Raw genomic sequence first — 57,671 nt, forward strand, 5'->3', positions numbered from 1 at the left:
CGCGGCTTGATGCGCTTGAGCGTCATGCCCTCATCGACGCAGATGGTCGAGACACGCAGCTCGTCGATATCCATGCCGTTGTTTTCTTCCGCATTCGCGATGGCGGACTGCAGCACCTTCTTGACCAGCTTGGCAGCCTTCTTCGGGGAGAAGGTCAGCAGGTCGAGCGCCTCGGCGACAGGCTTACCGCGCACCTGGTCAGCCACCAAACGGGCCTTCTGGGCGGATAAACGAGCGCCACGCAGCTTAGCTGTGACTTCCATCTCTCAATCCTCTCTGGCTTACCGTTTGGCTTTCTTGTCCGCCGCATGACCGCGATAGGTGCGGGTGGCAGCGAATTCGCCCAGCTTGTGGCCAACCATTTCCTCGGAGACATGCACCGGGACGTGTTGGCGACCGTTATGGACTGCAATGGTGAGTCCCACCATGTTCGGCAGGATCATGGAACGACGCGACCAAGTCTTGATCGGTTTGCGGTCGTTCTTTTCCACTGCAGCCTCAACCTTCTTCAGCAGATGAAGGTCGATAAAAGGACCTTTCTTCAGTGAACGTGGCACAGCCGTTACCCCTCAATGTCTGTTACTTGGCCTTACGGCGACGAACGATCAGCGCGTCAGTGCGCTTGTTCTTGCGGGTCTTGTGGCCCTTGGTGGGTACGCCCCACGGGGTCACCGGATGACGGCCTCCGCTGGTGCGGCCTTCACCGCCACCATGCGGGTGGTCAACCGGGTTCATGGCCACACCACGAACGGTCGGTCGTACACCTCTCCAGCGCTTTGCACCGGCCTTGCCAAGCTGACGCAGGCTGTGCTCGGAATTGCTCACTTCACCCAGAGTCGCACGGCACTCCGACAGCACCTTGCGCATCTCGCCGGAGCGCAAACGCAGGGTGGCGTAGTTGCCATCGCGCGCCACCAGCTGAGCGCTGGTTCCGGCGCTGCGAGCAATCTGCGCGCCCTTGCCGGGCTTGAGCTCGATGCAGTGCACGGTGGAACCCAGCGGAATGTTGCGCAGCGGCAGGGTGTTGCCCTTCTTGATCGCCGCATTCACACCGGACTCGAGCTTGTCGCCAGCGCTCACGCCTTTGGGCGCGATGATGTAGCGACGCTCGCCGTCCAGGTACTTCAGCAGCGCAATGTTGGCGCTACGATTCGGATCGTATTCGAGGCGCTCGACGATGGCGGGAACGCCATCCTTGGTGCGCTTGAAGTCGATCAGACGGTAGTGCTGACGGTGACCGCCGCCCACGTGACGGGTGGTGATGCGACCGTAGTTGTTGCGACCGCCGCTGCGCGACTGCTTCTCGAGCAGGGGTGCGTAGGGCTTGCCCTTGTGCAGATCTTCGCTGACGACCTTGACGACGTGGCGACGACCGGCGGATGTGGGTTTAGTCTTGACGATTGCCATGATCCGTACTCCTGCCCTTATTCGGCGCCAGTGAAGTCTTCGAGCGTTTCACCAGCAGCCAGGGTCACGTAGGCCTTGCGGTAGCCCTGGCGGCGGCCCAGACCGTGCGCGGTGCGCTTGGTCTTGCCCTTCATGTTCAGCACCTGGACGCGGTCAACCTTCTTGCCAAACAGCACCTGCACGGCCTGCTTGATTTCCGGCTTGGTCGCGTCGCTGGCCACTTTGAACACATACTGGTTGCGCTCGGCGGCGAAAGCGGCCTTCTCGGTCACGTGCGGACCAAGCAGAACCTTGAATACGCGCTCCTGGTTCATGCCAGCTTCTCCTCGAATTTGCGCAGAGCAGAGACGGTGACCAGCACCTTGTCGAAGGCGATCAGGCTCACCGGATCGGCAGCAGCCACATCCACCACCGCCACGTTGGGGATATTGCGAGCGGCCAGGTAGAGCTTCTCGTCGACTTCCTCGGTGACGATCAGCGCTTTCTCCAGGCCCAGCTCAGCCAGCTTGGCGACCAGCTGCTTGGTCTTCGGCGCATCCACCGTGAACTCGTCGATGGCAATCAGGCGTTCCTGACGAACCAGCTCAGAGAGAATGGCGCGCATCGCCGCACGGTACATCTTGCGGTTGACTTTTTGGGAGTGATCCTGCGGGCGAGCCGCGAAGGTCACGCCACCGCTGCGCCACAGCGGCGAACGGATGGTGCCGGCGCGAGCGCGGCCGGTACCCTTCTGGCGCCACGGCTTCTTGCCACCGCCGCTGACGTCAGAACGGGTCTTCTGAGCACGAGTCCCCTGACGCGCACCGGCCAGATAGGCGGTGACGACCTGGTGAACCAGCGCTTCGTTGAATTCTTTGCCAAAGGTGGCGTCGGCGACTTCGACAGTACCCGCGCCTGCAGCAAGATTCAGATTCATCGGTGTTATCCCCTTCAGCCAGCTTTGACGGCGCTGCGCACGATGACTTCGCTACCGGTAGCGCCGGGCACGGCACCCTTGATCAGCAGCAGGTTACGCTCGGCATCAACGCGAACGACTTCGAGGCTCTGCACGGTGCAGCGGACATTGCCCATCTGGCCGGCCATTTTCTTGCCTTTGAAGACACGGCCCGGCGTCTGGCACATACCGATGGAACCCGGCGCACGGTGCGACAGGGAGTTGCCGTGAGTGGCGTCCTGGGTGCGGAAGTTCCAGCGCTTGACGGCGCCCTGGAAGCCCTTGCCCTTGGAGGTGCCGGTCACATCGACCTTCTGACCAGCTTCGAAAAGGGATACGGTGAGTTCGCCGCCCACTTCCGGAGCTTCATCGCCTTCAGCGAGGCGGAACTCCATCAGCGAACGACCGGCCTCGACACCAGCCTTGGCATAAAGCCCGGCTTGCGCCTTGGTAAGGTGCTTGGCCTTGCGGGAGCCGGCTGTCACCTGAATCGCAGCGTAACCGTCGCTTTCGACGCTCTTCACGCTAGTGACGCGATTCGGCGCAACCTCGATAACGGTCACGGGCACGGAAGCGCCCTCCTCGGTAAAGACACGGGTCATACCGGCCTTTCTACCGACCAAACCGATAGTCATTCTCAGTCTCCTTTAGTGTACGGGGCTATCACCCGCTATGGCTGCCCTTTCCAGAGCATTCCACTAGCACGTTGTATGACGCCATCACGGCGTGGCGGCTGCTGCTTCAACTGATCATCACGTGAAGCGCTGGGCCGCGGGGTGTCTAGTGTGGTTAGTCGAGTTTGATCTGCACGTCCACGCCGGCGGCGAGGTCGAGCTTCATCAGCGCATCGACGGTTTTTTCGGTCGGCTCGACGATGTCGAGCACACGCTTGTGAGTGCGAATCTCGTACTGGTCGCGCGCGTCCTTGTTGACGTGCGGCGAAATCAGCACCGTGTAGCGCTCACGATTGGTCGGCAGCGGGATCGGACCCCGAACCTGAGCACCGGTACGCTTGGCGGTATCGACGATCTCCGCGGCGGACTGGTCGATCAGGCGATGGTCGAACGCCTTCAACCGAATGCGAATCTTCTGGTTCTGCATTTGCCCTAAACTCCAATGGATGGCGACGGCACAAGCCGCCTACCCACGCATTCAAAGGATGCGCATTATATGCACCCCCAAGACGAGAGTCAAACACTCTGCTTCAGGTGCGCAGAAAGGGGGCTCCTTGCGGAGCCCCCTTCGATCAGTCAGCAGCCAGCGGCTTACTGAACGATCTTGGCCACGACGCCGGCGCCGACGGTACGACCGCCCTCGCGGATGGCGAAACGCAGGCCATCGTCCATGGCGATCGGAGCGATCAGGGTGACAACCATCTTGACGTTGTCGCCCGGCATGACCATCTCAACGCCTTCCGGCAGTTCACAGGTACCGGTCACGTCAGTGGTACGGAAGTAGAACTGCGGACGGTAGCCCTTGAAGAACGGGGTGTGACGACCACCTTCTTCCTTGGACAGCACGTAAACTTCGGCTTCGAAGACGGTGTGCGGCTTGATGGTGCCCGGCTTGGCCAGAACCTGACCACGCTCGACTTCATCACGCTTGGTGCCGCGCAGCAGGGCGCCGACGTTCTCACCGGCACGACCTTCGTCGAGCAGCTTGCGGAACATCTCGACACCGGTAACGGTGGTCTTGGTGGTGTCACGGATACCGACGATCTCGACTTCCTCGCCAGACTTGACGATACCGCGCTCGATACGACCGGTAACCACGGTGCCACGGCCGGAGATGGAGAACACGTCCTCGATCGGCATCAGGAACGGCTGATCGATGGCACGCTCCGGCTCGGGGATATAGTCGTCCAGCGCCTTGATCAGGTTGGCAACGGCGGTGGTGCCCATGCCGTTGTCGTCTTCGCCGTTCAGGGCCATCAGCGCGGAGCCAATGATGATCGGCGTGTCGTCGCCCGGGAAGTCGTACTCGTTGAGCAGCTCGCGAACTTCCATCTCGACCAGCTCAAGCAGCTCTTCGTCGTCGACCATGTCGGCCTTGTTCAGGAACACGACGATGTACGGAACGCCAACCTGGCGAGACAGCAGGATGTGCTCGCGAGTCTGCGGCATGGGGCCGTCAGCTGCGGAACAGACCAGGATGGCGCCGTCCATCTGCGCGGCACCGGTGATCATGTTCTTGACGTAGTCGGCGTGTCCCGGGCAGTCGACGTGCGCGTAGTGACGCGCTTCGGACTGGTACTCGACGTGAGACGTCGCGATGGTGATACCGCGCTCACGCTCTTCCGGGGCATTGTCGATGGTGTCGAAAGCACGCATCTCGCCACCAAACACCTCAGCAGAAACGCGAGTCAGGGCCGCAGTCAGAGTGGTCTTGCCGTGGTCGACGTGACCGATGGTGCCGACGTTGACGTGCGGTTTGGAACGTTCGAATTTTTCCTTAGCCACTTCGATAACCTCTTTAACGTTTGCTAGCGGTTAGCCTTTCTGATTGATGACGGCTTCAACGATGCTGGAGGGCGCCTCTTCGTACTTCGCGAACTCCATAACGTAGCTCGCACGACCCTGGGTCTGTGAGCGCAGATCGGTCGCATAACCGAACATCTCACCCAGCGGCACCATCGCGCGGATGATCTTTCCGGAGGAAGAGTCATCCATGCCTTGTACCAGACCGCGGCGACGGTTGAGGTCGCCCATGACGTCACCCATGAAATCCTCGGGGGTCACGACTTCGACCTTCATCACCGGTTCCAGCAGCACGGCCTTGGCCTTGCGCGCCCCTTCCTTGACAGCCATGGAAGAGGCGACCTTGAACGCGTTCTCGTTCGAGTCCACGTCATGGTAGGAGCCATCGTACAGCGTGACCTTGACGTCAATCATCGGATAACCCGCGATGACGCCGTTCTGCAGCTGCTCGTAGGCCCCTTTCTCGACGGCACCCACGTACTCCTTGGGTACCACACCGCCGACGATCTCGGACGCGAACTTGAAGTGCATTTCTTCGTCGTCGCCCTTGTCCGCCTCGGTGAGCGGCTCGATGCGCAGCCAGACATGACCGTACTGGCCACGACCACCGGACTGACGCACGAACTTGCCTTCCTGCTCGACCTTGCCGCGGATGGTTTCGCGGTAGGCGACCTGCGGCTTGCCGATGTTCGCTTCGACCTTAAACTCGCGACGCATGCGGTCGACGATGATGTCCAGGTGCAGCTCGCCCATGCCGGAGATGATGGTCTGGCCGGTTTCTTCATCGGTCTTGACGCGGAAGGACGGATCCTCCTGGGCCAGCTTGCCCAGCGCCACGCCCATCTTCTCCTGATCGGCCTTGGACTTCGGCTCGACGGCGACCGAGATAACCGGCTCAGGGAATTCCATGCGCTCGAGCACGATCTTGTTCTCGAGATCACACAGGGTGTCACCGGTAGTGACGTCCTTCAAGCCGATACAGGCGGCGATATCGCCAGCGTAGACCTGCTTGATCTCCTCGCGCGAGTTGGCGTGCATCTGCACGATACGGCCGATGCGCTCCTTCTTCTGCTTGACGGAGTTGTAGACGCTGTCGCCGGAATTCAGCACGCCCGAGTAGACGCGGATGAAGGTCAGGGTACCGACGAAGGGGTCGGTAGCAATCTTGAACGCCAGCGCAGCGAACGGCGCGTTGTCGTCAGCCTCGCGGGTGGCGATGGTGCCGTCCTTATCGTCCAGCTCGCCCTCAATGGCCTTGACCTCGACCGGGGACGGCATGTACTCGACGATGGCATCCAGTACCGCCTGCACGCCCTTGTTCTTGAACGCCGAACCGCAGGTGACCAGCACGATCTCGTTGTCCAGGGTGCGGCGACGCAGGCCGGCCTTGATCTCCTCGTTAGAGAGCTCGCCCTCTTCGAGGTACTTATCCATCAGCTCTTCGGAGGCTTCCGCGGCGGCTTCCATCATCTGCTCGCGATACTCGGCGGCAGTTTCCTGAAGCTCTTCCGGGATTTCGACCAGCTGGTAGCTCATGCCCTGATCGGCTTCATTCCAGAGAATGGCCTTCATCTCGATCAGGTCGATGACGCCTTTGAACTCTTCCTCGGTGCCCCAGTTGATCTGGATCGGCACCGCATTGGCGTTCAGGCGGTCCTTGAGCTGGCTGACAACCATGAAGAAGTCGGCGCCGGTACGGTCCATCTTATTGACGAACACCATGCGCGGCACTTCGTACTTGTTGGCCTGGCGCCAGACGGTCTCGGTCTGCGGCTGAACGCCGGAGCTGCCGCACAGCACCACGACGGCACCGTCGAGCACGCGCAGGGAACGCTCAACCTCGACGGTGAAGTCGACGTGCCCGGGGGTGTCGATGATGTTGATGCGGTGCTCGTCGAACTGCTGACTCATGCCCTTCCAGAAGGTGGTGACAGCAGCTGAGGTAATGGTAATGCCCCGCTCCTGCTCCTGCTCCATCCAGTCGGTGGTGGCAGCACCGTCGTGCACTTCACCCAGCTTGTGGGACAAGCCGGTGTAGAACAGCACACGCTCGGTAGTAGTGGTCTTGCCCGCGTCGACGTGGGCACAGATCCCGATGTTGCGATAGCGGTTGAGAGGTGTCTTGCGTGCCACGGTGGAACTCCCCGTTGGTTGGCGATGCGTTTAGAAGCGCTGCGCTTAGAAACGGTAGTGCGAGAACGCCTTGTTGGCTTCCGCCATGCGATGCACGTCTTCACGCTTCTTCACCGCTGAGCCCTTGCCTTCCGCGGCATCGAGCATTTCGCCGGCGAGGCGCTGCACCATGGTCTTCTCACCACGCTTGCGCGCCGCATCCACCAGCCAGCGCATGGCCAACGCCTGGCGACGCGACGGACGAACTTCTACCGGCACCTGATAGGTTGCACCGCCGACGCGGCGGGACTTGACCTCGACCATCGGCTGGATGGCTTCCAGCGCGCGATCGAAAATCTCCAGCGGCTCTTCCTTGCTACGCTCGGCAACCGTGTCCAGCGCACCATAGACGATGCGCTCAGCTGTGGACTTCTTGCCGCTGACCATCAGGTGGTTCATGAACTTGGCCAAACGCTCACTTCCGAACTTGGGATCCGGCAGGATCTCGCGCTTGGCAACAACTCTTCTTCTAGGCATGACAAGCCCTCTAGCGAAGGGTCTTTCAGGCAAACCCGGAACTCCCGCACGCTCGTAACGAACCCGCGACGCCCGACCTTACTCTTATCAGACCGAATTGATTCTGTTACGTACCGAGGCCTATTAGGACTTCGGACGCTTGGTACCGTACTTGGAACGGGCCTGCTTGCGGTTCTGCACGCCGGAGGTATCCAGGGCGCCGCGCACGGTGTGGTAACGCACACCCGGCAAGTCCTTGACACGACCGCCGCGGATCAGCACGACAGAGTGTTCCTGAAGGTTGTGGCCTTCACCACCGATATAGGACGACACTTCGAACCCGTTGGTCAGGCGCACACGGCAGACCTTACGCAGGGCCGAGTTCGGCTTCTTCGGGGTGGTAGTGTAGACGCGGGTACAGACACCGCGCTTCTGCGGACAGGCCTGCAGCGCCGGCACGTCGCTCTTGGCGACGGGGCGCTTGCGCGGCTTGCGCACGAGCTGATTGATCGTTGCCATGTTGTGTAGCTGACTCCAATGGTTGCCTTGCCTTTCCAGCGGACGCGGGCGCACCCACCCCACTGTTAAAGGCTGCGCATTCTAAGGGTTAGCAGGCAAGACGTCAAGCGGGGAACCCCGCCTGACGTCCGCCGACCTGCTACAGTTCGTCGTCGTCCGAATCGAGTGCGGTGAGCTGGGCACCCAGCTCCTGCTCGACGTCGAAGGCCGACGGGTGGAGCAGACGCTCGGTGTCGTCCCGCTTGCGGCGGCGCTCCTGATGGTGAGCCAGACCCGTACCCGCCGGGATCAGGCGACCCACCACCACGTTCTCCTTCAGGCCGCGCAGGTAGTCGCGCTTGCCGGTCACCGCTGCCTCGGTCAGCACCCGCGTGGTCTCCTGGAAGGAGGCCGCGGAGATAAACGACTCGGTGGCCAGGCTGGCCTTGGTGATACCCAGCAGCACACGCTGGTACTTAGCTGGGAACTTGTCGGCCTGGGTCAACCGCGCATTCTGCTCCAGCACCCGGACCAGTTCGACCTGGTCGCCCGGGATAAAGTCGGAGTCGCCGGCGTCGGTGATCTCCACCTTGCGCAGCATCTGACGCACGATCACCTCGATGTGCTTGTCGTTGATACCTACGCCCTGCAGACGGTAGACCTCCTGGATCTCGGCGGTGATGTATTTGGCCAGCTCCGCCACGCCCAACAGACGCAGGATGTCGTGCGGGTTGCTCGGGCCGTCCGAGATCACCTCGCCTTTCTCGACGCTCTCCCCCTCAAAGACGGCGATCTGGCGCCACTTGGGAATCAGCATCTCGAACGGGTCGCTGTTGTCGTCCGGCGTGATCGTCAGGCGACGCTTGCCCTTGGTCTCCTTGCCGAAGCTGACCGTACCGCTGATGTCGGCGAGGATGGCCGGCTCCTTCGGCTTACGCGCCTCGAACAAATCGGCCACACGCGGCAGACCCCCGGTGATGTCCTTGGTACCGGACGCCTCCACCGGGATACGCGCGACGATCTCGCCGACGCCGATCTGCGAGCCATCATCCACCGAGACAATGGCGTTGCCCGGCAGCAGGTACTGCACCGGCGTATTGGAACCCGCCACGCTGACCGGCTCACCGCTTTCGTCAGTGAGCAGAATCATCGGGCGCTTGTCACGGCCCGCCTGGGGACGCGCCGCCGACTCGATCACCTCGATGGAGGAGAGACCGGTCATCTCGTCCACGCTGCGGTGGATCGTGACCCCTTCGTCCATGTCGACGTACTGCACCTTACCCGCCGCCTCGGCGATGATCGGGTGGGTGTGCGGGTCCCACTTCGCCACGGCCTGGCCGGCATCCACCGCCTCGCCGTCCTTGACCGACAGCTCGGCACCGTAGGGAAGCTTGTAATACTCGCGCTCGCGGCCATGCTCGTCGGCCACCGCCAGGGCGCTGGAGCGGGACACCACCACCAGCTTGCCGTCGGCGCGCTCCACGAACTTCATGTTGTGCAGGCGGACTTTACCACCGTGCTTGACCTGCACGCTGTCCACTGCCGAAGCACGTGAAGCGGCACCACCGATGTGGAAGGTCCGCATGGTCAGCTGGGTACCCGGCTCACCGATCGACTGGGCGGCAATAACGCCCACGGCCTCGCCGATGTTGACCTGATGCCCGCGAGCCAGGTCGCGGCCATAACAGGACGAACAGACGCCGTGGGTCGATTCACAGGTGATGGCGCTGCGCACCACGATCTCGTCGACGCCCATGGTATCGAGGCGCTCGCACCAGGCCTCGTCGAGCAGGGTGCCCTTCTCGATCAGCACCTCGTCGGTGGCCGGATCGATGACATCCTGCGCCACCACGCGGCCCAGCACGCGCTGGGCCAGCGAGACGATGATGTCGCCACCCTCGATGACCGGGTGCAGGGTGAGGCCCTGCTCGGTACCGCAGTCGATCTCGGTAATCACCATGTCCTGAGCCACATCGACCAGACGACGGGTCAGGTAACCGGAGTTGGCGGTCTTGAGAGCGGTATCCGCCAGACCCTTCCGGGCGCCGTGGGTCGAGATGAAGTACTGCAGTACGTTCAGGCCCTCGCGGAAGTTGGCCACGATCGGCGTCTCGATGATTGAGCCGTCGGGCTTGGCCATCAGGCCGCGCATCCCTGCCAACTGGCGAATCTGGGCGGCGCTACCCCGGGCGCCGGAGTCGGCCATGATGAACACGCTGTTGAACGAGTCCTGCTCCACCTCGTTGCCGTCGCGGTCGACCACGGTCTCCTTGGAGATGCCCGCCATCATCGCCTTGGCCACCTTGTCGTTGGCCTTGGACCAGATGTCGATGACCTTGTTGTACTTCTCGCCCGCGGTGACGAGGCCGGAGGAGAACTGGTCCTCGATCTCCTTGACCTCGGCCTCGGCGGCTTCGACGATCTCGCTCTTCTCATCGGGAATGACGAAGTCGTTGACGCCGATAGACGCGCCCGACCAGGTCGCCATGCGAAAGCCGGTGTACATCAGCTGGTCGGCAAAGATGACCGTCGGCTTGAGGCCGGCACGGCGATAGACCTCGTTGAGCAGCCTGGAGATCGCCTTCTTCTTCATCGGCTGATCGACCAGCTCGAAGGGCACGCCGTCGGGCAGGATGCGGAACAGCAGCGCACGGCCCACGGTGGTGTCGTAGAGGGTGCGCGCGGTGCTCTGCTCGCCGCTCTCCTCGTCGATCAGAATCTCAGTCAGGCGCACCTTGACGCGGGCATGCAGCGACACATTCTGGGTGCCGAAGGCGCGCTCCACCTCATTGAGGTCGGAGAACACCATGCCCTCGCCCTTGGCGTTGATCTTCTCGCGGGTCATGTAGTACAGACCCAGAACGACGTCCTGCGACGGCACGATGATCGGGTCACCGTTGGCCGGCGACAGCACGTTGTTGGTGGCCATCATCAGCGCCCGCGCCTCGAGCTGGGCTTCCAGCGTCAGCGGCACGTGGACCGCCATCTGGTCACCGTCGAAGTCGGCGTTGTAGGCGGCACACACCAGCGGGTGCAGCTGGATCGCCTTGCCTTCGATCAGCAGCGGCTCGAAGGCCTGGATGCCGAGGCGGTGCAGGGTCGGCGCACGGTTGAGCAGCACCGGATGCTCGCGAATGACGTCGGCGAGGATGTCCCACACCTCGGGCAGCTCGCGCTCGACCATCTTCTTGGCCGCCTTGATGGTGGAGGCGTGGCCCAGCGACTGCAGCTTCGAGTAGATGAACGGCTTGAACAGCTCCAGCGCCATCTTCTTCGGCAGACCGCACTGGTGCAGGCGCAGGGTCGGGCCGACGGTGATGACCGAACGGCCGGAGTAGTCGACGCGCTTGCCCAGCAGGTTCTGGCGGAAGCGCCCCTGCTTGCCCTTGATCATGTCGGCCAGCGACTTCAGCGGACGCTTGTTGGAGCCGGTGATGGCCCGGCCGCGACGGCCGTTGTCGAGCAGCGCATCCACCGCCTCCTGCAGCATGCGCTTCTCGTTACGCACAATGATGTCCGGCGCATTGAGGTCGAGCAGCCGCTTCAGTCGGTTGTTGCGGTTGATCACCCGGCGGTACAGATCGTTGAGGTCGGAGGTGGCAAAGCGGCCGCCGTCCAGCGGCACCAGCGGACGCAGGTCCGGCGGCAGCACCGGCAGCACTTCCATGACCATCCACGCCGGGTCGTTGCCGGAGTTGAGGAAGGCCTCGAGCAGCTTGAGCCGCTTGGAGAGCTTCTTGATCTTGGTCTCGGAGTTGGTCTGCGGGATCTCCTCGCGCAGGCGGTCGACCTCCTCGGCGAGGTCGATGTCCTTGAGCAGCGCCTGGATCGCCTCGGCGCCCATGCGGGCGTCGAAGTCGTCACCGAACTCCTCGAGGGCCTCGAAGTACTGCTCGTCGTTGAGCAGCTGGCCGCGCTCCAAGGTGGTCATACCCGGATCGATGACCACGAAGCTCTCGAAATAGAGCACCCGCTCGATGTCGCGCAGGGTCATGTCGAGGAACATGCCGATACGCGACGGCAGCGACTTGAGGAACCAGATGTGTGCCACCGGCGAGGCCAGCTCGATGTGGCCCATGCGCTCGCGGCGCACGGCGGCCTTGGTCACCTCGACGCCGCACTTCTCGCAGATGATGCCGCGGTGCTTCATGCGCTTGTACTTGCCGCACAGGCACTCGTAGTCCTTCACCGGACCGAAAATCTTAGCGCAGAACAGGCCATCCCGCTCCGGCTTGAAGGTGCGGTAGTTGATGGTCTCGGGCTTCTTGACCTCACCATAGGACCAGGAGCGGATCATGTCCGGCGAGGCGAGCGAGATCTTGATCGCATCGAACTCTTCGGACTGTGACTGCGACTTGAGGACTTTCACCAAATCTTTCATGGAGTCGGCTCCTAGCTCTCTAACTCGATATCGATGCCCAGCGAACGGATTTCCTTCACCAGTACGTTGAAGGACTCCGGCATGCCGGCATGCATGGTGTGGTCGCCGTCGACAATGCTCTTGTACATCTTGGTGCGACCTTCCACGTCGTCGGACTTCACCGTGAGCATCTCCTGGAGGGTGTAGGCGGCACCGTAGGCTTCCAGTGCCCACACCTCCATCTCACCGAAGCGCTGGCCGCCGAACTGCGCCTTGCCGCCCAGCGGCTGCTGGGTGACGAGCGAATAGGAGCCAGTGGAACGGGCGTGCATCTTGTCGTCTACCAGGTGGTTGAGCTTGAGCATGTACATGTAGCCCACCGTCACCGAGCGGTCGAAGGCATCGCCGGTACGCCCGTCATACAGGGCCATCTGTCCGGAATCCGGCAGGTCGGCCAGGCGCAGCAGTTGCTTGATCTCGCCTTCCGCGGCACCGTCGAATACCGGCGAGGCCATCGGCACGCCACCACGCAGGTTCTTGGCCAGTGCGATGATCTCCTCGTCGGTGAGCGAGTCGAGATCTTCGATCCGCGTACCTTCGGTAGTGTTGTAGACCTGGCCGAGGAACTCCCGCAGCTGGGCGATCTGCTGCTCGCGCGCCTCGCGCAGCATGGCATCGATCTTCTGGCCCAGGCCCCAGGCCGCCAGGCCCAGGTGGGTCTCGAGGATCTGACCGACGTTCATGCGCGACGGTACGCCCAGCGGGTTGAGGACGATATCCACCGGCTCACCCTTGCCATCGAAGGGCATGTCCTCGACCGGCATGATGGCGGAGATGACCCCCTTGTTACCGTGACGACCGGCCATCTTGTCACCCGGCTGGATGCGCCGCTTGACCGCCAGGTAGACCTTGACGATCTTGAGCACGCCCGGCGCCAGGTCGTCGCCCTGGGTCAGCTTGCGCTTCTTGTCCTCGAAGCGCTCTTCCATCTCCTTGCGGCGATTCTCCAGCTGCTCGTCGGCCTGGGCCAGCAGCTCGTTGAGCGACTCGTCCTGAAGACGCAGCTTGAACCACTGCTGGCGCGGCAGTTCCTCGAGGTAGCTATCGGAGAGCACGTCGCCCTTCTTCAGCTTGGGCCCACCGTTGACCGGCTCGCCGGACAAGGTGCGCTTGAGGCGCTCGAAGGTGGCTTCCTCGGCGATGCGGTAGGTCTCCTGCAGGTCCTTGCGGACCTCGTCGAGCTGCATCTGTTCGATAGCCAGCGCCCGCGAGTCCTTCTCCACGCCGTCGCGGGTGAACACCTGCACGTCGATGACGGTGCCGCGCATCCCGGTGGGCGCACGCAGCGAGGTGTCCTTCACGTCGGAGGCCTTCTCGCCGAAGATCGCCCGCAGCAGCTTCTCTTCCGGCGTCAGCTGGGTCTCGCCCTTAGGCGTGACCTTGCCGACCAGGATATCGCCCGGCCCGACATCGGCACCGATGTAGACCACGCCGGCCTCGTCGAGCTTGGCCAGCGCGGACTCGCCGACGTTGGGAATATCGGAGGTGATCTCCTCCGGCCCCAGCTTGGTGTCGCGGGAAACGCAGGTCAGCTCCTGGATGTGGATGGTGGTGAATCGATCCTCCTGCACCACGCGCTCCGAAAGCAGGATCGAGTCCTCGAAGTTATAGCCGTTCCAGGGCATGAAGGCGATGCGCATGTTCTGGCCAAGCGCCAGGTCGCCCATGTCGACGGAGGGACCGTCGGCCAGGATGTCACCACGCGCCACGACGTCACCAGGCCGCACGATCGGACGCTGGTTCATGCAGGTGTTCTGGTTGGAACGCACGTACTTGGTGAGGTTGTAGATGTCGACGCCGGCCTCGCCGCCGATGATCTCGTCCTCGTTGATGCGTACCACGATGCGCTTGGCGTCGACAGAGTCGATCACACCGCCACGCCGGGCCACGGCGCAGACGCCGGAGTCACGGGCGACGAAGCGCTCCATGCCGGTACCCACCAGCGGCTTCTCAGCGCGCAGGGTCGGCACCGCCTGACGCTGCATGTTCGAGCCCATCAGTGCGCGGTTGGCGTCGTCGTGCTCGAGGAACGGAATCAGCGCCGCGGCCACGGAGACGACCTGCCGCGGTGACACGTCCATCAGGGTCACCTGCTCGGGGCGCATGAAGGTGGTCTCGCCCTTGTGGCGTACCTGCACCAGGTCGTCGACCAGCTTGTTGGTCTCGTCCACGGTCGCCGAGGCCTGGGCGATGATGTAGTCGCCCTCCTCGATGGCCGAGAGATGCACCACCTCGTCGGTGAGCTGGCGATCCACCACCTTGCGGTACGGCGTCTCGAGGAAACCGTAGCTGTTGGTGTGGCTGTAGGTGGCCAGCGAGTTGATCAGACCGATGTTCGGACCTTCCGGGGTCTCGATCGGACACAGGCGGCCATAGTGAGTAGCGTGAACGTCACGCACCTCGAAGCCGGCCCGCTCACGAGTCAGGCCGCCCGGACCAAGCGCGGAGACACGGCGCTTGTGGGTGACCTCGGAGAGCGGGTTGTTCTGGTCCATGAACTGCGACAGCTGGCTGGAACCGAAGAACTCCTTGACCGCCGCGGCCACGGGCTTGGCGTTGATCAGGTCCTGCGGCATCAGGCCTTCGCTCTCGGCCATGGAGAGACGCTCCTTGACCGCACGCTCGACGCGCACCAGGCCAACACGGAACTGGTTCTCGGCCATCTCGCCGACGCAGCGGATGCGACGGTTGCCCAGGTGATCGATATCGTCGACTTCACCGAAGCCGTTACGGATGTAGATCAGCTCCTTGAGCACGTCGAGAATGTCGCGGTTGTCGAGCACGCCGGAGCCGGTGTCAGACTCGCGGCGCAGACGACGGTTGAACTTCATGCGACCGACGCCGGAGAGGTCGTAGCGGTCTTCGGTGAAGAACAGGTTGTGGAACAGCGTCTCGGCAGCTTCCTTGGTGGGCGGCTCGCCGGGGCGCATCATACGATAGATTTCGACCAGCGCCTCGAGCTGCGAGCTGGTGGTATCCAGGCGCAGGGTCTCGGAGACGAACGGACCGCAGTCCAGGTCATTGGTGTAAAGCGTCTCGACCTTGGTGATACCGGCCTGGCCGATTTTTTCGAGCAGTTCGGGGGTGATGGCGGTGTTGCAGGGGCAGATCAGCTCGCCAGTGCTGGCATCGACCTGGTCCTTGGCCAGGGTCTTGCCGAACAGGTAGTCCATCGGCACCTCGAGGCGCTCGAGGCCGGCCTTCTCCAGCTGACGGATATGCTTCTGGGTGATACGGCGCCCCTCCTCAACGATCAGGCTGCCGTCGGCATCCTTGATGTCGAAGGTGGCGGTCTCGCCGCGCAGACGAGAAGGCACCAGCTCCACGGAAAAGCCGCTTTTCTCGATGTGGAAGGTGCTGGTGTCGAAGAATTCGTCGAGGATCTCCTCGGCGCTCATGCCCAGCGCACGCAGCAATACCGTGGCCGGCAGCTTGCGGCGACGGTCGATACGCACGAAGACGTTGTCCTTGGGATCGAACTCGAAGTCGAGCCAGGAACCACGATAGGGAATCACGCGGGCGGAATAGAGCAGCTTGCCAGAGGAGTGGCTCTTGCCCTTGTCATGATCGAAGAACACACCCGGCGAACGGTGCAGCTGGGAGACGATGACCCGCTCGGTGCCGTTGACCACGAAGGTACCGTTCTCGGTCATCAGGGGGATTTCCCCCATGTAGACTTCCTGCTCCTTGATGTCCTTGATGGCCTTGTTCGAGGAGTCGCGATCGTAGATGATCAAGCGAACCTTGACCCGCAGGGGCGCCGAATAGGTGACGCCGCGCAGCTGGCACTCCTTGACATCGAACGCCGGGGTGCCGAAACGGTAGCTAACGTATTCGAGCGCGGCGTTGCCGGAGAAGCTCTCGATCGGGAACACGGACTTGAACGCCGCATGCAGGCCGACCTCGAGACGCTCCTCGGGTGAGCGGTCCTGCTGGAGGAAGTCGTAATAGGAATCAAGCTGGATCGCCAGCAGGTAGGGCACATCCATCACTTGGGGCAGTTTGCCGAAATCCTTGCGGATGCGTTTTTTCTCAGTGTATGAGTAAGCCATCTGTATTCCCCAGCTTGTTCACCATGGGTGACCGATGCGTGGTCGGCGCCACCCGACGGGTCGCCCCGTCAGGCGCTGACGGCAAGCTCCACAGGGGGAAGCTCGCCGTCGGGATTCTTCTAGCGTCGCTGCGTCAGCAAGGCGCTAGTGCAACAGAAAAAGGCCGGCAGCGGGAGGGCCCGCCACCAGCCGTGGAAGCTTACGCAGCGCGCAAAGCCATGGGCACAAGAGTTACTTGAGCTCCACGGTAGCGCCAGCTTCTTCCAGCTTCTTCTTGGCCGCTTCGGCGTCGTCCTTGGACATGGCTTCCTTCAGGGTTGCCGGAGCGCCGTCGACGGCTGCCTTGGCTTCCTTCAGGCCCAGGCCGGTGATCTCGCGCACCGCCTTGATCACGTTAACCTTCTTGTCGCCAGCGCTGGCCAGCACCAGGTCGAACTCGGTCTGCTCTTCAGCGACTTCGCCAGCGGCAGCCGGGCCGGCCACAACGGCAGCAGCGGCAGAAACGCCGAACTTCTCTTCCATCGCTTCGATCAGCTCGACGACTTCCATGACGGACATGTCGGCGACGGCGTTGATGATGTCTTCTTTGGTCAGTGCCATTTCGATATTCCTAACTTTGCGGGAGCCTCGGCGCACCGAGCGCTCGGATTCAGTGTTCGACTAAGGCTGCAGAAAGGGGTTCGCCGATTAGGCGGCGGCTTCCTGCTTCTGGTCGCGCAGGGCGGCCAGGGTGCGAACCAGCTTGCCGGCGGATGCTTCTTTCATGACGGACATCAGCTTGGCGATGGCTTCGTCATAGGTCGGCAGTGTCGCCAGACGGTCGATGTCGCCAGCCGGGATCAGCTCGCCTTCGTAGGCCAGCGCCTTGACTTCGAAGTTCTTCTCGTCCTTGGCAAAATCCTTGAACAGACGGGCAGCAGCGCCCGGATGCTCAACGGAGAAAGCCAGCAGAGAAGGACCAACGAAGCTCTCGTTCAGACACTCCCACTGAGTGCCGGAGAGGGCGCGACGCGCCAGGGTGTTGCGAACAACACGCAGCTGGACGCCATTCTCACGGGCCTGCTTGCGCAGGGCGGTCATCTTCTCGACCGTCACGCCACGAGAATCGGCAACGACGACGGAGAGAGCGCTCTTGGCGGCTTCACTGACCTCGGCAACAATCGCCTTCTTGCCTTCGAGTGCTAGTGGCACAGTGATCACTCCTTCGTGCCGGAACCATGCAAGGCAGGCTCCGGGGGTTACCATCTCTTCCTCCCGATGCCTTGGCGGGCGCGGGGGAAGTCCTGGGTGATGGTGCTCACCAGCTAGCTGGCGGCCACACCATCTGCGCAGGCTCCCCGAGGGGTATTAAGCCGCCCACTCGAAAGAGGGCGGCGCCTGCGGTCTTTGACGGCGCCCGATGCCTTTCACAGCACCGGGGACCGCAAAGTTATTGCTCTTGACTCGACCTAACTCGTCAGACCAGCGCGGAGTGGTCGACGGTCAGCCCGGGGCCCATGGTGGTGGACAGGGTGACCTTCTTGAAATAGATGCCCTTGGAGGTGCTCGGCTTCAGACGCTTGAGGTCTGAAATCAGCGCTTCCAGGTTGCCACGGATGGCATCGGCCTCGAAATCGACCTTGCCCAGGGTGGTATGGATGATACCGTTCTTGTCAGTACGGAAGCGCACCTGACCCGCCTTGGCGTTTTTCACCGCAGTGGCGACGTCGGGCGTCACGGTACCGACCTTGGGGTTCGGCATCAGTCCACGCGGACCGAGGATCTGGCCGAGCTGGCCGACCACGCGCATGGCGTCCGGCGAGGCGATCACAACGTCGAAGTCGAGCTGGCCTTTCTTGACCTGCTCGGCCAGATCGTCCATGCCGACGATGTCGGCACCGGCTTCCTTGGCAGCGTCGGCGCTGGCACCCTGAGTGAACACGGCGACGCGGACGTCCTTGCCAGTTCCGTTGGGCATCACGGTGGCGCCACGCACCACCTGGTCGGATTTACGCGGATCGACGCCCAGATTGATGGCGACGTCCAGCGACTCCTTGAACTTGACAGTAGAGAGTTCGGCGAGCAGGGCCACGGCCTCTTCCAGGCTGTACGCCTTGGTAGCGTCAACCTTCTCGCGAATCATCTGCGCGCGCTTGGACAGCTTGGCCATGATCAGAGACCCTCCACGTTGAGGCCCATGCTACGGGCAGTACCAGCAACGGTGCGCACCGCGGCGTCGAGGTCGGCAGCCGTCAGGTCCGGCTCCTTGGTCTTGGCGATCTCTTCGAGCTGCTCACGGGTCACGGTACCGACCTTCTTCTTGTTCGGCTCACCGGAGCCGGACTTGATGCCAGCCGCCTTCTTCAGCAGGACGGCCGCAGGGGGCGTCTTGGTGATGAAGGTGAAACTGCGGTCGGAATAAACGGTGATGACCACGGGAGTCGGCAGACCCGGCTCCATGTCCTGAGTCGCGGCATTGAATGCCTTACAGAACTCCATGATGTTCACACCATGCTGACCCAGCGCCGGGCCAACGGGGGGACTCGGGTTGGCCTTACCAGCTGCCACCTGCAGCTTGATGTAAGCCTGTACTTTCTTGGCCATGATTCACTCCAGTTGGGTAATAACGCCTTGCGGCTCCCCTGATCAAACGGCCGCCTGACGGCGGCCTCGATATGCAGCAGGACGCGAAGACTTACTCTTTCTCGACCTGCGCGAATTCCAGCTCTACAGGCGTTGAGCGCCCGAAGATCAATACGCTGACCTGCAAGCGACTCTTGTCGTAGTTGACCTCTTCCACGACGCCATTGAAATCGGCAAAAGGACCGTCGACGACACGCACTGACTGCCCAGGCTCGAACATGGTCTTGGGCCGCGGCTTGTCGCTGCCATCCTTTACGCGGCGCAAGATTGCATCAGCCTCGCGCTGGGTGATGGGCGCCGGCTTTTCCTTGGTACCACCGATGAAGCCCATCACACGCGGCGTCTCGTTGACCAGGTGCCAGGTCGCATCATCCATTTCCATCTCGACCAGCACATAGCCGGGATAGAACTTGCGTTCGCTCTTGCGGCGCTTGCCATCGCGCATTTCGACGACTTCTTCCGTGGGCACCAAGATCTCGCCGAAGCGATCCTCCATGCCATATAGCTTCACCCGCTCCTTGAGGGAGCGCATGACATGTTTCTCAAAACCTGAATAGGCGTGCACGACGTACCAACGCTTGGACATGAAGACTCCTAACCGATGACGCCGGACATCGCCCAGCTAAGAAGGGTGTCGATCAGCCACAGCATCAGCCCCACCACCAACACGGCAACAAGCACGATGGCGGTGGTCTGCACGGTTTCGGGACGGGTCGGCCACACTACGCGCTGGATCTCTTTCTTGGAGCTCTTCGCCAGCTCGGCGAGATCTCGCCCCCTGGCAGTGGTCAGCGCGATCACGCCAGCCAGAACACAAAGCACCACAACACCCAGCACGCGATAAAGAAGAGCCTGATCGGCAAAGTAGGTGTTTCCCACCACCGCTACGACCAGCAGAGTGACGACCACCGCCCACTTGAGCCCGTCGTGGCGCGACTCTTGCACCTCGGCGTTATGTTTCATGAAAACGAGACTCCTCAAGGCGCGGCAATCGAACTTGCGCAACTGCGGAAAAAAGATGCCAACCTGAGGGAGGTTGGCAGGCCAGGAGGGAATCGAACCCCCAACCTGCGGTTTTGGAGACCGCTGCTCTGCCAATTGAGCTACTGGCCTGAACTTGCCGCCACACACTACTATCTGTGCATGCGCGACAGCGGGCGTCATGATAGCGAAGAGCTCGCCTACTGACAACCCCCTTCTGCAACTTGCTGCCAGAAGGGCAAGAAAAAGGCGAGCCTTGGCCCGCCTTTCGCTATATGGAGCTCATGGACGGATTTGAACCGTCGACCTCACCCTTACCAAGGGTGTGCTCTACCCCTGAGCTACATGAGCACAAACACATGATACCTAGGCCTTCGCCGCGATATCTGGAGCGGGCAGCGGGAATCGAACCCGCACCATCAGCTTGGAAGGCTGAGGTTCTACCATTGAACTATGCCCGCCTACCCACTCTTGCTGCCCCGCCCAGCATACTGGGCCTGGCGAAATCTGGTGGAGGGGGAAGGATTCGAACCTTCGAAGCTTTCGCGGCAGATTTACAGTCTGCTCCCTTTGGCCACTCGGGAACCCCTCCAACTGGCGGCCAATTTTACCGCCCTCTTCAGCCTTGTCAAGCCCTTATTTTTCATGGACTTGCCTTTAGCTTGCTCCACATGACGATTGCTTGCCTGCGGAACGCGCTGCATTATTTCAAAGCAGCATGGAGAATGCAAGGCCAGCACGTATTTTTTCCAGGCTCGGAGGCTGCGGCACCTGGGGCGCACCCGACATTCTTCCCGCTCGTTCGGCCGCCGTCAGCGGAAAGCAGGCCTCAAGCCCCCCGTAGACCATGTCAGGCCACACGGCATGAGGGCAATGGACTCCGCGCGCGACAACCCGCGCATCACCTCCGGTCAACAGCATGGGCAGGGCGATGCCCTCACGGTCGCAGACTTCGCTGTAGATCCTGTTCACGGCGCTGACCGCTGCCAGATAGATACCGTGATTGACCGCCTCCACGGTGCGCCTGCCGGGCAAAAGCAGCTCCTCGGCCTCACTATCAGGGTCGATCGCCACATTGCGGGTGCCGAGTTTAAGGCTCTCCTTCATTAGCCGCAGGCCAGGGAGAATGTATCCTCCCAAGTGCCGCCCGCCCGGCAGCACGAAATCAATGGTAATCGCACTGCCACAATCCACCGCACAGCACCCGCCGGCCAATTGATAGCCTGCCAGCACGCCCATCCAGCGATCGACACCCAGGCGGTGCGGCTCATCATACCCATTGACCACCCCCAGCGACTCAGGCGCAGAACGTGCCACATGCACATTGCTGACGCGGTGCTGGAGCAGAGCCACGGTCTGCTCCAGCACCGCTTCGCGTGCGACGCTTGAGATGCGCACTGCCTCCACGACATCCAGGTCCGGGATATCTGATCCGGGCTTCCACTCTTCCCGGGTCCAGACGGCACCACGCGAGCGTATCTCGCTACTGTCGGCATCCTTCAACCGCCATTTCGATAGCGTATTGCCGATATCCAGATCCAGGATCATGTACGTCCACGCACGCTGATCTCCCCCCCTGACAGGCGTTCACGCTGCTCGCCACGCCGAATCCATAGATTGCCCGCCTTATCCACCCCTTCTGCTGTTGCCACCAGCCGCTGCTGACCTCTTGTCACCTCGACCTCACAGCCCTGGTAGGCATGGCGTGCATTCCATTCCTCCTGCCAGGCAGCAAACCCGGCGTTCTCGTAACCGGCCAGCAGCGGCATCAATTCTCCGAGCAGCTCAGAGGCCAGTAGATTGCGCGATAGCGTTGGGGCCTGATCCTGCACGGCCGCGACACGCTGCTCGATCTGCTGACGGAAGCCTGGGGACAGGTCGAAGTTGATGCCCAGGCCCACCACAACCTCACAAGGGCCTGCCGCATCACCGCTGATCTCGATCAGGATGCCTGCTAACTTACCAAGCCCCCCCCCCTCGTCGAGCAACACATCATTGGGCCACTTCAGCCGAGGCGCCACCCCATGCCGCTCCAACACGCGTGCCAAGGCCACACCAACCGCCAGGCTCAGGCCTTCCAGAGCTGCCACACCCGACTCGAAACGCCAGCCTATGGAAAGCATCAGGGCTCGGCCCCAAGGCGTCGTCCAGGAGCGACCACGACGCCCTCGCCCCGCACTCTGCTGCTCGACGAGACAGACCTCGCCGTGCCCAGCACCTTGAGCGAAGCGCTGCCGAATGAACTCATTGCTGGACGGTAGTGTTTCCTCAACGAATAGCCTGGTCACATGCTGCCTGCCCGAACGCGCGAGACCAGCAACAATAGCGTTGCCATTAAGCAGCTCCAGCGGCCTGGTCAAGCGATAGCCCTGCCCCTTGACGGCCTCGAGCGGAATATCGAGCGCCTCAAGTTTCTTCAACTGTTTCCAGACCGCAGTGCGGGATACGCCCATACGCTCTCCCAACTGCTCGCCGGAATGGAACTCACCGTCGCTCAGCAGTCGAATCAGATCGCCGATGGTCATGCCACTTGCCCCAACTGGGAAAGGAGTCATTCTAGCGGAACTGCCGCAGGCACGGAAACGCCTGAATCCGCTAAACAAAAAACCCCGAGCGCTTTTGCGCTCGGGGCTTCGGGGTGTTGTGGTATCGGGAGAGTAGGCGCAGCCAAGCTGCCGACGCTGGCTCACCGCGCGACCTGCTGTTTTTCATCACCCCCAAACGACGAAACCCCGACCAGTTGGCCGGGGTTTCTGAAGAAGTGCCTGACGATGACCTACTCTCACATGGGGAGACCCCACACTACCATCGGCGCTGAGCGGTTTCACTGCTGAGTTCGGCATGGGATCAGGTGGTTCCCACTCGCTATGGTCGTCAGGCGAAAACGGTTGGAATCATGCTGACGCGATCGTCTCGTCGTATCCGTCAATGTGCGCGATGCGCAGACCCCTTGGGGTTATATGGTCAAGCCTCACGGGCCATTAGTATCGGTTAGCTCAACGCCTTGCAGCGCTTCCACACCCGACCTATCAACCAGCTGGTCTCGCTGGGCCCTTCAGGAGGCTCAAGGCCTCGGGGAGATCTCATCTTGAAGGGGGCTTCCCGCTTAGATGCTTTCAGCGGTTATCCCGTCCGCACGTAGCTACCCGGCAATGCCACTGGCGTGACAACCGGAACACCAGAGGTGCGTCCACTCCGGTCCTCTCGTACTAGGAGCAGCTCTTCTCAAATCTCCAACGCCCACGGCAGATAGGGACCGAACTGTCTCACGACGTTCTAAACCCAGCTCGCGTACCACTTTAAATGGCGAACAGCCATACCCTTGGGACCGACTTCAGCCCCAGGATGTGATGAGCCGACATCGAGGTGCCAAACACCGCCGTCGATGTGAACTCTTGGGCGGTATCAGCCTGTTATCCCCGGAGTACCTTTTATCCGTTGAGCGATGGCCCTTCCATACAGAACCACCGGATCACTAGAACCTACTTTCGTATCTGCTCGACGTGTCTGTCTCGCAGTTAAGCACCCTTATGCTCTTGCACTCAACGCACGATTTCCGACCGTGCTGAGGGTACCTTCGTGCTCCTCCGTTACGCTTTGGGAGGAGACCGCCCCAGTCAAACTACCCACCACACACTGTCCTCGATCCGGATCACGGACCTGAGTTAGAACGCCAATGATGCCAGGCTGGTATTTCAAGGTTGGCTCCACCCGAACTGGCGTCCGGGTTTCCTAGCCTCCCAGCTATCCTACACAAGCAACATCAGCGTCCAGTGTGAAGCTATAGTAAAGGTTCACGGGGTCTTTCCGTCTAGCCGCGGGTACACAGCATCTTCACTGCGATTTCAATTTCACTGAGTCTCGGGTGGAGACAGCGTGGCCATCATTACGCCATTCGTGCAGGTCGGAACTTACCCGACAAGGAATTTCGCTACCTTAGGACCGTTATAGTTACGGCCGCCGTTTACCGGGGCTTCGATCAAGAGCTTCGCCCGAGGGCTAACACCATCACTTAACCTTCCGGCACCGGGCAGGCGTCACACCCTATACGTCCGCTTGCGCGTTTGCAGAGTGCTGTGTTTTTAATAAACAGTTGCAGCCACCTGGTATCTTCGACCGCTTCGTGCTCCGGCCGCGAGGGCCTTCACACTAGTGCGGCGTGCCTTCTCCCGAAGTTACGGCACCATTTTGCCTAGTTCCTTCACCCGAGTTCTCTCAAGCGCCTTGGTATTCTCTACCTGACCACCTGTGTCGGTTTGGGGTACGGTCCCATAGAGTCTGAAGCTTAGAGGCTTTTCCTGGAAGCGTGGCATCGATGACTTCGGCACCGTAGTGCCTTCGTCTCACCTCTCGGCCTTGGGATCCCGGATTTGCCTAAGATCCCAGCCTACTGGCTTTCACCAGGACAACCAACGCCTGGCCCACCTAGCCTTCTTCGTCCCCCCATCGCAACTCTATGAGGTACGGGAATATTAACCCGTTTCCCATCGACTACGCCTTTCGGCCTCGCCTTAGGGGCCGACTCACTCTGCTCCGATTAGCGTCGAACAGAAACCCTTGGTCTTCCGGCGGGGGAGTTTTTCACTCCCCTTGTCGTTACTCATGTCAGCATTCGCACTCGTGATACCTCCAGCAGACTTCTCAATCCACCTTCATCGGCTTACACGACGCTCCTCTACCGCTCATCCAGAGGATGAACCCGTAGCTTCGGTACCTGGTTTAGCCCCGTTACATCTTCCGCGCAGGCCGACTCGACTAGTGAGCTATTACGCTTTCTTTAAAGGATGGCTGCTTCTAAGCCAACCTCCTAGCTGTCTGAGCCTTCCCACATCGTTTCCCACTTAACCAGGATTTCGGGACCTTAGCTGACGGTCTGGGTTGTTTCCCTTTTCACGACGGACGTTAGCACCCGCCGTGTGTCTCCCACGCTGCACTCACCGGTATTCGGAGTTTGCCTCGGGTTGGTAAGTCGGGATGACCCCCTAGCCGAAACAGTGCTCTACCCCCGGCGGTGATACGTGAGGCGCTACCTAAATAGCTTTCGAGGAGAACCAGCTATCTCCGAGCTTGATTAGCCTTTCACTCCGATCCACAAGTCATCCAAATCTTTTTCAACAGATCCTGGTTCGGTCCTCCAGTTGATGTTACTCAACCTTCAACCTGCTCATGGATAGATCGCCCGGTTTCGGGTCTATTTCCAGCGACTGGTCGCCCAGTTAAGACTCGGTTTCCCTACGCCTCCCCTATACGGTTAAGCTCGCCACTGAAAATAAGTCGCTGACCCATTATACAAAAGGTACGCGGTCACATGACTAGCATGCTCCCACTGCTTGTACGCATACGGTTTCAGGATCTATTTCACTCCCCTCTCCGGGGTTCTTTTCGCCTTTCCCTCACGGTACTGGTTCACTATCGGTCAGCCAGGAGTATTTAGCCTTGGAGGATGGTCCCCCCATATTCAGTCAAGGTTTCACGTGCCCCGACCTACTCGATTTCACGACACTCAGATTTCGGCTACGGGACTATCACCCGCTATGGTCAGGCTTCCCAGCCTGTTCGCCTATCAGTTGTGCCGCTTAAGGGCTAGTCCCCGTTCGCTCGCCGCTACTAGGGGAATCTCGGTTGATTTCTTTTCCTCGGGGTACTTAGATGTTTCAGTTCCCCCGGTTCGCCTCCCAACACCTATGGATTCAGTGTGGGATACCCAGCTTGTGCTGGGTGGGTTTCCCCATTCGGAAATGCCCGGGTCACAGGTTGTTTGCCACCTCACCGAGCCTTATCGCAGGCTACCGCGTCCTTCATCGCCTCTGGCTGCCAAGGCATCCACCGTATGCGCTTAATCGCTTGACCATATAACCCGAAGGGGTCTGGTCTGCGATCACGTACGACATTGCCGGATACGCTTGAGACGTATCTTCGTTTCCTTTCCTGTCGGAAAGGAACTGTCAGCATGATTCACATTGTTAAAGAGCAGACTGTTCAGAGAACAGTGGAAAGTCTATCGACTTGCCGCTGGTCTCTGCAGATAAAGACTGGCTTGGAGTAGATGGTGGAGCCAAGCGGGATCGAACCGCTGACCTCCTGCGTGCAAGGCAGGCGCTCTCCCAGCTGAGCTATGGCCCCACTGATTCCGACCTTCCCTCAAGGGGCGGTTCGGTTAATTTTATTCAGGTCAAGGCATTTCGGGGCGACGCATAGCTCGCTATGCGAGTCACGAAATAACGCAGGACTGAATAAAATTGGTGGGTCTGGGCAGATTTGAAACAAACCCGGCGACCTCACCCTTCTCTTTATAGAACTTCCGGGGGTGCGCTCTCACCAACTGAGCGACAGACCCGGCCGAAGCTCGAGAATGGTGGGTCTGGGCAGATTTGAACTGCCGACCTCACCCTTATCAGGGGTGCGCTCTAACCAACTGAGCTACAGACCCATTGGTCACGCTGGGCCTATACCCAAACAGTCTTTGCTCTGGCCGATCAGGTAATTCATTGTGAGCACTTGCCGCGAGGCGTGATATGTCGTTTAAGGAGGTGATCCAGCCGCAGGTTCCCCTACGGCTACCTTGTTACGACTTCACCCCAGTCATGAACCACACCGTGGTGATCGCCCTCCCGAAGGTTAGGCTAACCACTTCTGGTGCAGTCCACTCCCATGGTGTGACGGGCGGTGTGTACAAGGCCCGGGAACGTATTCACCGTGACATTCTGATTCACGATTACTAGCGATTCCGACTTCACGGAGTCGAGTTGCAGACTCCGATCCGGACTGAGATCAGCTTTCTGGGATTGGCTTGCTCTCGCGAGTTCGCAACCCTTTGTACTGACCATTGTAGCACGTGTGTAGCCCTACCCGTAAGGGCCATGATGACTTGACGTCGTCCCCACCTTCCTCCGGTTTGTCACCGGCAGTCTCCTTAGAGTTCCCGACTTTACTCGCTGGCAAATAAGGACAAGGGTTGCGCTCGTTACGGGACTTAACCCAACATTTCACAACACGAGCTGACGACAGCCATGCAGCACCTGTCTCTGCGTTCCCGAAGGCACCCCTTCGTCTCCGAAGGGTTCGCAGGATGTCAAGGGTAGGTAAGGTTCTTCGCGTTGCATCGAATTAAACCACATGCTCCACCGCTTGTGCGGGCCCCCGTCAATTCATTTGAGTTTTAACCTTGCGGCCGTACTCCCCAGGCGGTCGACTTATCGCGTTAACTGCGCCACAAAGTCCGCGAAGGACCCAACGGCTAGTCGACATCGTTTACGGCGTGGACTACCAGGGTATCTAATCCTGTTTGCTACCCACGCTTTCGCACCTCAGTGTCAGTGTCAGTCCAGAAGGCCGCCTTCGCCACTGGTATTCCTCCCGATCTCTACGCATTTCACCGCTACACCGGGAATTCTACCTTCCTCTCCTGCACTCTAGCCTGACAGTTCCGGATGCCGTTCCCAGGTTGAGCCCGGGGCTTTCACAACCGGCTTATCAAGCCACCTACGCGCGCTTTACGCCCAGTAATTCCGATTAACGCTCGCACCCTCCGTATTACCGCGGCTGCTGGCACGGAGTTAGCCGGTGCTTCTTCTGTGGGTGATGTCCTTCCTCGCGGATATTAGCCGCGAGGCTTTCTTCCCCACTGAAAGTGCTTTACAACCCGAGGGCCTTCTTCACACACGCGGCATGGCTGGATCAGGCTTGCGCCCATTGTCCAATATTCCCCACTGCTGCCTCCCGTAGGAGTTCGGGCCGTGTCTCAGTCCCGATGTGGCTGATCATCCTCTCAGACCAGCTACGGATCGTCGCCTTGGTGAGCCTTTACCTCACCAACTAGCTAATCCGACATAGGCTCATCCGATAGCGCAAGGTCCGAAGAGCCCCTGCTTTCTCCCGTAGGACGTATGCGGTATTAGCCTGGGTTTCCCCAGGTTATCCCCCACTACCGGGCAGATTCCTATGCATTACTCACCCGTCCGCCGCTCGCCACCAGGAAGCAAGCTTCCCGTGCTGCCGCTCGACTTGCATGTGTTAGGCCTGCCGCCAGCGTTCAATCTGAGCCATGATCAAACTCTTCAGTTTAAGATCAGTAGTCCGTTAAGCGGACCAAACTTGGCTCAAGGTTAAAGCTTCTCAAAAGACCCGAAGGTCTCGACGAGTCGCTTGCCTTGATAATGGTGTGACTTCTCACCACCTCATCGACAAGCGCCCACATGAATTACCTGATCGATTGTTAAAGAGCGGCTCCGGGCTCTATAGAGAGTGGAGCGTCTCGCTTGCTGTCGCGGCCGTCGATCCTGTGATCGAGGGGCCTCACCAGCGCCCTGCGAGGAAGGCGTATTCTACTCAAGTGCCGGAGTTTGTCAACTCTCTTCGTGGCCGTCACCGAGGTGACCCTGACCGCGAAGACCCGCCGGAGCGGGCGACCGCAAGACCGCTGCCGGACTTGCTTTCGAGTGGGGCGCATTCTACCGAATTCGCCGTGGGCGTCAAGGGCGATTTTTGCGAAACGAATCGAAAAAACCAAAACAAGACAGCCACTTACCACTCTTCCCACCGCTGATGACGTTGCCCGTCACCGGCAGCGGATGCGTACTTTACGGCTTTCCCCCGACCCCTGCAAGGGGCGGCTGTAAAAAAATTTCAGGATGATGGCAACGCGGTGACGAGACGCGGGCGGACGAGCTATCCACAGGCGCTCGGCGGCCAGGGGCTGTGGATGGTTTTGTTCGCAGGGCGAAGGCGACGACGCCCGCACGAGGCGGGCGCTTTCTTACGGAAGCCAAGAGGCTTATGCGGCAGGAGGGGCATGCTTCATCTTGCGCATAATGGCCAAGGTTGGCCCTGAGGCAACGTAGGCGCCGAACAGCAGCAGCAGCATGACCGAAGGTTCCACCGAGATCACCACGAAGCCAAGCACGATCGCGAGCAGCACCACGAAGGGCACCGGCCCTTTGAGATCAATGTCCTTGAAGCTGTAGTAACGGATATTGCTGACCATCAGGATGCCGGCCGCCGCAACCACGATCATCATCAGCAGCTTGAAGCCGAAGGCCTCGGCATCGAAGCTGTGGAAGGTCCACACGCTGGCGGCGACGAAGGCCGCGGCCGAAGGGCTCGGCAGGCCGATGAACCACTTCTTGTCCACACTGCCGATCTGCACATTAAAACGCGCCAGGCGCAGCGCCGCACAGGCCACGTAAAGAAAGGCCACCACCCAGCCGGTCTTACCGATGTCCTGAAGAATCCAGGTGAACGCCACAAGCGCCGGCGCCACACCGAAGGAGAGCATATCGGAAAGGCTGTCATACTCGGCACCGAAGGCGCTCTGGGTATTGGTGAGACGGGCCACACGCCCATCCAAGCCATCGAGCACCATAGCAATGAAGATCGCCACGGCCGCGGCAGTGAAGTCTCCATTGATTCCCGCCACCACCGAGAAGAAGCCGGCAAACAGCGCCGAGGTAGTGAAAAGGTTGGGCAGCAGGTAGATACCTTTGCGCCTGACCTTCTTGCCATTCTCGATCGCCTCTTCGATCACTTCGGTTTCGCGCACGAATGCCGAGGCAAGGTCCTCCTCGGCCGGGGGCGCCCTGTCGTGCTCGGCCGGCCCTGGTTCGGCACTGTCGGGGCGAGAAGAATGCTCACTGCTACGGGGGTCCTGACTCATGCGTGTCGTCCATTGCCAGAGAAGGTTCACCCAAAGGTGCTAGGTACCATTCTACACCGTGGCGTTCGAGCGAAAAGCGAAGCCGGCCCAAACGCAACGAGGGCGCGTTGATACGCGCCCTCGTCGAAACCGCCTCACCCGATCAGTTCTTGCTCTTGTCGACCAGCTGGTTGGCGGTGATCCACGGCATCATGCCGCGCAGCTTGGCACCTACCTGCTCGATCTCATGCTCAGCATTGAGGCGACGCCGTGCAGTCATCGAGGGGTAGTTGGTGTTGCCTTCCTGGATGAACATCTTGGCGTACTCGCCGGTCTGGATGCGCTTGAGCGCATTGCGCATGGCCTGGCGAGACTGCTCGTTGATTACCTCGGGACCGGTCACGTACTCGCCATACTCCGCATTGTTGGAGATGGAGTAGTTCATGTTGGCGATACCGCCCTCGTACATCAGATCGACGATCAGCTTGAGCTCGTGCAAGCACTCGAAGTAAGCCATCTCCGGCGCATAGCCTGCCTCGGTCAGAGTCTCGAAACCGGCCTTGACCAGCTCGACTGCACCGCCGCAGAGCACCGCCTGCTCACCGAACAGATCGGTCTCGGTCTCGTCCTTGAAGGTGGTCTCGATAATGCCGCTGCGACCGCCGCCGATGGCTGCGGCATAGGAGAGCGCGAGCTCCTTGGCCTTGCCGGAGGCGTCCTGATGGATAGCGATCAGGTCGGGGATGCCGCCACCCTTGACGAACTCGGAGCGCACAGTATGGCCCGGGGCCTTGGGGGCGATCATGATCACGTCCAGATCCTTGCGCGGCTCGATCTGGTTGTAGTGGATATTGAAGCCGTGGGCAAAGGCCAGGGTGGCACCCTGCTTGAGGTTAGGCTCGACCTGGTTCTCATAGATCGCCTTCTGGTTTTCGTCCGGCGCCAGGATCATGACCACATCGGCGTTCTTGCACGCCTCTTCGACCGAGGCCACCTTGAGGCCGGCCCCTTCCGCCTTGGCCGCGGAAGAAGAACCGGCGCGCAGGGCGACGGTGACATCCACCCCGGACTCCTTCAGGTTGTTGGCATGGGCATGGCCCTGGGAGCCGTAGCCCACGATGGTGACTTTCTTGCCCTGGATGAGGGAGAGGTCGCAGTCCTTGTCGTAATACACGTGCATGGCAGGCTCCTAAAAGCAAAAGTGAGAGTGTGTCAGCATTGATGGCCACCCGCGCCGTCTGTCGCGGCACTGGGCGTCGGACATTCGATGGAGACACCTTAACGCGAAGCCAGTGTTGCGTAAAACGCGATATTTGCAACACGATGTGCCGTATCATGCAATAATGGTCGCATGGACATGCGCCCTCTCAAGCAGTTTCTCGCCCTGGCCGATACGCTGCACTTCGGTCGTGCCAGCGAGCTGTGCCACGTCAGCCCTTCGACGCTATCGAGGACCATCCGGCAGCTCGAGGAGAGCCTCGACGCGCCGCTGTTCGTGCGTGACAACCGCCATGTGGCCCTGACCCGCCAAGGCAAGGTCTTCCAGGAGTACGCCCGCGAAGCGCTGGGCCAGTGGGAGCTGCTGCGTCATGCGCTGAGCCGCCAGGACGGCGAGCTCGCCGGCGAGATCAGCATCTACTGCTCGGTCACCGCCAGCTACAGCTTCCTCTACGACCTGCTCAGCGATTTTCGCCTGCATCACCCGCGCATCGAGCTCAAGCTGCACACCGGCGACCCGGCGGAAGCGATGAACCGGGTGCTGGCCGGCGACGAGGACATGGCCATTACACCCCGTCCGCGCAGTGCTCCCGGAGGCCTGGCCTTCAAGTCGCTGACCCGCTCGCCGCTGGTCTTCATCGCCCCGGAAGAGCAGGCCCCCTGGATCCCGCTCACCCCCGACTCGCCCTCCGCCGCGCAGTGGCAGGGCGTACCAATGGTACTCTCGGAGGCGGGGCTTTCACGGGAGTACGCCGACACCTGGTTTCGGGCACTGGGCGTGAGGCCCACCATCTATGCCCAGGTCGCGGGTCACGAGGCGATCGTCAGCATGGTCGGCCTCGGCTTCGGTATCGGCGTGGTACCAAAGATCGTGCTCGACAACAGCCCCCTGGCTGAGCGGGTGAGGGTTCTAGCGGTCAAGCCCGAACTGCCACATTACGACGTCGGGCTTTGCGTGCTGGACCGGCAGCTGAAACGCCCGTTGATCCAGGCGCTGTGGGACGAGGTCGTGGAGCGCTGACAAAGCCAGACAACAAAAAGCCGCCCCGAAGGGCGGCTAGTCGATACGACCGGCGGTAGCTCAAAGGCTGAGCACTTTATCGCCGCGGGCAATACCCGACACCCCGGTCCGCGCCACCTCGAGGATACCCACCGGCCCCATGGCCTGCAGGAACGCATCGAGCTTGGGCGCATCGCCGGTGATCTGCACCGTGTAGAGGCTCGGCGTGACGTCGACGATCTGGGCGCGGAAGATGTCGACAGTGCGCTTGACCTCGTCGCGGGCCGCCCCCAGCGCCTTGACCTTCACCAGCATCAGCTCTCGCTCGATGTGGTTGCCCTCGGTGAGGTCGACCAGCTTGATCACGTCGATCAGCTTGTTGAGGTGCTTGGTGATCTGCTCGATCACCCGGTCGTCACCGACGGTGGTCACGGTCAGCCGCGACAGCGACGGGTCCTCGGTGGGCGCCACGTTGAGCGTCTCGATGTTGAAGTTGCGCTGCGAGAACAGCCCTACCACGCGAGACAGTGCGCCCGGTTCGTTTTCCATGAGAATCGAGATGATATGGCGCATCAGGTCCGCTCCGTCTTGGAAAGCAGCATGTCACGCATGGAGCCAAGGGGCACCTGCATCGGATAAACGTGCTCGCGCGGGTCGACGATGACATCGACGAACACCAGCTCGTGCTTGTCGGCGAAGGTGCGTTCCAGCGCCGGGCGCAGCTCGTCCATCGTCTCCACCCGCAGCGCGGTGAAGCCATAGGCCTCGATCAGCTTGGCGAAATCTGGCAGCGACTCCATGTAGGAGTGGGCGTGGCGGGACTTGTAGTTGAGGTCCTGCCACTGGCGCACCATGCCCAGCGAGGCGTTGTTCAGATTGATGATCTTGACCCCACCGCCGAACTGCTTACAGGTGGAGAGCTCCTGCATCATCATCTGGAAGCTGCCTTCGCCGGTGACGCAGACCACCGTCTCCTCGGGGAAGTTCTGCTTGATGCCCATGGCCGCCGGGAAGCCGAAGCCCATGGTGCCGAGCCCGCCCGAGGTGATGAAGCGGTTGGGCTTGTCGAACTTGTAGTACTGGGCGGCGAACATCTGATGCTGGCCCACGTCGGTGGTCACATAGGCCTCACCGCGGGTGATGTCGCACAGCGCCTCGATCACCTCCTGCGGCTTGAGCTGCTCGCCGGGCTTCGAGGGCTCGTAGAGCTTGCCGCGGCGCTCCTCGCGCCAGCCGTCGATCTTCTGCCACCACTCGGTCAGTGCCTCGGGGTGAGCGATTTCCTTGCCTTGCACCAGGCTGATCATCTCGTCGATGACGCTGGCCGCCGGCCCGACGATGGGCACGTCGGCGCGCACCGTCTTGGAGACGGAGCTGGGGTCGATGTCGACATGGATGATCTTGGCCGTGGGACAGAACTTGGAGGTGTTGTTGGTCACGCGGTCGTCGAAGCGCGCGCCGATGGCGATGATCAGGTCGGCATGGTGCATGGCCATGTTCGACTCGTAGGAGCCGTGCATGCCGAGCCAGCCCAGGCACTGCCGGTCGCTCTGCGGGTAGGCGCCGATACCCATCAGCGTGGTGGTGATGGGATAGCCGAGCCGCTTGACCAGATCGGTGAGCCCTTCGCAGGCACGCCCCGTGATGACCCCGCCACCGGTATAGAAGACCGGCCGCTTGGCCTTGAGCATCATCTCCACGGCCTTCTTGATCTGTCCGGTATGACCCCGCGCCACCGGGTTGTAGGAGCGCATCTTGACCTTCTTGGGGTAGACGTACTCGTAGCGCTCGGTGGGGGCAGTCATGTCCTTGGGAATGTCCACCACCACCGGGCCGGGACGCCCCGTCGCGGCCAGATAGAAGGCTTTCTTAAGGACTTCCGGAATCTCGGTCGGGTGCTTGATCGAGAAGCTGTGCTTCACGATCGGACGGGTCACGCCGATGATGTCGGTTTCCTGGAAGGCGTCGTCGCCGATCAGGTGGCTCATCACCTGGCCGCACAGTACCACCATGGGAATCGAATCCATGTAGGCGGTGGCGATGCCGGTGACGGCGTTGGTGGCGCCGGGGCCGGAGGTGACCAGTACCACGCCGGGCTTGCCGGAGGCCCGGGCGTAGCCGTCGGCGGCATGGGTGGCGGCCTGTTCATGGCGTACCAGGATGTGCTTGACCTTGTCCTGGCGGAACAGCGCATCGTAAATGTGCAGGGCTGCGCCGCCCGGGTAACCATAGATGTATTCGACGCCTTCATCCTGCAGGAATCGGGCGATCATATCCGCGCCGGAAAGCAATTCCACGTGTGTCTCTCCCCTGGAGGTCTCGAGTGCGATCCGCGCCCTTTGGGGCACGGGTTCGAGTGCGGCGGTATGCCGCTGTCGGCCGAGCCGACACCTGATGCCAAACCCTGGCATTTAGCCCTGTTGGGGCCTGCACTCTCATCGGGAACGCGCAGCAAGGCCTAACAGGCTGCCTGCAAACGCTTTCCCTAGCACGGCGGATCGCCGCGTCGGGGCATTGGCCGGAACCGGCGGTTGGCCGTGCTCCGGAGTCCTTCGGCGGGTAGAGGCATGCGCCTACCCTTCGCGCGGGTATGGGGGGTTGCCCGCTAAATTCCGCGCCCGCAAATCAGGAACGCTCAAGATTCCAATAGGCCTGCAGCAGTGTCAACCGCTAATGAACCCGACCTTGGGCGATAGGTGATCACAAAAAAACCCGCTCCGGTTGAGGCGGAGCGGGCAAGGGGGGTTACAGGACGCAACCTATCAAGCAGTGTAGACCCTACGCCCCTGTTGCACTGATCTAAGGCGTTGGGTCTTGTATCAGGTACGAAACGCCAGGTTGTCCTCTTCCACCTCGACGTGTATGACATCGCCGGGCACAAAGCGTCCGGCCAGCAGATCCTGCGCCAGCGGGTTCTCGATGCGGCTCTGGATGGCACGCTTGAGAGGCCGTGCGCCGAACACCGGATCGAAACCCACCTGGGCCAGTTGGGCCATGGCCGCGGGGCTGACTTGGAGCTGCATACCGTGCTCGGCCAGGCGGCCGCGCAGGCGGTCGAGCTGGATACCGGCGATGGCCTCGATCTGCGACTGGCGCAGGGCGTGGAACACCACCACCTCGTCGATGCGGTTGATCAGCTCGGGGCGGAAGTGCATGCCGACGACATCCATCACGGCCTGCTTCATCGCCTCGTACTGCCCGTCGTCGCCGCCCAAGCGCTGGATGATGTCCGAGCCCATGTTGGAGGTCATCACGATCACGGTGTTGCGGAAGTCCACCGTACGCCCCTGGCCGTCGGTGAGACGTCCGTCCTCCAGCACCTGCAGCAGGATATTGAAGACATCGGGATGGGCCTTCTCCACCTCGTCGAGCAGCAGCACCGAGTAGGGCTTGCGCCGCACCGCCTCGGTCAGGTAACCGCCCTCCTCGTAGCCCACGTAGCCGGGGGGTGCGCCAATCAGCCGGGCCACGGAGTGCTTCTCCATGAACTCCGACATGTCGATGCGCACCATCGCCTCTTCGGTATCGAACAGGAAGCTCGCCAGCGCCTTGCACAGCTCGGTCTTGCCCACTCCGGTGGGGCCGAGGAACAGGAACGAACCGTTGGGCCGGTTGGGATCGGCGAGCCCGGCACGGGAGCGACGCACGGCGTTGGCCACCGCGGTGACCGCCTCCTCCTGGCCGATCACGCGCTGGTGCAGCGCCTCCTCCATGCGCAGCAGCTTGGCGCGCTCGCCCTCGAGCATCTTGGAAACTGGAATCCCGGTCCAGCGCGACACCACCTCGGCAATCTCCTCCTCGGTGACGTTGGAGCGCAGCAGCTTGTGCTTGGAGGTATCGGCCTCGGCTTCGCTGGACTCGGCGATCTTCTTCTCCAGCTCGGGGATCACGCCGTACTGCAGCTCCGACATGCGGCCGAGATCGCCCTGACGGCGTGCCTGCTCCAGCTCGATCTTGGCTTTTTCGAGCTCCTCCTTGAACTGCCCTGCCCCCTGGATGCTGGCCTTCTCGGCCTTCCATATCTCGTCGAGGTCGGCATACTCGCGCTCGAGCTCATCGATCTGCTCCTGCAGGCTTTCGAGGCGCTTCTTTGAGGCTTCGTCGGTCTCCTTCTTGAGGTGTTCGCGCTCCATCTTGAGCTGGATCAGGCGGCGGTCGAGGCGGTCCATTACCTCAGGCTTGGAGTCGAGCTCCATGCGAATGCGCGACGACGCCTCGTCGATCAGGTCGATGGCCTTGTCGGGCAGCTGGCGGTCGGTGATATAGCGGGTCGAGAGCTTGGCGGCAGCGATGATGGCACCGTCGGTGATGTCGACGTTATGGTGCACCTCGTAGCGCTCCTTGAGCCCGCGCAGGATCGCCACGGTATCCTCTTCGCTGGGCTCGTCGACCAGTACCTTCTGAAAGCGCCGCTCCAGCGCGGCGTCCTTCTCGATGTACTTGCGGTACTCATCGAGGGTGGTAGCGCCCACGCAGTGCAGCTCGCCGCGGGCCAGCGCCGGCTTGAGCATGTTGCCAGCGTCCATGGCGCCCTCGGCCTTGCCGGCGCCGACCATGGTGTGCAGTTCGTCGATGAACAGAATCACCCGGCCCTCCTCCTGGGCCAGCTCCTTGAGCACCGACTTCAGGCGCTCCTCGAACTCGCCGCGAAACTTGGCGCCCGCCAGCAGCGAGCCCATGTCCAGCGACAGCACGCGCTTGTCCTTGAGGCCTTCCGGCACCTCACCATTGACGATGCGCTGGGCCAGGCCCTCGACGATGGCGGTCTTGCCCACGCCGGGCTCGCCGATCAGCACCGGGTTGTTCTTGGTGCGCCGCTGCAGCACCTGAATGGTACGACGGATCTCGTCGTCGCGGCCGATCACCGGGTCGAGCTTGCCCTCGGCGGCCCGTGCGGTGAGGTCGAGGGTATATTTCTCCAGCGCCTCGCGGCTCTCCTCGGCGTTGGGGTCATCGACCCGCTCGCCACCGCGCACGCTGTCGATAGCCTGCTCCAGCGCCTTGCGCGTTACGCCGGCCTGGGTCAACAGCCGGGTCACGGCGTGCCCCATCTCGAGCGCGGCCAGCAGCACCAGCTCACAGGCGATGTACTGGTCGCCGCGCTGCTGCGCCTCGCGGTCGGTGAGGTTGAACAGCTTCACGAAGTCCCGCGAGGGCTGCACCTCGCCGGTGAACTGGGCCACCTTGGGCAGGTCGTCGAGATGCCCGACCAGGGCGTCGCGCAGCCGGGCGGCGTCGCCGCCAGCCTTCTGCACCAGCGCCTTGGTGCCGGTGTCACGGGCTTCCAGCAGTGCCAGCAGCAGGTGGCCCGGTTCGAGCTGATTGTGCCCGCGACCCACGGCCAGGGACTGGGCATCGGCTACGGCGTTCTGCAGCGTGGTGGTGAACTTGTCGAAACGCATTCGCTTTCCTCCATCGGGGTGACGGCGCGGTCGGACGCGCCGCTTGGCCCTGTCGTATCGTTGACAGATTCAATGGAGTCAGCGTGGCCGGCTTTCAAGTCGCCGGCACGGGAAAGCGAACCGTCCTTGATCTGGATCAGCGTAGCCAGATCACGCTGGCCATGCGCCCGGTATGGCCGTTGTCGCGGCGGTAGGAGTAGAAGCGCGGCTCGCAGGCGGTACAGAAATGGCCGCCGCTGATATGGGCGACGCCGAGCCGTTCGAGGCGCAGGCGGGCGAGCTTGTAGAGGTCGGCCATGTAATGACCCAGGCGATAGGGGCTGGGATCGAACGCCGCCGCCGCCTCGGGATGCACGCCGACGAAGGCCTGCTGCACCTCGGGTCCGACTTCGAACTGGGCGTTGGAGATCGCCGGCCCCAGCCAGGCCATCAGCTCTTCCGACGGCACGCCCAACGCCGCCACGGTGGCCTCCAGCACGCCGCCGGCCAGGCCGCGCCAGCCGGCATGAGCCACCCCCACGCGGGTGCCTTCGCGGTTGCAGAAGAACACCGGCAGGCAGTCGGCGGTGAGCACCACGCAGGCATGGCCGCGATCGAAGGCCACCGAAGCATCGGCCTCGGGTACGCCATCGCTGTAGTGCGGCTGCACCCGCGCGCCGTGCACCTGTTTGAGCCACAGCAGCGGCCGGTCGTCGTTGAGTTCGGCGGCAATCAGTCGGCGGCACAGCGACACGTGGGCCGGGTTGTCACCCACCTGGTCGGCCGGATTGAAGCAGGCATAGTCGCCCTGGCTAGGCCCGGACTCACGGGTGGTGACGAAGGCGCCGACGCTGGCCGGGGCCGGCCAGTCCGGCACCACCCGGGTGGGGCGCAGATGCAGCACGTCACTCATGCGAAGCCCTCGCGGTCGTCACGCAGGTAGTCGATCAGCAGCAGCAGATCGTCGGGCAGTGGCGCCCGGAATTCGACCGACTCGCCGCTGCCGGGATGCAGGAAGGCCAGCCTGCGCGCATGCAGGGCCTGGCGGGGAAACTCCCGCAGCAGCGTCTTGAGCTCCTCGCCGGCCCCCGCAGGCAGCTTGAGCCGGCCGCCGTAAAGGGGATCGCCCACCAGCGGAAAGCGCCGATGGGCAAGATGGACCCGGATTTGGTGAGTGCGCCCGGTCTCGAGCCGACATCGCACGTGGGTATGGGCGCGGAAACGCTCCACTACGCGGTAGTGGGTCACCGCCGGTTTGCCACCGGCATGCACCGCCTGGCGCTTGCGGTCCTTGGGATGGCGGCCGATGGGAGCGTCCACCGTACCACCGGAGGTCATCACCCCCAGGCACACCGCATCGTACTCACGCGAGACGGTGCGCGCCTGGAGCTGCTCGACCAGCGCGGTCTGGGCAGCCAGCGTCTTGGCGACCACCATCAGCCCGGTGGTGTCCTTGTCCAGTCGGTGCACGATGCCGGCCCGCGGCACCCCGGCGAGGCTTGGGCAGTGGTAAAGCAGCGCGTTGAGCAGGGTGCCGTCGGGATTGCCGGCGGCCGGGTGAACGACCAGGCCGGCCGGCTTGTCGAGAACCAGCACGTCATCGTCTTCATGCACGATGTCGAGCGGCATCGCCTCGGGCTCGAAGCGAGTGTCCTCCTCGATGGTGGCGGCCAGGCACAGCCACTCGCCTCCCGCCACCTTATCCTTGGGCTTGCCGGGACGGCCATCTACGGTCAGCGCGCCCTCCTTGATCCAGCCCTTCAGCCGCTCGCGCGAGTGCTCGGCGAAAAGCTCGGCCGCCGCCTGATCGAGGCGCGCGCCGGCAAGGGTGAGAGGGATGCGCTGCTGAGCTTCGACGGTCTGGGGCATAGGGTCATCGCTGGTCGGCACCGCAGGACTGCGTTTTGACGCCGGGTGCTTTATAGTGGACGGGTTACGGTCGATTCTACCATGGCCGACCCGGGTTGTTAGATACGAGGATCACGATGCGCGTTTCCCCCATCGCCACACGCCTTGTCGCCTTGCTGCTCACCGCTGCACTGATCACCGGCTGTGCCGGCAGGGGCGCCACGGATGACGAGGACGAATTTGCCGGCGTGGCCGAGCAGGAGCTGTACGAAGAGGCCCGGGAGGCGCTCGACGCAAGGCGCTTCACCACGGCCATCAACCGGCTCGAAGCCATCGACACGCGCTTTCCCTTCGGCCGCCACGCCGAACAGGCGCAGCTCGAGCTGATCTACGCTTACTACGAGACTCGCGACTGGGAGGCGACTCGCGCCGCCGCCAGCCGCTTCATCCGCCTGCACCCGACTCACCCCCAGGCCGACTATGCGCTCTACATGCGCGGGTTGGCCTCATGGCAGGCAGGCCGCTTCAGCCTCGAACGCCTGCGCCTGATCGACATCTCCAAGCGCGACCTGGGCGCCTCGCGCGATGCCTACGCCGACTTCCGCGAGCTGGTCAGCCGCTATCCGCAGAGCGAGTACGCTCCCGACGCCGAGCAGCGTATCGTCTACCTGCGCAACCTGCTGGCACGCCACGAGCTGCACGTGGCCGACTTCTACCTGCGCAAGGGCGCCTACCTCGCCGCCGTCGAGCGCGGTCGCTGGGTGATCGAGAACTACCCCCAGACGGAAGCCACCCGCGATGCGCTGGCGGTGATGGTCGAGGGCTACCTGGGGCTCGACATGCGCGACCGCGCCCGCGAAGTGCTGCAGGTGCTGATCGAGAACGACCCGCGTAACGACCGCCTGCGCGGCCGGACCTTCCAGCCGCAGCACGTCAGGGCGCAGCCGCTCTCCGCCTGATTTGCCACCGCCACCAGACCGGAAACCCGCGAGCCTGCTCGCGGGTTTCTTCTTATGGGATCACCTCAGTCGCCGGGCTGCCAGCCGTTGACGATGGGATAGCGCCGGTCGCGGCCGAAGCCCCGTGGCGTCACCCGCACCCCGACCGGCGCCTGGCGCCGCTTGTACTCGCTGCGATCGACCAGCTTGACCACCTTGTACACGTCGTCGCCGCCAAAGCCGGCCTCGATGATCGCCTCGGCGCTCATGTCACCCTCGATGTAGCGCATCAGGATGGCGTCGAGGGTGTCGTAGTCGGGCAGCGAGTCGCTGTCCTTCTGGTCCGGCGCCAGCTCGGCCGAGGGCGGCCGGGTGATCACCCGCTCGGGAATGGCCGGCGCCTGCTCGTTGCGCCAGCGGGCCAGGCGATAGACCCAGGTCTTGTAGACATCCTTGAGCGCATTGAAGCCGCCCACCATGTCGCCGTAGAGCGTGGCATAGCCCACCGCCATCTCGCTCTTGTTGCCGGTGGTCAGCACCATCAGGCCCTTCTTGTTGGAGATCGCCATCAGCAGCACGCCGCGGCAGCGCGACTGCAGGTTCTCCTCGGTGGTGTCGCGCTCGGTGCCGGCGAAGGTATCGGCCAGCGTGGCCATGAAGGCATCTACCATCGGCTCGATCGGCAGCACCTCATAGTGCACGCCGAGCAGTTGCGCCTGCTCGGCGGCGTCGGCCTGGGAGATATCGGCGGTATAGCGGTAGGGCATCATCACCGCATGCACCCGCTGGGGCCCCAGCGCATCCACGGCGATGGCCAGCGACAGCGCCGAATCGATGCCGCCGGAAAGCCCGAGCACCACGCCTTCGAAGCCGCTCTTGTTGACGTAGTCGCGCACGCCGCTGACCAGCGCGCAGTAGAGGCTCTCCTCGGGCGACTCGAGGGGTTCGATCTCGCCCTCGACCGGCGTCCACTCGTCATTCTCCTGCACGAACTGCACCGGCATCAGCCCCGCCTGCCAGTAGGGTGCCACCACGCGCACCTGGCCCTGCGCATCGACGCAGGCCGAGCCGCCGTCGAACACCAGCTCGTCCTGGCCGCCGATGGTGTTGACGTAGACCAGCGGCAGCGCCACCTCGGCGGCACGCTGCTCGAGCAGGCGCAGGCGCTCGGCCGGCTTGTCCTGGTGGTAGGGCGACGCGTTCAGGGTCACGATGATCTCGGCGCCAGCATCCCGTGCGCGCCTGACCGGCCCGCCTTCCCACAGATCCTCACAGATCAGCACGCCAAGCCTGGCACCCTTGTGTTCCAGCACGAGCGGCTGCTCGCCGGTGGCGAAATAGCGGCGCTCGTCGAACACCTGGTAGTTGGGCAGCACCTGCTTGGCGTACTCGCCGATCCACTCGCCGTTGTAGAGCAGTCCGGCCAGGTTGTAGTTCTGGCCCTCGCGGCGTCCTGGATAGCCGATGATCACCAGCACATCGCGGGACATTTTGGCCGCCATGCGGGAACGCGCCTCGCGCAGGCGGGTCTCCATGGAAGGGCGCAGCAGCAGATCCTCGGGCGGATAGCCGCTGAGGAAGAGTTCGGGGAATACCACGATATCGGCACCATGCTCGATGCGTGCCTCGCGAACGGCCTCGATGGCACGATCGGCGTTGCCGGGGATGTCCCCGACCAGCGGGTCCAGCTGCGCCATCACCAGCGTCAAGTCTTGCATGGGCGTAGAAATCTCTTGAGAATTCGAAGTCATGCCATTGTCCCGCAAGGGCGTCCGGCTGGCAAAGCCGCTAGCCCCCACCAGGGAGCCAGAAAAGGATGAACCTATTGATCATTCGCCTGATCATCTTCGCCGCGCTGTTCTTCGCCGGCCTAAAGCTCTATCGCATGTATCGCGAATGGAAGCTCGGCCAGGAGGGGCAGCTGGAAGATGGCAGCCACCAGGAGGGCGGCCAGATGGTGCGCTGCACTTGGTGCAAGGTGCACGTGCCTGAAGCCGACGCCCTGCGCGAACAGGGCGAGTGGTTCTGCAGCAGCGCCCACCGCGACCGCTTCCTGGAAGAGCAGAAGCCCTCGGAATAAGCGGGCAGCACAAGGGGCGGTTGACGCACGCCCCTATCAGCAATGGCTGATAGAGCGCCGCCGCATCTCGGCTAGAGTGAAGCTTTCCCGAGCCCCTCACTCAAGGAGGCCGTGATGCGTCGAATCCCCCTCGCCGCCCTGCGCAGCGCATGCCGTCGTGCTGCCCACCGCCAGGCTGGGCTGACGCTGGTCGAACTGCTGGTGGTACTGGTCATCGCCAGCGTGCTGCTCGGCTGGGCCGCCCCCGGCTACCAGTCGCTGACGGCTCGCCAGGAAGTGGTGGCCGAAGCCCACCGGATCCGGGTCGCTCTGGCGCTGGCGCGCAACACGGCCATCACCCGGCGCACCGAGGTCTTCGTCTGCCCCAGCCCCGATCTCACCCATTGCAGCAGCAACGACTGGAGCGCACCGCTGGCCATCGTGCTCGGCCCGCTTGTCGGCGAGGCCTACCAGGCGGACGCGCTGCTGCGCGTGGTCGACGCCGGCCGCGGCGTCAGCATCAGCTACAGCCGCAACAGCAAGCGCGTGCGCTATGGCCCACTGGGCAGGCCCACGGGCTACAATGGCACCTTTCGTCTCTGTGGCCGCCACGGTCAGGGTAGCCAGCTGGTGTTGAGCAACTTCGGTCGCGTGCGAGTGGGTGACCCACCCCGTTGCCCCTAACGCTTCTTGCCAAGGGCAAGTTCTGGAAAGCGACAGCGGGTTGCAAGCGGCAGGTCGTGGAAGACGCCAAGAGTGAAGGGGGCAGGGCGTAGAGGCCAGAGCGGCCGGGGCGAACCCCGGGCCAACCCTACCCCGGCCGGCTAACCCTTCGGCCCCATCAGCAGCCAGATGATCAACCCCAGCAGCGGGAACAGCAGCAGCACCAGGATCCATAGCAGCTTGGCAATCGGCCCCGCTCCGCTCTTGGCCACCTTGACGATGGCCCAGACCAGAATGATCAGCCAGATAAGGCCCAGCAGGCCGCCTACTTCAATTCCCATCAGACGTCTCCTTGTCCAAACGGTGTGTCCTTATAGGACTAGCATGCGAGCCCGGCGGGTAACAAACCGAAACTGTAGCGAAATGTTGACGTGGAGTAAGTACTGCTTCAGGGCAGCCGCCACCAGTCGGGCATCAGCGCCCGGTTTTCGCGGCGGGCGAATCGATCGTCGAGCAGCAGCAGCGTACCATGATCCTCGGGCCCGCGAATGACCCGGCCAGCCGCCTGGATGACCTTGACCAGGCCGGGAATACGGTAGGCGTAGTCGTAACCGCGGCCGAAGCGGGCATCGAGCCGGGCCCTCAGCGCCTCCTGAAAGGGGCTGAAGGGCGGCAGCCCGAGGGTGGCGATGAAGGCGCCGATGAGCCGCTCGCCGGGCAGGTCGATGCCCTCGCCGAAGGCGCCGCCCAGCACGGCGAAGCCGATGCCCTGCTCGCCGAGCCGGAAGCGCGCCAGGAAGGCGTCGCGCTCAGCTTCCTGCATGCCGCGCTGCTGCGCCCAGGCGGGAATGGCGGGGTGTGCCTCGCGAAAGCGCTCCAGCACGCTGTCGAGATAGGCGAAGCTGCTGAAGAAGGCGAGATAGAGGCCGGGACGTGCGGCGTACTGCCCGGCCAGTTCGGCGACGATGCGTCCGTGCGAAGCGCTGCGGTCGGCCAGCCGCGTCGAGAGGTCGGTAACCAGGCGCACCTCGAGCTGTTCGGGCTGGAACGGCGACGCCACCGACTGCCAGGCGGTATCGGGCGGCAGCCCCAGCAGGTCGCGGTGGTAGGCCGGCGGCGCCAAGGTCGCCGAGAACAGCACCACGCAGCGAGCCGCGGCGAAACGCGCGGCCAGGAAATCTGCCGGCACCAGGTTGCGCAGGCCGAGCCGGCTGTCGCCGCGCCCCCGGCGGGCTAGGTCCACCAGCGAATGCTCGCCGAAGGTTTCCGCCAGCCGCAGAAAGGCCAGCGCCTCGAACAGGCACTCCTGCAGGGCCGGGTCGGCGTCTGCCGGGTGCGCCGCCAGGTGGTCGGTGATGGCCGCGACCAGCCGCTGCAGCGCAGCGATCAACTTTTCCGGCAGGCCCGGCAGCAGGCAATAGTCAGCCTCGAAGGCATCGCTCCCCCCCTGCCCCTGCCCCGGCTCGGCCCGCAGCAGCGCCTGCCACTGGCGAATCAGCCGCTTCAGCGGGCTTGCCACCGCCGGGGGCGAATGGCGCTGCAGGCGGCTGAAGTGGCGCTGCAACAGCTCGGCGCTGTACATGCCGCGCGCACGCTCCACCAGGTTGTGCGCCTCGTCCACCAGCAGCGCCAGGCGCCAGCCGTTGGCCTGGGCCAGGCCATGCAGCAGGGCCGAGGCATCGAAGTAGTGGTTGACGTCGCCGACCACCACATCGCACCAGCGCGCCAGCTCCTGGCCCAGGTAATAGGGACAGACGCCATGGGCGAGCGCCACCTCGCGCAGCGCCTCACGGTCGAGCCAGCCGTGTGCCACCGCGGCCTGGCGCGCGGCGGGCAGCTTGTCGTAGAAGCCACGGGCCAGCGGGCAGGCCTCGCCATGGCAGGCGCGGCCGGGATGCTCGCAGGCCTTGGTCCGCGCCACCAGCTCCAGCACCCGCAGCGGCAGCCGCTCGGCCGGGTCTTGCGCACCCAGCTGCTGCAGGGCCGCCAGGGCCAGGCGGCGCCCCGGCGTCTTCATGGTCAGGAAAGCGACGCGATCGATCTTGTGGCGCGGCATCGCCTTGAGCAAAGGGAACAGGGTGGCCAGCGTCTTGCCGATGCCGGTCGGGGCCTGCGCCAGCAGACAGCGCCCCGTGGCGGCCGCCTTGTAGGCGCTCTCGGCCAGCTCGCGCTGACCCGAACGAAACGCCGCGTGGGGGAAGGCCAGCCGCTCCAAGGCGTCGTCACGGCCTGCCTGGTGGCGCACCTCCTGCTCGGCCCAGGCCAGGAAGCGCCGGCACAGGCCGGCCAGGTAGCCGGCCAGCTCTTCCGCCGTAGCCTGCTCGGTGAGCACCGTTTCCTGCTCGCTGGCAATATCCAGGTAGACCAGCGCCAGGGTGACCGTGGCAAGCCCGCGCTCGGCGCATAGCAGGGCGCCGTAGACCCGCACCTGCGCCCAGTGCAGCGCCCGCTGGTTGGCGGCCATGCGCGACAGGTCGCCGCGGTAGGTCTTGATCTCCTCCAGCCGATTGGCCACGGGGTCGTAGCCGTCGGCACGCCCGCTCAGCGCAAGCCCCTCCCAGGTGCCGCAGAGCGGCAGCTCGCGCTGGTAGGACTCACCCCGGCGTGCCGCCACCCGGGCATGCCCAGCGATGCCCTCCCGCGCCGTGGGCGCCGGGGTGAAACGGTGGTCGAGGTCGCCCTCGCGCGCCGTGAAGTCGCACAGGGTGCGCACGGCAAGACGATAGCGCGGCGCAGCAGGTAGGGAAGTCACGGCGCGGGCAAGGCTGCAGACCAGACCACGTGGCACACCGCCACCGGAATGCCGTGGGCATGGAAGTGGGCCAGCCAGCGGCGCTGGTTGTCCTGCAGCCGATCGCCGGGGCCCTTCACCTCGATGAAGCGGTAGCGCAGCGCCCCCTCCTCGCCCGGCGGCAGGAACTGGATCAGGTCGGGCAGCCCCGCGCGGTTGACGCGCAGGTCACCCAGGAAGCGCTCGAAGCAGGCGCGCAGGTGGGCCGCGGGGATGGCCGCCAGGGCACGTTCGAGCAGCTCGGCGCTAAGCCCCTCCCAGTGCACGAACGGCGAGGCGATCCCCTGCTTGTCACGCCAGGTGGCGAGGATGGCCTGGGCGTGGCTGCCGTCGTCCAGATGCGCCAGGCAGGTCTCGAACAGCGCACGCCGGCGAGACACGAAGTCGTCGCGATAGAGATCCGCCGGCCCGGCATGGAAGGGGTGAAAAAAGGCGCCGGGCAGCGGCGCGAACAGGGCCGGCCAGCAGAGCAGCCCGAACAGGCCGTTGAGCAGCAGATTTTCCACGTAGACCACCGGAGCCTCGGGTCGGCCCAGGTGCTCGCAGACGGCCCGCTCGACGCACGCCGCCCGGGGCAGTTCGAGCCGCCAGCGCGGGGTCTCGGGTTCCGGCTCGGGCGGCTGCGCCGCCAGGCCCAGCCGCCGCCTCAGCCGGGGCAGCAGCCGACCGAGGGCCTGGGCTTCCTGTTCGCCCGGCGACTCGGCAGACGCGGCCAGCGCAAATGCCGCTGCAAAGTCGCCGCGTCGCTCCATCAGCCGCAGCCGGCGTATGCGCGCCTCGGCCAGCCCGCTCGGGCCGTCGCCGGCCTGCTGGTAGAGCGTCAGCGCCAACACCTCCTCGCCGTCACGCTCGGCCTGTCGTGCCAAATGCAGGCATAGCCGGGCGCGACGTGACTGCAGCCAGGAGCTGTCGGTAGGCACCGCCGGCACTTCAGAGGCCAGCGTGGCCGCGACCTCTCCCGCCTCCAGGCGCTCGCGCAGGCGATGCAGGGCCAGGTACCCATCGACCTCGCAGCGGTGATGGAAGGCCCGCGACTCGGGGCCGAAGGTGACCGGTTCGAAGCGCTGCCGGCCAAGCTCAGTGAGCACGAACTCCGCCCAGTCCTGGCGCAGGTTGCCGAAGAACATCAGCCGCAGCCGGTCGCAGTGCGCTTGGATCCGCAGCCGGACCAGCTGCTCACCTTCGAGCAGCCCCGGCGCCTGCGACCGCCACTCGGACAGCCGCCGCACCTGTGCCAACTGGGACGCAAGCGCGGCCTGCAGCACCCCCTTGCTGGCGGAGGCTGCAAGCCCCAAGGTAGCCATCTCTTCCGCCAGCAGTCGACGCAGCTCGGCCAGGCGCAGCAGGCGGAACAGGTCGGCCAGGGAAAGCGCGGGGTCGTCCTCGACCAGGCCGGCTTCGACCAGCGGCGCCAACGCCGCGGCCGGGTCGCCGATCTCGGCATAGCCGAGCCGGGCGGTGCGAAACAGCTCGCCTTTGCGCATCACCATGCGCACCAGCAGGGCCTGGGCCGGCTGGGGCAGGCGCGCGAAGGTGCCAAGGAAGTCGCGCTCGGCGTCAATCAGCAGCGCAGCATGGCGCGCTTCCACCCAGCGCAGCACGAAGCGGAAGTTCACCAAGTAATAGTAGGGGTCGTCGAGCGCTGCGGTCGGCGCCGCGGCAGGCGGGATACTGTTCATGCATCCATGATAACAGCCCCTCGCCTGCCGGGCAGCAGGTTCAGTCCAGCCCGGCGACGAGGGCGCGCAGCACGCTAGCCGCCGGCTCCTCGCGACAGCCCGAGGCGTTCTGCCCGGCCCACAGGGGCGAGAAGTCCGTGCTGCCCGCCGCCTCGGCGGCACTGCGCAGCGGGGCGATGGCGGCGGCGGCCAGGGGGAACGGCGGCGCCGCCGCGCTGAGCGGGCCTAGCTCGCGCATCAGCCGGGTGACGATGCCACGCGCCGGACGGCCGCTGTAGAGGTTGGTCAGTGCGGTATGCGCGGCCGCCTGGCTTTGCAGCGCCTGGCGATGCAGCCTGGCGGTGGTGGCCTCGGGGCAGCACAGGAAGGCCGTGCCGACCTGCACCGCCTGGGCGCCCAGCGCCAGCGCCGCCTGCACGCCACGGGCGTCGGCGATACCCCCGGCGGCGATGACTGGCACCTTCACCGCCGCCGCCACCTGGGGCAGCAGCGCGAAGGTGCCGAGCTGGGTGGTGAGGTCGTCGGTCAGGAACATGCCGCGGTGACCGCCCGCCTCCAGTCCTTGGGCGATGATCGCATCGGCACCGTTGGCCTCGAGCCAGCGCGCCTCCTCGACCGTGGTGGCCGAGGACACCACCAGCGCGCCCCACGCCTTGACCCGTTCCACCAGCTCGCGGCTCGGCAGACCGAAATGGAAGCTCACCACCTCGGGGCGAAACGGCGCCAGCGCCTCGCAGGCCGCCGCATCGAAGGGCCGCCGCCCGACCCCGGGCGAGGTATCGGGCGTGAGACCAAGCTCCGCGTAGTAGGGGGCGAGGGCATCCTGCCAGCGCGCCAGCGCCGCCGGCTCGACCCACGGCGGGGTGTGGCAGAAGAAGTTGACGTTGAGCGGCCGTGTCGTGCAGGCCCGGATGCGGGCGATCTCCTCGACCATGGCGTCGGGGGACAGCATGGCACAAGGCAGGGCGCCAAGCCCGCCGGCCTGCGACACGGCCGCTGCCAGCGCGGCACCCTGCACGCCGGCCATGGGCGCCTGGAACACGGGGTAATCGATGCCCAGGCGGTGAAGCAGCGTCATGATGAATCTCCCTTGTCGGTGTCGTCCTGACGCCAAGGGCGCTTTTCGCCCAGGGTGTCGGCAGCATAGGCGCCGCGATGGCCCATCGGCTTGGGCGCACCTACGGTGGTGTCATGGCGGGTCTGGCGCTCCATTTCGGCATTGATCTCTGCGCCCAACAATACGACGAAGGCAGAAAGCCAGAACCACAGCAGCAGGATCACCACGGCGGCCAGCGAGCCGTAGAGCTCATCGATGTTGGCCATGTAACCGACGTAGAAGGAGAGCCCCCCCGAGCCGAGCAGCCACAGCAGCGTGGCCACCACGGTGCCTACGCTGACCCACTCCCAGCGCGGCGAGGTGCGGTAGGGGCCGTAGCGGTAGAGCACCGCGATGACGAACATCATCATCAGCAGCAGCCCCGGCCAGCGTAGCCAGTTGATCACCCTGACGGCGGGGCCCTCCAGCCCGAGCATCCCGGTGAGCAGCGGAAAGAAGGCCACGAAGCCGGTGCCGACCAGGATCATGACGATCAGCCCCACGGTCAGGGTCGCCACCACCAGCAGGCGCAACAGCCAGCCGCGCCGCTCCTCTTCGCCGTAGACGACGTTGAGGCCCACCAGCAGGCCCCGCACCCCCTTGGAGGCCACGAACAGCGCCACCGCCAGCGAGAACAGGGCGGTGAGGCTCAGTCCGGTATCGGTATTGGCGCTGACCTCGCTGGCCTGCTCGCGGATCAGCCGGGCGCCCCCCGGCGGCATGAAGCGGCTGATCTCGCCAATCTGCCGAGCGATGTCACCGGGGTCGAGCACCAGCGCCCACAGGGAGATGGCAGCCGCCAGGGCGGGAAACAGCGAGAGCAGCGCATAGAAGGCGATGCCCGCGGCCAGCATGTTGACCCGGTCGTCGCTCAGCTGCTGCTTCACTCGCCACACCACGTCCAGCCATCCCGGCCGGGGAATCTCGTGGGGCCTCTCGGCCTTGCGCCCTCGGGCTTGTTTCGCCATCTACGCCTCGGGTGGTTGCTGGATGCCCGGCGCGGACCAGGTGCGCCAGGAGGCGGGCCGCCGCCCAGGGGCAATCACTCGCCGGCCGGCTGCAGCCGCATCTGGGTGCCGCGAATCTCGATATCGAAGCGATTCAGGAAGCTCATGCCCAGCAGGGCGACATCGCCCTCGAGGCCAGGACTGATGGAGCCGCGCACCTGGGCTGCAGTAAAGCCGCCCAGGCTCACTTCATCAAGCAGGGTGAGGTCGCCGCGCACCCGCCCGTTGGCGGTGTTGAACCAGGCCGAGCCGGCCCGCTCCAGACCGAGCCGCTCGGCGAATTCCGCCGGTACGGCCACGTAGGTGGCGCCGGTATCGAGCAGGAACTCCACCGGCTCGCCGTTGATGCGCCCGGTCGCCATGAAGTGGCCCGAACGGTTGCGCTCCAGCACGATCGGCCCCTCCTGGCCGCTGGTGGCATTGACCAAGTGGGCGTTGGGGTTGCGCTGCTGTTCGAGAAAGCCGTGGAGCCACCAGCTGCCTCCCGCGATGAACAGCAGCCAGAACAGCAGCATCATGCTCAGTGCGGCGCCGCGCACGGCGCCTGTCTGTCGTTTCATAGCGGCCTCCCCTGGCTGTTGGCGCGCCCCCGCGCATTGACGCCCGCCGGCGGGCTGACTGTAATGGGAAGCGCCGTCCTTTCGTCCTGCCTCCATGGAAGGCGGCAGCCCTCCGGGCCCCACAAGAACAAGGCATACACAAGGATAGCCCCATGCAAGAGTGTCATGCAGGTTTGACTGCCGATTCCCGCCACCATTCCCTGCGCCGCACGAGCCTCGCCGGGGCGCTCTCCGGCGCCCTGCTCGTCGCCCTGCCGGCCTGGGGCTGGGACGGCCTGGTCGAAAAGCAGGTGTTCGAGATGGACAGCTACACCACCGTCGGCGGCGACACCATCGCCCCGCTGCGCATCGGCTGGGAAGCCTACGGCACGCTCAACGAGGCAAAGGACAACGCCATCCTGATCACCCACTTCTTCTCCGGCACCAGCCATGCCGCCGGGCGCTATGCCGAGGACGACCCCGCCCCCGGCTACTGGGATGCCATCATCGGCCCGGGCAAGCCGCTCGACACCGACCGCTACTACATCATCGCCTCGGACACGCTGGTCAACCTCAACGCCCATGACCCCAACGTGATCACCACCGGACCCGCCACCCCCCACCCGGAGACCGGCAAGCCCTGGGGCACCGCCTTCCCGCTCATCACCATCCGCGACTTCGTCGAGGTGCAGAAGGCCCTGCTGGAAAGCCGCGGCATCGAGCGGCTGCATGCGGTAATGGGCCCCTCCATGGGCGCGCTGCAGGCCTATGAATGGGCCAGCGCCTACCCCGAGCGGGTCGAACGGCTGATCCCAGTGATCGGCAGCGGCATGGCCGACCCCTGGCTGCTGGCGGTGCTTAACACCTGGGCCGCGCCGATCCGCCTGGATTCCCGCTGGAACCAGGGCGACTACTACGACGGCGAACCGCCGCTCGACGGCCTGCGTGAAGCGCTCAAGCTGGTGACACTCAATGCCAACCACTGGCAATGGGCCAACGCCACCTTCGATCGCAGCCCGGCCGACGCGAGCGCCGACCCCACCCGCGAGCTCGACGCACGCTACGCCATCGAACAGACCCTGGATGACCTGGCCATGGCCCGCGCCGAGCAGGCCGATGCCAACCACCTGCTCTACCTGGTCAAGGCCAACCAGGCCTTCATCACCGGCCACGGCGAGAGCCTCGAAGAGGGGCTGGCCCGCATCGACGCCCCCACGCTGGTGATCTACAGCGAGAACGACCTCGTCTTCACCCCGGAGGGAGTGCGCCGCACGGCCGAGCTGATCGAGGCCGGCGGCGCCCGCGTCGAGCGGGTCACGCTGGAAGGTGGCCGGGGGCATCTCGACGGGGTAATGGGCATCGAGCAGGCCGGCGAGAGGATCCGCGCCTTCCTCGCCGAGTAACGGCCGGCCTAGCCGAGCAGGGCGCGGCCCAGCAGGTAGAGCCCCATGGCCAGCAGGCCGCTGAGGAAAACGCGCCGGAAGGTCGCCTCGGAGAGCCGTCGGCGCAGCCGCTGGCCAAGCTGCATACCGAGCAGGGCCGGCACCACCGCCCCCAGCGACAGCGCCGCCAGCTCCAGGCTGAGCAGGCGCTGCTCGCCCATGGCCAGCCCCAGCGCCAGGGTGGTAACGACGAACAGCACCCCCATGGCCTGGATCAGCATGTCGCGCGGCAGCCCGAGCGACTGCAGGTAGGCGACGCCGGGAAACACCGACGACCCGGTCATACCGGTGAGCAGGCCGGTCAGCGCCCCGTTCACCGGGGCCGCATGACGGCCGCGGCTGACCCACTTGGCCAGGCCAAGCTCCAGCAACCCCGCCAGCGCGTAGAAGACGATCAGCGCACCCAGCAGGCCGGTGAGCCAGCGCACCTCGACCCGCGCCAGCACGTTCACGCCGAGCCACACGGTAACCACAGAGGCGAGCAGAAACGGCCATAGACGCTGCACGATCCGGCGCAGGTACCCGCCCACCAGCGCCTGCCAGACGTTGGTGACGATGGTCGGCGCCAGCAGCAGGGCCATGCCCGCCGGCAGCCCCACCGTGGCCGCCAGCAGGGCCAGCGAGACCGTCGGCATGCCCATGCCGACCACACCCTTGACGGTGCCGGCCAGCAGAAAGGTTGCCGCCACCAACAGTACCAGCCAGGGGTCGAGCATCATGCTGCCCCCTCCGGCGGCACGGCCTGGCCGTTGCGCGCCTCCCACTCGGCTGCCGCCCGCTGGCCGCGGGCTTGGTTCACCGCCAGGCAGATCGTCATGGCCACCAGGAACAGCGCCGCACACAGCAGGATCGAGGCCTGCAGCCCCACTACCGCCTGCAGCAGGCCCAGGCCGACGATGCCGAGCACCCCGGCCAGCTTGTTGGCCAGGCCCCAGAAGCCGAAGAACTCGGCCGCCTTGCGGGTGGGCGAGAACAGCCCCACCAAGGCGCGGCTGGCCGACTGGCTGGACCCCAGCGAAAGCCCCGCCAAGCAGCCGACGAACAGGAACAGGTGCTGCGGCTCCCAGGCCAGGCCGAAGGCCGCGTTGAGCCAGGCCGTCACCTCCGGCGTCGCCCAGATCGCCAGCACCGCCGCCACCCACAGCAGCAGCGTCAGCTGGTAGGTGACCTTGGTGCCGATACGGTCCTGGATGAAGCCGAAGCCCAGCGCCCCCGCCGCCGCCGTGATCTGCACGATGATGAACATCAGGTTGCGAATCGGCTCGTCCCAGCCGATGACCTGGGCGCCGTAGATGAAGGCGAAGGCGATGATGATGTAGACCCCGGCCATGGAGAACAGCAGCGACACCAGGAAGATACCCAGGTCACGGAAGTGGCGCAGCTCGTGCAGCGTGGTCGATACCCGCTCCCAGGCGATGCGGTGATAGGGCTTGCCCGGCGGCTGGGGCGTGCCGCGCTCGCGCACCCACAGGAAGGTGGGAATGGCGGTGACCAGGAAGAACGCCGCGGCGAAGGGACCCACCCAGCGAATGCGCTCGTAGTTCTCCAGCGTGGCCTCGCCCAGCGCCACCAGGGTGAAGCCGGCGGCAAACAGCCCACCCACGTAGCCCAGCGCCCAGCCGAAGCCGGAGATTTTGCCCAGGTCCTCGGGCGGACCCAGGTCGGGCAGGAAGGCGGCGATGAACGACTCGCCCATGGAGTAGGCGTAGTTGGACACCACGATCAACAGCAGCCCCAGCACCACATAGCCCGGCGCCACGAAGTAGAGCATCGCCGTGGTGAACACGGTCGCCAGGTAGCTGGCGAACAGGAAGCGCTTCTTCGACGCCTGGTAGTCCATCACCGCCCCGCACAGCGGGCCGGTCAGCACCACCAGCAGGTAGCTCAGCGCCAGCGCCAGGCTCCACAGCAGGTTGGCCAGTCGGAAGTCGTCACCGCGGTCACCGACCACGGCGGTGGTGAACAGCTCGCCGAACACTACCGTGATGATCAGCAGCGTATAAGCCTGGTTGGCGAAGTCGAACATCGCCCAGCCGAAGATTTCCTTGTTTGACGCGCGTTGCCGGGGCTTGCTGCCCACCACAGGAATCACGCCCATTTGCCGTTCTCCTTGAGCCAAGGGCCCTGCCCGAAGGCGCCTAGCCTAGCAGGTATTCGTTTCGCCATGACGTTCGAGCCTCGTTCACTACACTGGGAGAACAGTCCGACAGGAGGGACACCGATGATACGTGCCTTGAAGGGCGCCACGCTGCTGGCGCTGGCCCTCGTCGCCACGGCGGCCCAGGCCGAGGAAACGGCCGTGCGCACCGAGCACCTGGACCTGCGCCTGGTGCCCATGGCCGAGGGTCTCGACGACCCTTCGAGCCTGGCCGTGCTGCCCGGGGAGCTGCTGGTGGTCGGCGAGCGCACGGGCCGGCTGCAGACGTTCTACAACGGCGAGCGCCAGGCGGTCGAAGGGCTGCCCGAGATCCAGACGGCGGGCCAGGGCGGGCTGTTCGATATCGTGGCATCGCCCGACTACGCCGACACCGGCTGGCTCTACTTCACCTATTCCAGCGGCGACGCGGCGTCCACCGCCACGGCGCTGGGCCGCGGGCGCCTGGCCGGCGACCGGCTGGTGGAGGTGGAGTCGCTGTTCGAACAGAACCGGCGCTCCGAACCCGGCCCGCACGACGGCGCCCGCCTGGCCTGGCTGGGCGACGACACCCTGTTGATGTCCATCGGCGACCGCGGCGAACCGGCGCGGGCCCAGGACACCCAGGACCACGCCGGAGCCGTGCTGCGCCTGGGCCCGCAGGGCCTGGCCCCCGAGGACAACCCGCTGCTGGAGCAGGCCGGCTACCTGCCCGAACTCTACTCCTGGGGGCACCGCCAGGTGCAGGGACTGGCCGTCGACGCGCGCGGCGACGTCTGGGCGGTAGAGGCGCGCGACAGCGGTCCCGCCGAGCTGCTGCGGCTTCGCGCGGGCGAGAATCACGGCTGGCCGGAGGGCAGCGACGATGCCGAAGCCGCCGGCGCCGACTTCCTCGACGACCTGGCCAGCGGCGAGCTGTTCGCTGACGACGAGGCGATCGCGCCCACCTATCGCTTCGCCGAGGAGGGCTCGCCCTCAGGGCTGGCGGTGGTCGACGGGCGGCACTATCCGGCCTGGGAAGGGCACCTGCTGGTGGGCGGCATGGAGAGCGGGCAGCTCTATCGCCTCGAGATCGCGGCCGGCGAGGTGGCCGAGGCGGAAGCACTGCTCGACGCCTCCCTCGGGCCGGTACGCGACGTACGCCAGGGACCCGACGGCCTGCTCTACGTGCTGATCGGCGGCGACAGCGGCCGCGTCTTCCGCCTGGAACCCGCGCCATGAGCGCCAGGCACCGTGCCCACAAAGCCCGATAGCGCCTCATCCCCCGGGGGCAGGGACATCATCTTCCCTTCTCCTGCGGGCCGTTGCATTATCGTTGCTTGAGGCCATGCGCTGATACATTCGGCAAGGAGCGCCGACAGCGGTGCAGCACATTGCCGCGATGAGTCAGCACGGCGAACACGGCAAGAGGGCTGCGCATGCGCAAGAGAGGATGGCTGGCGGCGCTCGGTTTTTGGCTTGCGGCGCCGACCCATGCCGGCCTGGAAGGACTGACTTTCATTACCGAAGAGTACCCCCCCTACAACTACCTGCGCGAGAGCCATCTCGAGGGCATCTCCATCGAGATACTCGAGCGCATCTTCGCGCTGACCGGTGCGACCCTGTCGCGTGACGACATCCGCTACTACCCCTGGGCGCGCGGCTACGATACGGCGCTGACCGAACCTGGCACGGTACTGTTCTCCACCACCCGCACCGAGCAGCGCGAAGCGCTGTTCCAGTGGGTCGGGCCCATCGCCACCGACCGCGTCACGCTGATCGCGCGGCGCGACAGCGGCATCACGCTGGAGAACCTCGACGAACTGATCGACGCCGACTACCGCGTCGCCGTGATTCGCGAGGACATCGGCGCTCAGCGCCTTGAAGAGGCCGGCGTACCGCCGCGCCAGCTGCAGGTGGCCATTTCCAACGTCAGCGCCATGCACATGCTGGAGCACGGGCGGGTCGAGCTATGGGCCTACAGCGAGGACGTGGCCTTCTGGCTGATGCAGGAGCATGGCCTGCCCACCACCGACTACATGCCGGTGCTGACGATCAGCGAATCGGACCTCTACTACGCCCTGCACCGCCACACCGACCCGGCGCTGGTCGACCAGATGCAGCAGGCCCTGGATGCGCTGAACCGCCACGGCGTGCTGGGCGATATCCTCGGCAGCAACATCGTGTTCAACACCGAGGACTACCCGCCCTACAACCATCGCGCCGCGGACGGCAGCATCACCGGGCGCTCGACCGAGCGCCTGCGCCAGGCCCTGAAATCCGCCGGACTGTCCGCGCATTTCCGCCTGCTGCCCTGGGCCCGCGCCTTCACCGAGGCCCAGCTGCGCGAGCGCCACTGCGTCTACTCCACCACCCGCACCCCTGAGCGTGAGCCGCTGTTCATCTGGATCGGCCCGCTGGCGACCAGCACCTGGGCCGCCTTTACCCGGCCTGGCTCCCGCGTACGAGCGGCCACGCTCGACGAGCTTTCCGGCCTGCGCGTGGGGGGGTTCCGCGCCGATGCGGTGGGGGAATACGTCATCGAACAGGGCGTTCCGGTGATCATGGCCACGGCCGAGCGCGAGAACCTGGGGCGCCTGCGCGCCGGGCTGATCGACGTCTGGGTCACCGGGGCACAGGCGGCGCACACCCTGGCCCAGGAAGCCGGCGTCGACCTGCGCCACCTCTTTGATTTTCATGAAGTTGACCTCTACCTGGCCTGTCACCCTTCGGTGCCGGAGCCTTTCGTGGCACGCTTGCAGGCGGCGCTGGATCGACAGCCCGCCGTCCAAGGAGACGCACCACCGTGATACCCCACCCCGACAAGGAACGTCGACCGGGAGAACGCCGCAGCCTGACCGTCAAGCAGGCCATGCTGACCCTGCCGCTCGTGCTGCTGCTGAGCGTCTTGGCCGGCGCGTTAGAGCTGGCGCTCGACACCCGCCAGATGCGCCAGCAAATCGAGCAGCGGACCGAGTACCGCCTCGACCTGGTGCTGGGCACCGCCGCCGAAGCCGCCTTCCAGCTCAACCCTGACCTCGCCTCGCAGGTGGTGGAAGGGCTGTATGGCGGCGGCCGTGCTGCCCGCGTCATCATGCGCGACGACTTCGGACGCACCATGGCCTCGCGCAGCCTGGCCTGGGAGCCACCCTCCGGCCGACTGGCCGACGCCCTGTTCGGCGACATCCTGCACTACCAGCGTACCCTCTACTACGGCACTCAGGACGACGGCGCGCCGCAGCCGGTCGGTGAGCTGCACATGACCCTGGCGCTCAGCACCCTGTACCGCGACTTCCTCGGCCAGAGCCGCTTCGTCTTTACCTTGGGCGTGCTCAAGGCCCTGCTCATCGCCGCGCTGGTCGTCGCCCTGTTCCACGGTTTCATCACGCGCCCGCTGCTCAGGGTCCACGCCGCCATCGTGGCCACCGATCCGCGCCGGCCGGGCCAGTGGCCCAAGCCCCGGCTCAGGCACCACTCCAACGACGAGTTGGGCGACCTGGTGCACAGTCTCGACGAGCTGCTGGTCGCCTTCCAGAGCGGCCTCGACCAGCGCGACCGGCTGCGGCACATCTCCACCATGGATGGCCTGACCGGCATCGCCAATCGCCGCCGCTTCGACGATTTCCTCGAAGCCGAGTGGCAGCGCGCCATGCGCTCGGGCAGCGCCCTGTCGATCATCTTCATCGATATCGACCACTTCAAGGAGTACAACGACCACTACGGCCATCTGGCCGGCGACGACACTCTGCGCAGCGTGGCCGATGTCCTGACCGGCGTGGTGCATCGCGCCGCGGACCTGGTGGCACGCTACGGCGGCGAGGAGTTCGTCTGCGTGCTGCCCGACACCGATCTGCAGGGTGCCCTGCAGGTCGCCGAACAGATCCGCCACGGCATCAGCGAGCTGAACATCCCCCACGCCTACGCCGCAGGCAGCGACCGGATCACTGCAAGCCTCGGCGTGGCCAGCGCGACCCCGGCCGATGGGCTGAACTGTGCCGAGCTGCTGGCCCAGGCCGATGCGCAGCTCTATCAGGCCAAGCATCAGGGCCGCGATCGGGTGGTAGCGCACAGCTGAGCCCGGGGAACCGCCCGGGCCAGGCGTACTCGATAGAAGAAGATCCGCCAATGGAGAGACGCCATGAACAGACGCGATGAGTTCGTCGAGCAGATGAAGGCGCGACTGGACGAGTGGAATGCCGAAATCGACGCCCTTTCCGAACGGGCACGCCGCGCCGGGGCCGAGGCCC

46 protein-coding genes, 7 tRNA genes and 3 rRNA genes (2 of these 56 only partly in view) are annotated in these 57,671 nt (G+C 64.1%); 9 read left to right on the plus strand and 47 right to left on the minus strand.

Features of this window, described 5'->3' with window-relative positions:
* The 33 genes from rplV to ilvC form a co-directional block, all read right to left on the minus strand.
* Window positions 1–263 carry the 5' portion of a 50S ribosomal protein L22 gene (gene rplV, locus ACT7B3_RS15530; RefSeq protein ID WP_010626471.1) on the minus strand. It extends 70 nt beyond the left edge of the window, so the window shows 263 of its 333 coding nt (coding positions 1–263); it begins with the start codon at window positions 261–263; its stop codon lies beyond the left edge, outside the window.
* An 18-nt stretch (window positions 264–281) separates the two neighbouring features.
* Entirely contained in the window at window positions 282–557 is a 276-nt protein-coding gene (rpsS, locus tag ACT7B3_RS15535; RefSeq protein WP_009098993.1) for a 30S ribosomal protein S19, read from the minus strand.
* A gap of 22 nt (window positions 558–579) precedes the next feature.
* On the minus strand, window positions 580–1,407 hold the full coding sequence (gene rplB, locus ACT7B3_RS15540; protein ID WP_444676690.1) for a 50S ribosomal protein L2: 828 nt from the start codon (window positions 1,405–1,407) through the stop codon (window positions 580–582).
* A 17-nt stretch (window positions 1,408–1,424) separates the two neighbouring features.
* Entirely contained in the window at window positions 1,425–1,721 is a 297-nt protein-coding gene (gene rplW / locus ACT7B3_RS15545; RefSeq protein WP_111413338.1) for a 50S ribosomal protein L23, read from the minus strand.
* Window positions 1,718–2,323 carry a 50S ribosomal protein L4 gene (rplD, locus tag ACT7B3_RS15550; protein ID WP_444676689.1) on the minus strand — a complete coding sequence of 202 codons (606 nt, stop codon included), beginning with the start codon at window positions 2,321–2,323 and terminating at the stop codon, window positions 1,718–1,720. The genes rplW and rplD overlap by 4 nt, the downstream gene beginning before the upstream one ends.
* 14 nt (window positions 2,324–2,337) lie before the next feature.
* Window positions 2,338–2,976, minus strand: a complete 639-nt coding sequence (rplC, locus tag ACT7B3_RS15555) for a 50S ribosomal protein L3 (protein WP_444676688.1) — start codon at window positions 2,974–2,976, stop codon at window positions 2,338–2,340.
* 154 nt (window positions 2,977–3,130) lie between these two features.
* Window positions 3,131–3,442: a 30S ribosomal protein S10 gene (gene rpsJ, locus ACT7B3_RS15560; protein WP_010626466.1), complete on the minus strand. Its 312-nt coding sequence runs from the start codon at window positions 3,440–3,442 to the stop codon at window positions 3,131–3,133.
* A gap of 164 nt (window positions 3,443–3,606) precedes the next feature.
* Window positions 3,607–4,800 carry an elongation factor Tu gene (gene tuf / locus ACT7B3_RS15565; protein ID WP_444676687.1) on the minus strand — a complete coding sequence of 398 codons (1,194 nt, stop codon included), beginning with the start codon at window positions 4,798–4,800 and terminating at the stop codon, window positions 3,607–3,609.
* A gap of 30 nt (window positions 4,801–4,830) precedes the next feature.
* The gene (gene fusA, locus ACT7B3_RS15570) at window positions 4,831–6,951 is read right to left on the minus strand and encodes an elongation factor G (protein ID WP_445158565.1); all 2,121 of its coding nucleotides are present in this window, start codon (window positions 6,949–6,951) and stop codon (window positions 4,831–4,833) included.
* A gap of 45 nt (window positions 6,952–6,996) precedes the next feature.
* Window positions 6,997–7,467 carry a 30S ribosomal protein S7 gene (gene rpsG, locus ACT7B3_RS15575; protein ID WP_010626463.1) on the minus strand — a complete coding sequence of 157 codons (471 nt, stop codon included), beginning with the start codon at window positions 7,465–7,467 and terminating at the stop codon, window positions 6,997–6,999.
* Window positions 7,468–7,590: 123 nt separating this feature from the next.
* On the minus strand, window positions 7,591–7,965 hold the full coding sequence (rpsL, locus tag ACT7B3_RS15580) for a 30S ribosomal protein S12 (protein WP_444676686.1): 375 nt from the start codon (window positions 7,963–7,965) through the stop codon (window positions 7,591–7,593).
* A gap of 139 nt (window positions 7,966–8,104) precedes the next feature.
* Entirely contained in the window at window positions 8,105–12,325 is a 4,221-nt protein-coding gene (gene rpoC, locus ACT7B3_RS15585; RefSeq protein ID WP_445158566.1) for a DNA-directed RNA polymerase subunit beta', read from the minus strand.
* Window positions 12,326–12,336: 11 nt separating this feature from the next.
* Entirely contained in the window at window positions 12,337–16,416 is a 4,080-nt protein-coding gene (gene rpoB / locus ACT7B3_RS15590) for a DNA-directed RNA polymerase subunit beta (protein ID WP_445158567.1), read from the minus strand.
* Between the two features lie 231 nt (window positions 16,417–16,647).
* Window positions 16,648–17,016, minus strand: coding sequence for a 50S ribosomal protein L7/L12 (gene rplL / locus ACT7B3_RS15595; RefSeq protein ID WP_444676684.1), 369 nt, complete (start codon window positions 17,014–17,016; stop codon window positions 16,648–16,650).
* An 87-nt stretch (window positions 17,017–17,103) separates the two neighbouring features.
* Complete coding sequence (rplJ, locus tag ACT7B3_RS15600; RefSeq protein ID WP_444679255.1) at window positions 17,104–17,607, minus strand: 50S ribosomal protein L10; 504 nt, start codon at window positions 17,605–17,607, stop codon at window positions 17,104–17,106.
* 265 nt (window positions 17,608–17,872) lie between these two features.
* Window positions 17,873–18,565, minus strand: coding sequence for a 50S ribosomal protein L1 (rplA, locus tag ACT7B3_RS15605; protein ID WP_444676683.1), 693 nt, complete (start codon window positions 18,563–18,565; stop codon window positions 17,873–17,875).
* A gap of 2 nt (window positions 18,566–18,567) precedes the next feature.
* Entirely contained in the window at window positions 18,568–18,999 is a 432-nt protein-coding gene (gene rplK, locus ACT7B3_RS15610; protein ID WP_445158568.1) for a 50S ribosomal protein L11, read from the minus strand.
* A gap of 91 nt (window positions 19,000–19,090) precedes the next feature.
* Window positions 19,091–19,624, minus strand: coding sequence for a transcription termination/antitermination protein NusG (gene nusG / locus ACT7B3_RS15615; RefSeq protein WP_444676682.1), 534 nt, complete (start codon window positions 19,622–19,624; stop codon window positions 19,091–19,093).
* Between the two features lie 8 nt (window positions 19,625–19,632).
* Window positions 19,633–20,001 carry a preprotein translocase subunit SecE gene (gene secE, locus ACT7B3_RS15620; RefSeq protein ID WP_445158569.1) on the minus strand — a complete coding sequence of 123 codons (369 nt, stop codon included), beginning with the start codon at window positions 19,999–20,001 and terminating at the stop codon, window positions 19,633–19,635.
* A 74-nt stretch (window positions 20,002–20,075) separates the two neighbouring features.
* Window positions 20,076–20,151: transfer RNA gene (locus ACT7B3_RS15625), tRNA-Trp, on the minus strand.
* Window positions 20,152–20,295: 144 nt separating this feature from the next.
* Window positions 20,296–20,370: transfer RNA gene (locus ACT7B3_RS15630), tRNA-Thr, on the minus strand.
* A 36-nt stretch (window positions 20,371–20,406) separates the two neighbouring features.
* Window positions 20,407–20,480: transfer RNA gene (locus ACT7B3_RS15635), tRNA-Gly, on the minus strand.
* A gap of 47 nt (window positions 20,481–20,527) precedes the next feature.
* A tRNA-Tyr gene (locus ACT7B3_RS15640) sits at window positions 20,528–20,611 on the minus strand.
* Window positions 20,612–20,727: 116 nt separating this feature from the next.
* Window positions 20,728–21,567, minus strand: coding sequence for a type III pantothenate kinase (locus tag ACT7B3_RS15645; protein WP_445158570.1), 840 nt, complete (start codon window positions 21,565–21,567; stop codon window positions 20,728–20,730).
* Window positions 21,564–22,544: a biotin--[acetyl-CoA-carboxylase] ligase gene (locus ACT7B3_RS15650; protein WP_445158571.1), complete on the minus strand. Its 981-nt coding sequence runs from the start codon at window positions 22,542–22,544 to the stop codon at window positions 21,564–21,566. Before ACT7B3_RS15650 ends, ACT7B3_RS15645 begins: the two co-directional genes overlap by 4 nt.
* A 238-nt stretch (window positions 22,545–22,782) precedes the next feature.
* Window positions 22,783–22,898 (minus strand): 5S ribosomal RNA (rrf, locus tag ACT7B3_RS15655).
* 81 nt (window positions 22,899–22,979) lie between these two features.
* A 23S ribosomal RNA gene (locus ACT7B3_RS15660) occupies window positions 22,980–25,869 on the minus strand.
* Window positions 25,870–26,066: 197 nt separating this feature from the next.
* Window positions 26,067–26,142: transfer RNA gene (locus tag ACT7B3_RS15665), tRNA-Ala, on the minus strand.
* 117 nt (window positions 26,143–26,259) lie between these two features.
* Window positions 26,260–26,356, minus strand: a tRNA-OTHER gene (locus tag ACT7B3_RS15670).
* A 16-nt stretch (window positions 26,357–26,372) separates the two neighbouring features.
* Window positions 26,373–26,449: transfer RNA gene (locus ACT7B3_RS15675), tRNA-Ile, on the minus strand.
* Window positions 26,450–26,542: 93 nt separating this feature from the next.
* Window positions 26,543–28,083, minus strand: a 16S ribosomal RNA gene (locus tag ACT7B3_RS15680).
* Together the 16S, 23S and 5S rRNA genes with 3 tRNA genes alongside form the textbook arrangement of a ribosomal RNA operon.
* Window positions 28,084–28,792: 709 nt before the next feature.
* On the minus strand, window positions 28,793–29,671 hold the full coding sequence (gene pssA, locus ACT7B3_RS15685; RefSeq protein ID WP_445158572.1) for a CDP-diacylglycerol--serine O-phosphatidyltransferase: 879 nt from the start codon (window positions 29,669–29,671) through the stop codon (window positions 28,793–28,795).
* Window positions 29,672–29,813: 142 nt separating this feature from the next.
* Window positions 29,814–30,830, minus strand: coding sequence for a ketol-acid reductoisomerase (ilvC, locus tag ACT7B3_RS15690; RefSeq protein WP_444679253.1), 1,017 nt, complete (start codon window positions 30,828–30,830; stop codon window positions 29,814–29,816).
* A 171-nt stretch (window positions 30,831–31,001) separates the two neighbouring features.
* On the opposite strand from ilvC, the gene ilvY reads away from it, so the two are divergent.
* Window positions 31,002–31,889, plus strand: coding sequence for an HTH-type transcriptional activator IlvY (gene ilvY / locus ACT7B3_RS15695; RefSeq protein WP_445158573.1), 888 nt, complete (start codon window positions 31,002–31,004; stop codon window positions 31,887–31,889).
* 60 nt (window positions 31,890–31,949) lie between these two features.
* Here ilvY and ilvN read toward each other — a convergent pair whose 3' ends face one another.
* The 5 genes from ilvN to rluD all read right to left on the minus strand — a co-directional run bounded on the left by ilvN (window position 31,950) and on the right by rluD (window position 39,118).
* Entirely contained in the window at window positions 31,950–32,441 is a 492-nt protein-coding gene (gene ilvN, locus ACT7B3_RS15700; protein WP_010627682.1) for an acetolactate synthase small subunit, read from the minus strand.
* The gene (locus ACT7B3_RS15705) at window positions 32,441–34,165 is read right to left on the minus strand and encodes an acetolactate synthase 3 large subunit (RefSeq protein WP_444679252.1); all 1,725 of its coding nucleotides are present in this window, start codon (window positions 34,163–34,165) and stop codon (window positions 32,441–32,443) included. The genes ilvN and ACT7B3_RS15705 overlap by 1 nt, the downstream gene beginning before the upstream one ends.
* Before the next feature lie 522 nt (window positions 34,166–34,687).
* Window positions 34,688–37,270, minus strand: a complete 2,583-nt coding sequence (clpB, locus tag ACT7B3_RS15710; protein ID WP_445158574.1) for an ATP-dependent chaperone ClpB — start codon at window positions 37,268–37,270, stop codon at window positions 34,688–34,690.
* A gap of 136 nt (window positions 37,271–37,406) precedes the next feature.
* A complete protein-coding gene (pgeF, locus tag ACT7B3_RS15715; RefSeq protein WP_445158575.1) occupies window positions 37,407–38,162 on the minus strand; it encodes a peptidoglycan editing factor PgeF in 756 nt (251 codons plus the stop codon).
* Window positions 38,159–39,118, minus strand: a complete 960-nt coding sequence (rluD, locus tag ACT7B3_RS15720; RefSeq protein WP_445158576.1) for a 23S rRNA pseudouridine(1911/1915/1917) synthase RluD — start codon at window positions 39,116–39,118, stop codon at window positions 38,159–38,161. The genes pgeF and rluD overlap by 4 nt, the downstream gene beginning before the upstream one ends.
* Window positions 39,119–39,234: 116 nt before the next feature.
* Between rluD and ACT7B3_RS15725 the strand changes: the two genes are divergently transcribed.
* Window positions 39,235–40,056 (plus strand): outer membrane protein assembly factor BamD, encoded by an 822-nt coding sequence (locus ACT7B3_RS15725; RefSeq protein WP_445158577.1) that lies wholly within the window; start codon window positions 39,235–39,237, stop codon window positions 40,054–40,056.
* Between the two features lie 65 nt (window positions 40,057–40,121).
* Here ACT7B3_RS15725 and ACT7B3_RS15730 read toward each other — a convergent pair whose 3' ends face one another.
* The gene (locus ACT7B3_RS15730) at window positions 40,122–41,753 is read right to left on the minus strand and encodes an NAD+ synthase (protein WP_445158578.1); all 1,632 of its coding nucleotides are present in this window, start codon (window positions 41,751–41,753) and stop codon (window positions 40,122–40,124) included.
* Between the two features lie 98 nt (window positions 41,754–41,851).
* Here ACT7B3_RS15730 and ACT7B3_RS15735 point away from each other — a divergent pair, with 98 nt between their 5' ends.
* Window positions 41,852–42,115: a PP0621 family protein gene (locus ACT7B3_RS15735; RefSeq protein ID WP_444679249.1), complete on the plus strand. Its 264-nt coding sequence runs from the start codon at window positions 41,852–41,854 to the stop codon at window positions 42,113–42,115.
* A 114-nt stretch (window positions 42,116–42,229) separates the two neighbouring features.
* A complete protein-coding gene (locus ACT7B3_RS15740; RefSeq protein WP_445158579.1) occupies window positions 42,230–42,778 on the plus strand; it encodes a GspH/FimT family pseudopilin in 549 nt (182 codons plus the stop codon).
* A gap of 140 nt (window positions 42,779–42,918) precedes the next feature.
* Here the strand turns inward: ACT7B3_RS15740 and ACT7B3_RS15745 are convergent, their stop codons facing one another.
* The 6 genes from ACT7B3_RS15745 to ACT7B3_RS15770 form a co-directional block, all read right to left on the minus strand.
* Window positions 42,919–43,098, minus strand: a complete 180-nt coding sequence (locus tag ACT7B3_RS15745) for a PLDc N-terminal domain-containing protein (RefSeq protein ID WP_444679247.1) — start codon at window positions 43,096–43,098, stop codon at window positions 42,919–42,921.
* Between the two features lie 107 nt (window positions 43,099–43,205).
* Window positions 43,206–45,509 carry an ATP-dependent DNA helicase gene (locus tag ACT7B3_RS15750; protein ID WP_445158889.1) on the minus strand — a complete coding sequence of 768 codons (2,304 nt, stop codon included), beginning with the start codon at window positions 45,507–45,509 and terminating at the stop codon, window positions 43,206–43,208.
* Complete coding sequence (locus ACT7B3_RS15755) at window positions 45,506–47,227, minus strand: VRR-NUC domain-containing protein (protein ID WP_445158580.1); 1,722 nt, start codon at window positions 47,225–47,227, stop codon at window positions 45,506–45,508. Before ACT7B3_RS15755 ends, ACT7B3_RS15750 begins: the two co-directional genes overlap by 4 nt.
* A gap of 40 nt (window positions 47,228–47,267) precedes the next feature.
* On the minus strand, window positions 47,268–48,305 hold the full coding sequence (locus tag ACT7B3_RS15760) for an NAD(P)H-dependent flavin oxidoreductase (RefSeq protein WP_445158581.1): 1,038 nt from the start codon (window positions 48,303–48,305) through the stop codon (window positions 47,268–47,270).
* Complete coding sequence (locus ACT7B3_RS15765) at window positions 48,302–49,291, minus strand: YihY/virulence factor BrkB family protein (RefSeq protein WP_445158582.1); 990 nt, start codon at window positions 49,289–49,291, stop codon at window positions 48,302–48,304. The genes ACT7B3_RS15760 and ACT7B3_RS15765 overlap by 4 nt, the downstream gene beginning before the upstream one ends.
* Window positions 49,292–49,365: 74 nt before the next feature.
* Entirely contained in the window at window positions 49,366–49,890 is a 525-nt protein-coding gene (locus ACT7B3_RS15770) for a retropepsin-like aspartic protease family protein (RefSeq protein ID WP_445158583.1), read from the minus strand.
* Between the two features lie 152 nt (window positions 49,891–50,042).
* On the opposite strand from ACT7B3_RS15770, the gene ACT7B3_RS15775 reads away from it, so the two are divergent.
* On the plus strand, window positions 50,043–51,272 hold the full coding sequence (locus ACT7B3_RS15775; protein WP_445158584.1) for an E22 family MetX-like putative esterase: 1,230 nt from the start codon (window positions 50,043–50,045) through the stop codon (window positions 51,270–51,272).
* 8 nt (window positions 51,273–51,280) lie between these two features.
* Here ACT7B3_RS15775 and ACT7B3_RS15780 read toward each other — a convergent pair whose 3' ends face one another.
* Together ACT7B3_RS15780 and ACT7B3_RS15785 are read right to left on the minus strand one after the other, a co-directional pair.
* Window positions 51,281–52,030, minus strand: a complete 750-nt coding sequence (locus ACT7B3_RS15780; protein ID WP_445158585.1) for a TSUP family transporter — start codon at window positions 52,028–52,030, stop codon at window positions 51,281–51,283.
* Entirely contained in the window at window positions 52,027–53,409 is a 1,383-nt protein-coding gene (locus ACT7B3_RS15785) for an MFS transporter (protein ID WP_445158586.1), read from the minus strand. The genes ACT7B3_RS15780 and ACT7B3_RS15785 overlap by 4 nt, the downstream gene beginning before the upstream one ends.
* Window positions 53,410–53,532: 123 nt before the next feature.
* Here ACT7B3_RS15785 and ACT7B3_RS15790 point away from each other — a divergent pair, with 123 nt between their 5' ends.
* From ACT7B3_RS15790 to ACT7B3_RS15805, 4 genes are all read left to right on the plus strand, one after another.
* Window positions 53,533–54,666, plus strand: a complete 1,134-nt coding sequence (locus ACT7B3_RS15790) for a PQQ-dependent sugar dehydrogenase (protein ID WP_445158587.1) — start codon at window positions 53,533–53,535, stop codon at window positions 54,664–54,666.
* 197 nt (window positions 54,667–54,863) lie between these two features.
* Entirely contained in the window at window positions 54,864–56,234 is a 1,371-nt protein-coding gene (locus ACT7B3_RS15795; RefSeq protein ID WP_445158588.1) for a substrate-binding periplasmic protein, read from the plus strand.
* Complete coding sequence (locus ACT7B3_RS15800; protein ID WP_445158589.1) at window positions 56,231–57,499, plus strand: GGDEF domain-containing protein; 1,269 nt, start codon at window positions 56,231–56,233, stop codon at window positions 57,497–57,499. The genes ACT7B3_RS15795 and ACT7B3_RS15800 overlap by 4 nt, the downstream gene beginning before the upstream one ends.
* Before the next feature lie 63 nt (window positions 57,500–57,562).
* Window positions 57,563–57,671, plus strand: the 5' end (the start) of a protein-coding gene (locus ACT7B3_RS15805) for a hypothetical protein (RefSeq protein WP_445158590.1). 242 nt of this gene lie beyond the right edge of the window; 109 of the gene's 351 nt are visible here — the first part of the coding sequence; its start codon is at window positions 57,563–57,565; its stop codon lies beyond the right edge, outside the window.

It is taken from the genome of Halomonas sp. E14 (assembly GCF_052568415.1).

Coding starts and splice junctions, on each gene's coding strand:
- rplB (WP_444676690.1), bottom strand. CDS start 1,407: ATGGCAATCGTCAAGACTAAACCCACATCCGCCGGTCGTCGCCACGTC.
- rplW (WP_111413338.1), bottom strand. CDS start 1,721: ATGAACCAGGAGCGCGTATTCAAGGTTCTGCTTGGTCCGCACGTGACC.
- rplD (WP_444676689.1), bottom strand. CDS start 2,323: ATGAATCTGAATCTTGCTGCAGGCGCGGGTACTGTCGAAGTCGCCGAC.
- rplC (WP_444676688.1), bottom strand. CDS start 2,976: ATGACTATCGGTTTGGTCGGTAGAAAGGCCGGTATGACCCGTGTCTTT.
- rpsJ (WP_010626466.1), bottom strand. CDS start 3,442: ATGCAGAACCAGAAGATTCGCATTCGGTTGAAGGCGTTCGACCATCGC.
- rpsG (WP_010626463.1), bottom strand. CDS start 7,467: ATGCCTAGAAGAAGAGTTGTTGCCAAGCGCGAGATCCTGCCGGATCCC.
- rpsL (WP_444676686.1), bottom strand. CDS start 7,965: ATGGCAACGATCAATCAGCTCGTGCGCAAGCCGCGCAAGCGCCCCGTC.
- rpoC (WP_445158566.1), bottom strand. CDS start 12,325: ATGAAAGATTTGGTGAAAGTCCTCAAGTCGCAGTCACAGTCCGAAGAG.
- rpoB (WP_445158567.1), bottom strand. CDS start 16,416: ATGGCTTACTCATACACTGAGAAAAAACGCATCCGCAAGGATTTCGGC.
- rplL (WP_444676684.1), bottom strand. CDS start 17,016: ATGGCACTGACCAAAGAAGACATCATCAACGCCGTCGCCGACATGTCC.
- rplA (WP_444676683.1), bottom strand. CDS start 18,565: ATGGCCAAGCTGTCCAAGCGCGCGCAGATGATTCGCGAGAAGGTTGAC.
- rplK (WP_445158568.1), bottom strand. CDS start 18,999: ATGGCCAAGAAAGTACAGGCTTACATCAAGCTGCAGGTGGCAGCTGGT.
- nusG (WP_444676682.1), bottom strand. CDS start 19,624: ATGTCCAAGCGTTGGTACGTCGTGCACGCCTATTCAGGTTTTGAGAAA.
- secE (WP_445158569.1), bottom strand. CDS start 20,001: ATGAAACATAACGCCGAGGTGCAAGAGTCGCGCCACGACGGGCTCAAG.
- ACT7B3_RS15645 (WP_445158570.1), bottom strand. CDS start 21,567: ATGATCCTGGATCTGGATATCGGCAATACGCTATCGAAATGGCGGTTG.
- ACT7B3_RS15650 (WP_445158571.1), bottom strand. CDS start 22,544: ATGACCATCGGCGATCTGATTCGACTGCTGAGCGACGGTGAGTTCCAT.
- pssA (WP_445158572.1), bottom strand. CDS start 29,671: ATGAGTCAGGACCCCCGTAGCAGTGAGCATTCTTCTCGCCCCGACAGT.
- ilvC (WP_444679253.1), bottom strand. CDS start 30,830: ATGCACGTGTATTACGACAAGGACTGCGACCTCTCCCTCATCCAGGGC.
- ilvY (WP_445158573.1), top strand. CDS start 31,002: ATGGACATGCGCCCTCTCAAGCAGTTTCTCGCCCTGGCCGATACGCTG.
- ilvN (WP_010627682.1), bottom strand. CDS start 32,441: ATGCGCCATATCATCTCGATTCTCATGGAAAACGAACCGGGCGCACTG.
- clpB (WP_445158574.1), bottom strand. CDS start 37,270: ATGCGTTTCGACAAGTTCACCACCACGCTGCAGAACGCCGTAGCCGAT.
- pgeF (WP_445158575.1), bottom strand. CDS start 38,162: ATGAGTGACGTGCTGCATCTGCGCCCCACCCGGGTGGTGCCGGACTGG.
- rluD (WP_445158576.1), bottom strand. CDS start 39,118: ATGCCCCAGACCGTCGAAGCTCAGCAGCGCATCCCTCTCACCCTTGCC.
- ACT7B3_RS15725 (WP_445158577.1), top strand. CDS start 39,235: ATGCGCGTTTCCCCCATCGCCACACGCCTTGTCGCCTTGCTGCTCACC.
- ACT7B3_RS15730 (WP_445158578.1), bottom strand. CDS start 41,753: ATGCAAGACTTGACGCTGGTGATGGCGCAGCTGGACCCGCTGGTCGGG.
- ACT7B3_RS15735 (WP_444679249.1), top strand. CDS start 41,852: ATGAACCTATTGATCATTCGCCTGATCATCTTCGCCGCGCTGTTCTTC.
- ACT7B3_RS15740 (WP_445158579.1), top strand. CDS start 42,230: ATGCGTCGAATCCCCCTCGCCGCCCTGCGCAGCGCATGCCGTCGTGCT.
- ACT7B3_RS15745 (WP_444679247.1), bottom strand. CDS start 43,098: ATGGGAATTGAAGTAGGCGGCCTGCTGGGCCTTATCTGGCTGATCATT.
- ACT7B3_RS15755 (WP_445158580.1), bottom strand. CDS start 47,227: ATGAACAGTATCCCGCCTGCCGCGGCGCCGACCGCAGCGCTCGACGAC.
- ACT7B3_RS15760 (WP_445158581.1), bottom strand. CDS start 48,305: ATGACGCTGCTTCACCGCCTGGGCATCGATTACCCCGTGTTCCAGGCG.
- ACT7B3_RS15765 (WP_445158582.1), bottom strand. CDS start 49,291: ATGGCGAAACAAGCCCGAGGGCGCAAGGCCGAGAGGCCCCACGAGATT.
- ACT7B3_RS15770 (WP_445158583.1), bottom strand. CDS start 49,890: ATGAAACGACAGACAGGCGCCGTGCGCGGCGCCGCACTGAGCATGATG.
- ACT7B3_RS15775 (WP_445158584.1), top strand. CDS start 50,043: ATGCAAGAGTGTCATGCAGGTTTGACTGCCGATTCCCGCCACCATTCC.
- ACT7B3_RS15780 (WP_445158585.1), bottom strand. CDS start 52,030: ATGATGCTCGACCCCTGGCTGGTACTGTTGGTGGCGGCAACCTTTCTG.
- ACT7B3_RS15785 (WP_445158586.1), bottom strand. CDS start 53,409: ATGGGCGTGATTCCTGTGGTGGGCAGCAAGCCCCGGCAACGCGCGTCA.
- ACT7B3_RS15790 (WP_445158587.1), top strand. CDS start 53,533: ATGATACGTGCCTTGAAGGGCGCCACGCTGCTGGCGCTGGCCCTCGTC.
- ACT7B3_RS15795 (WP_445158588.1), top strand. CDS start 54,864: ATGCGCAAGAGAGGATGGCTGGCGGCGCTCGGTTTTTGGCTTGCGGCG.